56 protein-coding genes and 2 riboswitches (2 of these 58 running past the window's edge) are annotated in these 56,466 nt (G+C 54.7%); of the genes, 18 read left to right on the top strand and 38 right to left on the bottom strand.

Annotation, left to right across the window (positions count from 1 at the left end; genetic code table 11):
- From tagH to ABLV07_RS12695, 18 genes are all read right to left on the bottom strand, one after another.
- A protein-coding gene (gene tagH, locus ABLV07_RS12780; RefSeq protein ID WP_020078755.1) for a type VI secretion system-associated FHA domain protein TagH crosses the window boundary here: on the bottom strand, positions 1-1,460 show its 5' portion. 268 nt of this gene lie to the left of the window's left edge; the window shows 1,460 of its 1,728 coding nt (coding positions 1-1,460); its start codon is at positions 1,458-1,460; the stop codon falls past the left edge of the window.
- Positions 1,461-1,577: 117 nt separating this feature from the next.
- Positions 1,578-1,976 (bottom strand): hypothetical protein, encoded by a 399-nt coding sequence (locus ABLV07_RS12775; RefSeq protein WP_348853276.1) that lies wholly within the window; start codon positions 1,974-1,976, stop codon positions 1,578-1,580.
- Between the two features lie 5 nt (positions 1,977-1,981).
- Positions 1,982-2,386: a hypothetical protein gene (locus ABLV07_RS12770; protein ID WP_047038495.1), complete on the bottom strand. Its 405-nt coding sequence runs from the start codon at positions 2,384-2,386 to the stop codon at positions 1,982-1,984.
- 506 nt (positions 2,387-2,892) lie between these two features.
- A complete protein-coding gene (locus ABLV07_RS12765; RefSeq protein ID WP_348853277.1) occupies positions 2,893-3,882 on the bottom strand; it encodes a hypothetical protein in 990 nt (329 codons plus the stop codon).
- A gap of 66 nt (positions 3,883-3,948) precedes the next feature.
- Positions 3,949-4,431 carry a type VI secretion system tube protein Hcp gene (locus ABLV07_RS12760; RefSeq protein WP_015366565.1) on the bottom strand — a complete coding sequence of 161 codons (483 nt, stop codon included), beginning with the start codon at positions 4,429-4,431 and terminating at the stop codon, positions 3,949-3,951.
- A gap of 179 nt (positions 4,432-4,610) precedes the next feature.
- Positions 4,611-5,021: a T6SS amidase immunity protein Tai4 family protein gene (locus ABLV07_RS12755; RefSeq protein WP_032714531.1), complete on the bottom strand. Its 411-nt coding sequence runs from the start codon at positions 5,019-5,021 to the stop codon at positions 4,611-4,613.
- Between the two features lie 28 nt (positions 5,022-5,049).
- Complete coding sequence (locus ABLV07_RS12750; RefSeq protein WP_015366562.1) at positions 5,050-5,544, bottom strand: T6SS effector amidase Tae4 family protein; 495 nt, start codon at positions 5,542-5,544, stop codon at positions 5,050-5,052.
- On the bottom strand, positions 5,541-5,939 hold the full coding sequence (locus ABLV07_RS12745; protein ID WP_224404338.1) for a Rap1a/Tai family immunity protein: 399 nt from the start codon (positions 5,937-5,939) through the stop codon (positions 5,541-5,543). The genes ABLV07_RS12750 and ABLV07_RS12745 overlap by 4 nt, the downstream gene beginning before the upstream one ends.
- A 59-nt stretch (positions 5,940-5,998) precedes the next feature.
- Positions 5,999-7,498 (bottom strand): type VI secretion system contractile sheath large subunit, encoded by a 1,500-nt coding sequence (gene tssC, locus ABLV07_RS12740; RefSeq protein WP_015366560.1) that lies wholly within the window; start codon positions 7,496-7,498, stop codon positions 5,999-6,001.
- 3 nt (positions 7,499-7,501) lie between these two features.
- The gene (gene tssB / locus ABLV07_RS12735; protein WP_015366559.1) at positions 7,502-8,026 is read right to left on the bottom strand and encodes a type VI secretion system contractile sheath small subunit; all 525 of its coding nucleotides are present in this window, start codon (positions 8,024-8,026) and stop codon (positions 7,502-7,504) included.
- A gap of 75 nt (positions 8,027-8,101) precedes the next feature.
- Positions 8,102-9,112, bottom strand: coding sequence for a type VI secretion system protein TssA (tssA, locus tag ABLV07_RS12730; protein ID WP_015366558.1), 1,011 nt, complete (start codon positions 9,110-9,112; stop codon positions 8,102-8,104).
- A gap of 11 nt (positions 9,113-9,123) precedes the next feature.
- Positions 9,124-9,831: a type VI secretion system-associated protein TagF gene (gene tagF / locus ABLV07_RS12725; protein ID WP_015366557.1), complete on the bottom strand. Its 708-nt coding sequence runs from the start codon at positions 9,829-9,831 to the stop codon at positions 9,124-9,126.
- A 16-nt stretch (positions 9,832-9,847) separates the two neighbouring features.
- Positions 9,848-13,459 carry a type VI secretion system membrane subunit TssM gene (gene tssM, locus ABLV07_RS12720; RefSeq protein WP_045366052.1) on the bottom strand — a complete coding sequence of 1,204 codons (3,612 nt, stop codon included), beginning with the start codon at positions 13,457-13,459 and terminating at the stop codon, positions 9,848-9,850.
- A 2-nt stretch (positions 13,460-13,461) separates the two neighbouring features.
- Positions 13,462-14,688 carry a DotU family type VI secretion system protein gene (locus ABLV07_RS12715; protein ID WP_161799899.1) on the bottom strand — a complete coding sequence of 409 codons (1,227 nt, stop codon included), beginning with the start codon at positions 14,686-14,688 and terminating at the stop codon, positions 13,462-13,464.
- A gap of 17 nt (positions 14,689-14,705) precedes the next feature.
- The gene (gene tssK / locus ABLV07_RS12710; protein ID WP_015366554.1) at positions 14,706-16,049 is read right to left on the bottom strand and encodes a type VI secretion system baseplate subunit TssK; all 1,344 of its coding nucleotides are present in this window, start codon (positions 16,047-16,049) and stop codon (positions 14,706-14,708) included.
- A 24-nt stretch (positions 16,050-16,073) separates the two neighbouring features.
- The gene (tssJ, locus tag ABLV07_RS12705; protein ID WP_015366553.1) at positions 16,074-16,580 is read right to left on the bottom strand and encodes a type VI secretion system lipoprotein TssJ; all 507 of its coding nucleotides are present in this window, start codon (positions 16,578-16,580) and stop codon (positions 16,074-16,076) included.
- A gap of 24 nt (positions 16,581-16,604) precedes the next feature.
- Positions 16,605-17,099, bottom strand: a complete 495-nt coding sequence (locus ABLV07_RS12700; RefSeq protein WP_045366058.1) for a hypothetical protein — start codon at positions 17,097-17,099, stop codon at positions 16,605-16,607.
- A gap of 646 nt (positions 17,100-17,745) precedes the next feature.
- Entirely contained in the window at positions 17,746-18,060 is a 315-nt protein-coding gene (locus ABLV07_RS12695) for a DUF2502 domain-containing protein (protein WP_015705463.1), read from the bottom strand.
- Positions 18,061-18,340: 280 nt separating this feature from the next.
- On the opposite strand from ABLV07_RS12695, the gene ABLV07_RS12690 reads away from it, so the two are divergent.
- A complete protein-coding gene (locus tag ABLV07_RS12690) occupies positions 18,341-19,624 on the top strand; it encodes a glycoside hydrolase family 10 protein (RefSeq protein ID WP_045366329.1) in 1,284 nt (427 codons plus the stop codon).
- A 73-nt stretch (positions 19,625-19,697) separates the two neighbouring features.
- On the opposite strand, the gene ABLV07_RS12685 is transcribed toward ABLV07_RS12690, so the two are convergent.
- Positions 19,698-20,675, bottom strand: coding sequence for a nitronate monooxygenase (locus tag ABLV07_RS12685; RefSeq protein ID WP_015705465.1), 978 nt, complete (start codon positions 20,673-20,675; stop codon positions 19,698-19,700).
- Positions 20,676-20,837: 162 nt separating this feature from the next.
- Between ABLV07_RS12685 and ABLV07_RS12680 the strand changes: the two genes are divergently transcribed.
- Positions 20,838-21,722: a LysR family transcriptional regulator gene (locus ABLV07_RS12680; RefSeq protein ID WP_015366548.1), complete on the top strand. Its 885-nt coding sequence runs from the start codon at positions 20,838-20,840 to the stop codon at positions 21,720-21,722.
- Between the two features lie 47 nt (positions 21,723-21,769).
- Here ABLV07_RS12680 and ABLV07_RS12675 read toward each other — a convergent pair whose 3' ends face one another.
- From ABLV07_RS12675 to ABLV07_RS12650, 6 genes are all read right to left on the bottom strand, one after another.
- A complete protein-coding gene (locus tag ABLV07_RS12675) occupies positions 21,770-22,318 on the bottom strand; it encodes an RNA polymerase sigma factor (RefSeq protein ID WP_015366547.1) in 549 nt (182 codons plus the stop codon).
- Between the two features lie 17 nt (positions 22,319-22,335).
- Positions 22,336-22,758 carry a hypothetical protein gene (locus ABLV07_RS12670; RefSeq protein WP_026612304.1) on the bottom strand — a complete coding sequence of 141 codons (423 nt, stop codon included), beginning with the start codon at positions 22,756-22,758 and terminating at the stop codon, positions 22,336-22,338.
- A 108-nt stretch (positions 22,759-22,866) separates the two neighbouring features.
- Complete coding sequence (locus ABLV07_RS12665) at positions 22,867-23,820, bottom strand: hypothetical protein (RefSeq protein ID WP_020078744.1); 954 nt, start codon at positions 23,818-23,820, stop codon at positions 22,867-22,869.
- 66 nt (positions 23,821-23,886) lie between these two features.
- Positions 23,887-24,993, bottom strand: a complete 1,107-nt coding sequence (locus tag ABLV07_RS12660; protein ID WP_015705469.1) for a DUF4056 domain-containing protein — start codon at positions 24,991-24,993, stop codon at positions 23,887-23,889.
- 66 nt (positions 24,994-25,059) lie between these two features.
- Complete coding sequence (locus ABLV07_RS12655; RefSeq protein WP_047076422.1) at positions 25,060-26,013, bottom strand: hypothetical protein; 954 nt, start codon at positions 26,011-26,013, stop codon at positions 25,060-25,062.
- 14 nt (positions 26,014-26,027) lie between these two features.
- Complete coding sequence (locus ABLV07_RS12650; protein ID WP_015705471.1) at positions 26,028-27,152, bottom strand: BamA/TamA family outer membrane protein; 1,125 nt, start codon at positions 27,150-27,152, stop codon at positions 26,028-26,030.
- A 257-nt stretch (positions 27,153-27,409) separates the two neighbouring features.
- Positions 27,410-27,513, top strand: a riboswitch (TPP riboswitch).
- A gap of 66 nt (positions 27,514-27,579) precedes the next feature.
- Here ABLV07_RS12650 and ABLV07_RS12645 point away from each other — a divergent pair.
- The 6 genes from ABLV07_RS12645 (at position 27,580) to ABLV07_RS12620 (ending at position 33,875) form a co-directional block, all read left to right on the top strand.
- Positions 27,580-28,275, top strand: coding sequence for a TenA family protein (locus tag ABLV07_RS12645; protein ID WP_032711676.1), 696 nt, complete (start codon positions 27,580-27,582; stop codon positions 28,273-28,275).
- Entirely contained in the window at positions 28,272-28,997 is a 726-nt protein-coding gene (locus ABLV07_RS12640) for an ABC transporter ATP-binding protein (protein WP_032711677.1), read from the top strand. The genes ABLV07_RS12645 and ABLV07_RS12640 overlap by 4 nt, the downstream gene beginning before the upstream one ends.
- The gene (locus ABLV07_RS12635; protein WP_110921412.1) at positions 28,994-29,734 is read left to right on the top strand and encodes an ABC transporter permease; all 741 of its coding nucleotides are present in this window, start codon (positions 28,994-28,996) and stop codon (positions 29,732-29,734) included. The genes ABLV07_RS12640 and ABLV07_RS12635 overlap by 4 nt, the downstream gene beginning before the upstream one ends.
- A gap of 27 nt (positions 29,735-29,761) precedes the next feature.
- Complete coding sequence (locus tag ABLV07_RS12630; protein ID WP_110921413.1) at positions 29,762-30,691, top strand: ABC transporter substrate-binding protein; 930 nt, start codon at positions 29,762-29,764, stop codon at positions 30,689-30,691.
- Between the two features lie 307 nt (positions 30,692-30,998).
- A complete protein-coding gene (locus ABLV07_RS12625) occupies positions 30,999-32,384 on the top strand; it encodes a diaminobutyrate--2-oxoglutarate transaminase (RefSeq protein WP_015366536.1) in 1,386 nt (461 codons plus the stop codon).
- Between the two features lie 9 nt (positions 32,385-32,393).
- Entirely contained in the window at positions 32,394-33,875 is a 1,482-nt protein-coding gene (locus ABLV07_RS12620; RefSeq protein WP_175542071.1) for an aspartate aminotransferase family protein, read from the top strand.
- Positions 33,876-33,942: 67 nt separating this feature from the next.
- Here ABLV07_RS12620 and ABLV07_RS12615 read toward each other — a convergent pair whose 3' ends face one another.
- The 4 genes from ABLV07_RS12615 to ABLV07_RS12600 form a co-directional block, all read right to left on the bottom strand.
- A complete protein-coding gene (locus ABLV07_RS12615; RefSeq protein ID WP_072382894.1) occupies positions 33,943-35,133 on the bottom strand; it encodes a cytochrome c biogenesis protein DipZ in 1,191 nt (396 codons plus the stop codon).
- A gap of 88 nt (positions 35,134-35,221) precedes the next feature.
- Entirely contained in the window at positions 35,222-36,574 is a 1,353-nt protein-coding gene (locus tag ABLV07_RS12610; protein WP_072382896.1) for an ATP-binding protein, read from the bottom strand.
- A complete protein-coding gene (locus ABLV07_RS12605) occupies positions 36,574-37,311 on the bottom strand; it encodes a response regulator (RefSeq protein WP_032708104.1) in 738 nt (245 codons plus the stop codon). Before ABLV07_RS12605 ends, ABLV07_RS12610 begins: the two co-directional genes overlap by 1 nt.
- A gap of 86 nt (positions 37,312-37,397) precedes the next feature.
- Positions 37,398-38,390 (bottom strand): alpha/beta hydrolase, encoded by a 993-nt coding sequence (locus ABLV07_RS12600; RefSeq protein ID WP_047076419.1) that lies wholly within the window; start codon positions 38,388-38,390, stop codon positions 37,398-37,400.
- Between the two features lie 247 nt (positions 38,391-38,637).
- Here ABLV07_RS12600 and ABLV07_RS12595 point away from each other — a divergent pair, with 247 nt between their 5' ends.
- The 7 genes from ABLV07_RS12595 (at position 38,638) to pqqF (ending at position 45,304) form a co-directional block, all read left to right on the top strand.
- Positions 38,638-39,657, top strand: coding sequence for a dipeptidase (locus ABLV07_RS12595; RefSeq protein WP_348853278.1), 1,020 nt, complete (start codon positions 38,638-38,640; stop codon positions 39,655-39,657).
- A 138-nt stretch (positions 39,658-39,795) separates the two neighbouring features.
- Complete coding sequence (gene pqqA, locus ABLV07_RS12590; RefSeq protein ID WP_002905689.1) at positions 39,796-39,867, top strand: pyrroloquinoline quinone precursor peptide PqqA; 72 nt, start codon at positions 39,796-39,798, stop codon at positions 39,865-39,867.
- Positions 39,868-39,921: 54 nt separating this feature from the next.
- Positions 39,922-40,839, top strand: a complete 918-nt coding sequence (gene pqqB, locus ABLV07_RS12585) for a pyrroloquinoline quinone biosynthesis protein PqqB (protein ID WP_142689182.1) — start codon at positions 39,922-39,924, stop codon at positions 40,837-40,839.
- A 2-nt stretch (positions 40,840-40,841) separates the two neighbouring features.
- Positions 40,842-41,597: a pyrroloquinoline-quinone synthase PqqC gene (gene pqqC, locus ABLV07_RS12580; RefSeq protein WP_020078733.1), complete on the top strand. Its 756-nt coding sequence runs from the start codon at positions 40,842-40,844 to the stop codon at positions 41,595-41,597.
- A gap of 2 nt (positions 41,598-41,599) precedes the next feature.
- Positions 41,600-41,878: a pyrroloquinoline quinone biosynthesis peptide chaperone PqqD gene (pqqD, locus tag ABLV07_RS12575; RefSeq protein ID WP_015366526.1), complete on the top strand. Its 279-nt coding sequence runs from the start codon at positions 41,600-41,602 to the stop codon at positions 41,876-41,878.
- Entirely contained in the window at positions 41,865-43,007 is a 1,143-nt protein-coding gene (gene pqqE / locus ABLV07_RS12570) for a pyrroloquinoline quinone biosynthesis protein PqqE (protein ID WP_020078732.1), read from the top strand. Before pqqD ends, pqqE begins: the two co-directional genes overlap by 14 nt.
- Positions 43,007-45,304 (top strand): pyrroloquinoline quinone biosynthesis protein PqqF, encoded by a 2,298-nt coding sequence (pqqF, locus tag ABLV07_RS12565; protein ID WP_348853279.1) that lies wholly within the window; start codon positions 43,007-43,009, stop codon positions 45,302-45,304. Before pqqE ends, pqqF begins: the two co-directional genes overlap by 1 nt.
- Positions 45,305-45,309: 5 nt before the next feature.
- Here the strand turns inward: pqqF and mrdA are convergent, their stop codons facing one another.
- The 4 genes from mrdA to ABLV07_RS12545 form a co-directional block, all read right to left on the bottom strand.
- Positions 45,310-47,229, bottom strand: a complete 1,920-nt coding sequence (gene mrdA, locus ABLV07_RS12560) for a penicillin-binding protein 2 (RefSeq protein WP_047058726.1) — start codon at positions 47,227-47,229, stop codon at positions 45,310-45,312.
- A gap of 186 nt (positions 47,230-47,415) precedes the next feature.
- The gene (locus ABLV07_RS12555) at positions 47,416-48,048 is read right to left on the bottom strand and encodes a LysE family translocator (RefSeq protein ID WP_015366522.1); all 633 of its coding nucleotides are present in this window, start codon (positions 48,046-48,048) and stop codon (positions 47,416-47,418) included.
- 17 nt (positions 48,049-48,065) lie between these two features.
- A riboswitch (ZMP/ZTP riboswitch) is annotated at positions 48,066-48,145 on the bottom strand.
- A 9-nt stretch (positions 48,146-48,154) separates the two neighbouring features.
- Positions 48,155-48,658, bottom strand: a complete 504-nt coding sequence (locus ABLV07_RS12550) for a DMT family transporter (RefSeq protein ID WP_015705484.1) — start codon at positions 48,656-48,658, stop codon at positions 48,155-48,157.
- A 9-nt stretch (positions 48,659-48,667) separates the two neighbouring features.
- Positions 48,668-49,102 carry a DMT family transporter gene (locus tag ABLV07_RS12545; protein ID WP_032708113.1) on the bottom strand — a complete coding sequence of 145 codons (435 nt, stop codon included), beginning with the start codon at positions 49,100-49,102 and terminating at the stop codon, positions 48,668-48,670.
- Positions 49,103-49,202: 100 nt separating this feature from the next.
- Here ABLV07_RS12545 and ABLV07_RS12540 point away from each other — a divergent pair, with 100 nt between their 5' ends.
- Positions 49,203-50,135 (top strand): LysR family transcriptional regulator, encoded by a 933-nt coding sequence (locus tag ABLV07_RS12540; RefSeq protein ID WP_047058724.1) that lies wholly within the window; start codon positions 49,203-49,205, stop codon positions 50,133-50,135.
- A 264-nt stretch (positions 50,136-50,399) separates the two neighbouring features.
- Positions 50,400-52,577: a catalase/peroxidase HPI gene (katG, locus tag ABLV07_RS12535; RefSeq protein WP_015366518.1), complete on the top strand. Its 2,178-nt coding sequence runs from the start codon at positions 50,400-50,402 to the stop codon at positions 52,575-52,577.
- A 75-nt stretch (positions 52,578-52,652) separates the two neighbouring features.
- On the opposite strand, the gene zapE is transcribed toward katG, so the two are convergent.
- Entirely contained in the window at positions 52,653-53,675 is a 1,023-nt protein-coding gene (gene zapE / locus ABLV07_RS12530) for a cell division protein ZapE (RefSeq protein ID WP_047042584.1), read from the bottom strand.
- The gene (locus tag ABLV07_RS12525) at positions 53,659-54,267 is read right to left on the bottom strand and encodes a TetR/AcrR family transcriptional regulator (protein ID WP_047058720.1); all 609 of its coding nucleotides are present in this window, start codon (positions 54,265-54,267) and stop codon (positions 53,659-53,661) included. The genes zapE and ABLV07_RS12525 overlap by 17 nt, the downstream gene beginning before the upstream one ends.
- A 169-nt stretch (positions 54,268-54,436) precedes the next feature.
- Between ABLV07_RS12525 and ABLV07_RS12520 the strand changes: the two genes are divergently transcribed.
- The gene (locus ABLV07_RS12520) at positions 54,437-55,306 is read left to right on the top strand and encodes an arginase family protein (protein WP_047049119.1); all 870 of its coding nucleotides are present in this window, start codon (positions 54,437-54,439) and stop codon (positions 55,304-55,306) included.
- A 95-nt stretch (positions 55,307-55,401) separates the two neighbouring features.
- On the opposite strand, the gene mgtU is transcribed toward ABLV07_RS12520, so the two are convergent.
- The 3 genes in view from mgtU to mgtA are tightly spaced (at most 20 nt apart) and all read right to left on the bottom strand, a layout consistent with a single transcriptional unit that may run on beyond the window.
- A complete protein-coding gene (gene mgtU / locus ABLV07_RS12515) occupies positions 55,402-55,488 on the bottom strand; it encodes a magnesium transporter protection protein MgtU (protein WP_251009860.1) in 87 nt (28 codons plus the stop codon).
- 10 nt (positions 55,489-55,498) lie between these two features.
- Positions 55,499-55,591 carry a protein MgtR gene (gene mgtR / locus ABLV07_RS12510; RefSeq protein WP_020078726.1) on the bottom strand — a complete coding sequence of 31 codons (93 nt, stop codon included), beginning with the start codon at positions 55,589-55,591 and terminating at the stop codon, positions 55,499-55,501.
- Between the two features lie 20 nt (positions 55,592-55,611).
- Positions 55,612-56,466: the 3' end of a magnesium-translocating P-type ATPase gene (gene mgtA, locus ABLV07_RS12505; RefSeq protein ID WP_348853280.1), read on the bottom strand. The gene runs 1,878 nt beyond the window's last position; 855 of the gene's 2,733 nt are visible here — the last part of the coding sequence; the start codon falls outside the window, past its right edge — the gene reads right to left on this strand; its stop codon occupies positions 55,612-55,614.

The raw sequence follows: 56,466 nt of genomic DNA, 5'->3' as shown, positions 1-56,466 counted from the left end.
GAGATCATCCCTAACTGATGGGCCTGCAGGTCAATTAGCGCATCGCGCACCGATTTTTTCGGCGGCATAAAGCCCGGCATCCGCGCGCCGAACATCTGCATCAGCACGGTTTTCCCGGAAGGCAACAGCTTGAACGGGTTATTGGCGTCGTCCAGTACCATGGTCATATCGGCTTTGACACCGCGTTTGAGGATCGAACGCGAAGAGAGCAGCGCGACGGTTCCCTGCGAGAACATGCTCAGCATTTGGCCAAGCTGTCGCATATTCTCTTTGTCGAACTGCGGCACCGGCTGCATATCGCCGAGCCCCATGCCTTCCAGTAAGGCTTCCAGTAGCTCTCCCTGCAGCACTTCGCCGTTACCCGGCTGCGGCGTGCTGGTCGCCTGATGTTCATGACGTACGGGATCGATACGCAAGCGCCCTTTTGGCGTTTGGGCGGCTTGCCGCGCCACGGCCTGCGGCGTCGGTAAGGTTATTTCCGGCGCTTCTTCACGCGCTGCCGCGGGCGGCTCCTGCGGCGGCTGGGCCATCAATAATGGCGAATCAAAAGCGGCATCAGGCTCGTCGGCAACCGTTTTAGCAGGCTCTTCGTTGCTGAAGGCATCTACCGATGTCAGCGGCGCGCCGCCCATTAGCCCCAGCGGATCGTCATGACGCGCGGTTTTGGCGCTGGCGTCGCCGCCAAAGAGCGCCAGCGGATCCAATTCTGCCTGCGGCTCATCGGCGACAGGCTGAGCCGGTTTTTCAACTGGTGGCACCAGCGTCGTTGGCGTAACGTCGGCAAAAATACTGTCGCGATCAAATGGGGTGTCATCGGCAAACAGGTCGTCCGTCGCCACCGGCGGGCGCTCAAACAGAGGTTCACTATCAGCGAACATCGCCAGCGGATCTTCCGGATTACGTTCGGCAGGCTTCGGCTCGGCGAAGGGATTAGGCGCATTATCGGCCTGCGGCTTAGCCCGGCTGCTGGAGATGCTGTCGGCAATCGAGAATTCCTGCATCAGGCTATCCCAGATTTCTGACGGTACCGCGGTTGGCGCGGCTTCCGCCACGGTGGGCGCTGCGGATGGCGCTGGTGTCGACGGTTTCGTAGTGACAGGCGGCTGACCGCTCGCCGCCATTCGGCTTATCGGTTGGCTATCCTGCAGCAGATCGCTGACTTCGATGCGATAGTCGTCAATGGCGAGGATATCGCCATCCTGGAGTTCAACCTGACGCCCCCGCTCCAGCGGGATCTCGTTGAGTACCACCCGCGTCACGTTGCCGCGATTGGTAATTTTGCACTCGCCGTCTGCCGCCACGTGAACGATGGCCTGTAGGCGAGAAATGGCGCGGTCGTCATCCGGCAGCACCAGGTTATTGTCCGTGCCGCGCCCAATGGTACCGCCCGGCGCGTAAAAGTCACAGCTGCCCTGTGGGGGCTGATGACCGGCTTTGGTCGAAATAATCGTGAATCGCATAGCCTATTCCTGCTGATATGATTGGCGCACAAACGCTGCCGCTCTCGAAATAAGAACGGCGGCGTTTGCGGGCGAGTTATTGAGTCATTTAGAAAAAAGAGAAGTAAATTTAGTGAACTAATTATCGCCCAGCAAGGCCAGGACGAACATCACCGCAAATAAAAATAACATTAACCAAGTCAGGCGCTGAAAATTCTGTAGCCAGGAAATGTCATAGCATTCTCTGACTAGCTGACTCGCCCCAGGCTTAAGCCAACCGCCCCCTTTTCTTTTTATCTTTTTCTCCTTAAGAATTGCGGCCATTAATGATGCTCGAAAACCGAAACCGGGTAACCCCAGCTTTTCATATAAATAATAATCCTGGTAATCAAGAAAACCGTTCCGCCGTAATAATTCGAAAGCGCCAGCTAACTCCTGATCGTGTTTTTTATAATAACCATGATAGATAATCAACGTTACAAATACTGCAACAAACAAAACTGAAGAAATGATGAGGTGATAACTAACAATAGACATTTTAGTTAACGCATAAGCGTCCATACCAGAAGCAATAAGAACTCAATAGCCATTATAGTAACGCATTTATAATAATTACGAATCCAGTCGAGTTCGAAGTTTGCGATGCAACGCTGACCTTCCCTGGCATCCAATATTTTGGCATTACTCAATTTAACTGGCTTGCCATTATGAATTCGTGAAACCATTGCCACGCGAAAACTAAACCCCCAGAATCCTAACCGCTGCCAAAACTCATAATCCTGAGCACTAAGCACTCCCGCTTTCGCGAGTAATAGGCACATTGCTTCCACTTGCTTCGTGTGGCGGCGATAAAATAAAAAAGAAAAAATAATAGAGATAAAAAACACAAACAAGAAGAGTATGTAAATCATATCCATAATATAGCTTAGGGCTTTATCTGTAAACATATACCCACACTATGTGAAGCTTTGTATTTCAGTATGTGAAATTAACACTCATCAAGTGGAAATGACTAACCCGACACTAAAGCGAATTGAGAAAAACTATTCAATATAACTTATAAAAATTAGACCAATCACAATCCATAAAGTGAAAACACATGCCTGAATTATATAATACCGATGTAATTTCAACATCCAGTCAAACTCGCCATCTGGCAAATTTCGTATATATTCATAAGCTTCACTTTGCACATAACGCACATTGGTGAATTTCATTTTTACGCCTTTACGAAGACGAATAAACCAAATTATTTTTTGATAGTTTGCGAACGAACCAAAAAATGATGCATAATTTGTCACGAGGTCAAGGTCGTATCCTTTTCGTCGATATTCAGAAAGGAGATGATTGTAATCATTCTCATGTTTTTTAAAAAACCGTGAGCTAAGTAGATCCATTACCACAACAATGAGAAATAATATTACAACAAGAGTTAACAATAATAGTTCTAAATTCACAGTAATTTATCCATGATATATTCGGTAGCCCCATCAGCAATTTCACCACCAATATAACCACCTGCTGCAGCCCCAGCAATAGAGCATGCGAGTAACCCGAGACCACCAGTAGCAATGCCGAAGGTCACATATACACCAGCTCCAGCCATTGCTCCATATTTACCTCCATAAATGCCACCAGCAAGACTTGCACTAAATTGGCTATATTTTTTTACAGCTATTTTAGAGCAGCTTTGCTCTCTTCCCACGCTGCAAGCATTGTATACCTCATTAGTCGTATTAATACTGGCAAAACCAATGGCGAGCCACCCTCCAGCCTTAAGAAAGCGAGCAGCTTTTGCAGCATTATTAACATATGTCGAATAACCACGAATAGAACCAACTCCTACCGTACTCCATTCATGGACAATGGCTTTACTTGATAAACCAAGTGCATGTCTTAGATCATTGTATGGCTTTATTTTTAGCGTTAACCTGGATAACTTGTTTAATAGTACGTTTAGCTCTGAGAAAAGTCTATGTCGTTCAATGAAAAATTGCTGTCCGATTAAAATCCCTTGGGTTCTATATTGCCTTTGATAAGCCAGTTCTATTTCTTTTAATTTTCTCTCTATTTCCGTGAAATACCTTTCACCAGCATCAGAAACAATTCCAAGAGATTTATCCATAACATTAGTTAATGCTGCTATAGTACCAAAGTGCTGATTCAAAAAACCCGCTTCATCTGAGTTCAACCCAGCCATAACACCATTAACATTACACTTTGCAAGTTTTAAAGCCTGTAATTGCAATGCATTTTGATTACTCGGGTCATTAATGACCATTATTTGCCCAGGCTTTAACCACTGCGTATCACTATTAAGCTGCATAAAGTAACGGGCGGATTCACAATTGATATTATTGAATAATAAGCGAGCTTGAAAATCCAATGTTCCCGGCTGCTGTACAATACAGTAACCTGGTAATAGGTTTGATTGTCCCTTCATTTACTTAGTCCCTGGTGAATTAAACCGAACCAGAGAATACACCCCGGTTCGGTTAAAGCAATATAATTACGCTTCTTTATTTTCTTTGATATTCCAGCCGGCGCTGCTTTCTGCCCCTTTACCGCCAGCGGAAGTCTGCTCCCAGTACTGCTGCTTCACTTTCGCCGCCTGGAAGGCATAGGTTACGCCAACGGTGTCGCCGTTATCGGCGCCGGTGTACTGCACGGAAGTCACCAGTACATCTTCGAGGGTGATTCGCGCATATTCAACCTGCTGACCACCGGCTTTGCAGACCGAAAGTTCAACTTTGGTCAGGTGCTTGCCGCTGGAGCAGTGCTTCAGAATCGCGGTGGTGGATTTGTCGATCAGCGCATTTACGTGCAGGTCGTTGAAATTCACTTTACCCGCACCGCCACCGCCGCCCACGCTCATATTACCCGGCTGGGATGCGCCCCAGGAAAAAGAGGTAATATCAGTCCAACCGGTGTGATTAGAATCTTTTGATTCACCAGTTACACCCTCGACCTTCAGAAACATATCAATAGCCATAATATCTACTCTTCGTTAATGAAAATTATTGCTTTCGAAAAAGCACTTATATGGCAAACAGGAAAGCATGGGGCTGAATAAAACCATCCATATTTTACCTCTGCCTCAGAGCAACAGGCTTAAGCCCATTGCTGGTCTTAACACTCATGCTGTGAAATAGCAGGAATGCAAAGTTGAAATTAATGCGGGTTATCCTGACTCCATGTTTTATTAGGATCACCGATGATTATCTGGGAAGTTAATTTATCCAGTTCCGTACTATGATAAAGGCGCAAACAATTCAAAGTGACGCCCTGAATTGCGGGTTGTCTTTCGGAATGAAAGCCATTGGTGGCACTTTTGTATTGAGCAATAATGGCGTTAATTTTGTCATTACCGTTTTCAATATCGAAAGGCACCCACTCCAGCAACGCATTGCTACTGCGCGCAGCATCTACAGAAAACTGACTTTTATCATCGGCGACCTGCGCCAGACAGCGGGATAAAACCACGTCTTTAACAACCTGCTTATAAGGTAGCAATACCGGGTCGTCCCCGGCATAAGCCGACGCACTGCTAGCAAGCAGCAGACTGATAATGATTCTGTTCATAGCAACTCCCAAAAATTGGCTTTGGTTGCTACCTCAATTCCCAAAACCATATTTCTTTGCAGTCGGTGTAGCAATCAGAGTTGCATTGCATCATGTTGTCGCCAAGGGGTTCCAGTAGATCTATATGTCCACCGTTATAGTTGGTTATTCTATTAAAGAAGATAACGCCTTTGCGATTACGCAAACTCTCTGCTGCCTGACGTATCTCCTGATAAATCTCAGCTTTCCCAAACAGGTTATTTTTATACAGTTGGTCGGCCAATAGCTTGGCGCCCGGTTCAATCTTTTTACCCTTGTAAGCGCCTGCTTTTATGGGTAAACGCCCGCTAAAGCTCACATTGCATTTCAGCAGTGCGAGGCTCATACGTACCGCACAGGTATTCATATAACCAGGATTTGATTTAATGAGCGCACTGGCGTCATAGCCAATCTCATTAAATAGCGTTTCACGAGGTACATAGCCTGGGCGTGATTCATTCGCCGAATAATGTTGCATTTTGAGCTGTGCATAAAGAGGTCTCATGACGTCGCTCCCTGTTTGCAAGGCAACTCCTTCGCCAACGCTTCGGTAATCAGCATCGCCGCAGGCTGTTTTTTACGCTCGTCGGGCAGCTTTTTGAAATAGCTGTAGACGCTTTCTCGAAGCGATCCCGGCAGTGCCTGCTGATAACCGCACCAGGCTTTACCTTCTGTTGCATCCATCACGCCAAGCAGATACATATTGGCCTTTAACTGCTGCTGGGTATTGTCTTGCGCCAGCCAGGCCTTGAGAAACTTTTCGCCGCTCAACCGCACATCATTACGTGATAGTTGATTGGGATCGCGCAGTAAATTTGCGGAATCATCAGCCGCCTGGACGACAGTAAATGGCGTCAGCACCGTGAGCAGTCCCAGCGTGCAGAGTGGTAATAATTTCATTTCTTTACCTTCTTCCATGGCGTTGTACCTGCCGGGAGTCGCCTCCCGGCGGCATCATATTACGCTTCCTTGGTCTTCAGCGACGGCAGCTTGGAAACCAGACGCAGCGACACGGTAAGCCCTTCCAGCTGGTAGTGCGGACGCAGGAAGAACTTCGCGGTGTAGTAACCCGGGTTGTCTTCGATCTCCGCTACCTGTACTTCAGCGGCCGCCAGCGGTTTGCGCGCTTTGGTCTCCTGCGACGAGTTAGCCGGATCGCCATCGACATAGTTCATCACCCAGTCGTTCAGCCAGCGTTCCATATCATCGCGCTCGCGGAAGGAGCCGATTTTGTCGCGCACAATGCACTTCAGGTAGTGAGCAAAACGGCAGCAGGCGAACAAGTACGGCAGACGCGCAGCCAGACGGGCGTTAGCCGTGGCGTCGGCATCATGATATTCCGCCGGTTTCTGCAACGACTGCGCGCCGATAAAGGCGGCAAAGTCGGAGTTTTTGCGATGGATCAGCGGCATAAAGCCGTTTTTCGCCAGCTCCGCTTCGCGGCGATCGCTGATGGCGATCTCGGTCGGGCACTTCATGTCCACGCCGCCATCGTCGCTCGGGAAGGTGTGGCAAGGCAGATTTTCCACCGCGCCGCCGGATTCCACGCCGCGAATGGAGGTGCACCAGCCAAACTCTTTGAACGAGCGGTTAATGTTCGCCGCCATCGCATACGCCGAGTTGGCCCACGCATAATTGTTGTGATCCGCGCCGTCGGTCTGCTCTTCAAAATCAAAACTGTCCACCGGGTTGGTTCGAATACCGTACGGCAGGCGCGACAGGAAGCGCGGCATCACCAGCCCCAGATAACGCGCGTCTTCCGACTCGCGCAGCGAACGCCAGGCGGCGTATTCGGTATTCTGGAAGATTTTGGTGAGGTCGCGCGGATTCGCCAGCTCCTGCCAGGACTCCATCTGCATCACTTCCGGTGCGGTACCGGTAATAAACGGACAATGCGCAGCCGATCCGATTCGCGCCATTTCGCCCAGTAATTCCACATCCTGCGGACTATGGTCGAAATAGTAATCGCCAACGATGCAGCCGAATGGCTCGCCGCCAAACTGGCCGTACTCCTGCTCATAAATTTTCTTAAAGATCGGGCTCTGGTCCCAGCCCACCCCTTTGTAACGTTTCAGAGTGCGCCCCAGCTCCTGCTTGGAGATGCTCATAAAGCGGATTTTCAGCATCTCGTCGGTTTCGCTGTTGTTGACCAGGTAGCTCAGGCCGCGCCATGCGCTTTCCAGTTTCTGGAACTCGTCATGATGCAGGATCTGATTCACCTGACGCGACAGTTGCTCGTCGATACCGGCAATCAGGTTCTGGATGGTGCGATAGGTGTCGTTGGAAAACGTGACGGTGTTTTCCAGCGCCTGCTGCGCGAGGGTTTTTACCGCGCTCTCAACGGCGGAACGCGCCTGGTCGGTTTTCGGGCGAAACTCTTTGTTCAGCAGCACGCTGAATTCATCCTGGCTAAAGGCCTGGCTGGACTGCTGCTCATGTTGTTGAGTCGGGTTGCTCATCGATTACTCCTCGCTACCTTTCGCACTGTCATCTTGTTTCGGCATCTGGCTCAACGATTTGAGCAGCGTCGGATCCTGCAAAATTTTGGCAATCAGCTCTTCCGCGCCGTTTTTGCCGTCCATATAGGTGAGCAGATTCGAAAGCTGGGTACGGGCTTCCAGCAGTTTGTTCAGCGGCTCCACTTTGCGGGCCACGGCATCCGGCAGGAAGTCGTCCATGCTGTCGAAGGTTAAGTCGACGTTCAGTTTGCCTTCGTTGGTCAGCGTATTGTCGACCTGGAAAGCGACGCGCGGTTTCAGCGCTTTCATACGTTCGTCGAAGTTATCAATGTCGATATCGAGGAACTTACGTTCATCGACCGCGGGTTGGTTGTCGACCGGTTTACCCACCAGATCCGCCATTACCCCCATTACAAACGGAAGCTGGATTTTGCGTTCCGCACCATAAATCTCTACGTCGTACTCGATCTGTACGCGGGGCGCACGGTTGCGTGCGATAAATTTCTGCCCACTTTTACTTATTGCCATGATGTTCTCCATCGAAGATGCGCGGTAAAGGTTGAGCGCCAGACCTTATGCCTGTCGCCATAATGTCCGGACGCGTCAGTCGCGACGTCCAAAAATGTTTTCCAGTTGATGAACGCCGTCCGGCGCTAAATCGCGGATGATGTCCATAAAATCCAGCTCAATCAGCCGCTGTACCCGTTCAATCATCAGCGGCGCAGGGTGACTCGGTTCGTGCTGGGCGAAGTACTGTTTTACTTTTTCCAGCATTTGCTGCGCCTCGGCGCGGCTGCTGATTTGCGCGCTGCGCCAGTCAACGGCTGACGGCGCATGCGCGTCGGGAATCGCTTGATGTTCACTCACGGCACTCTCCTCGCGGGACGCGTGAAAGGACGAAATATCGGTTATCTGGCAGGCGCCGGCGACGATACCGACGGTCTTCTGCAGTTGTTCCATTTCCGGCACGCCGCTTTCACCCAGACAATCGCATAATATTTCGCGGATGGTCTGCAAGCGCTGGTGAATGGCGAGGATGGCGTCTATCCCCGGCTGTCCGCCGCGGGCCAGTTCATCAATCAATCGCGAACGGCCGCCGGGATAATCCGCGCATTCGGTTTTACTGCCATCGAGCAGCGCCTGCGCATCGCGCAGCAGCAGTTCATCGCCATTACTGCGTAACAGCACGGCATTGCGTAACGCGCTGGTCAGCGCTGATTTATCGCTTAGCCCCGCGAGCGCATTGATGCGGTAAAACGGATCAGTTTCGCCATACTCTTCCAGCAGCGGATAGATAGGCTGCCAGTAAAGCGACAGCGCCTGTTGCACCAGCAGCAGGCCATCCGCGTAACCACTCAGGCCGCGGCGTTTTGTCCACGCCTGAGTCAGCGCCAGCATGACGCGTAAATCTTTGGTGCGGCTAAGTAGCCCAGCCGCCAGCTTTTCTACCGTCGTCCAGTCAGCGGGTTCCGCCGGGATAATGGTGTCGCCGAACTGCTGCTCGGCTTTACCCTGCATCGCTTGTTCCATTGCCTGGAAATCGGCGTCATATTCGAGGTTTTCACCGCAGGGCTGCTCCGCGCTAACCGGAGCAAGGAATTCATCAATATTCATGGCCTACCTGCTTATTCAAACATCGGCGGATACAGACCGTGACGGCCCGGTCTCGCGCCCCCGGCGGGATCAAACAGCAGCGTGAACAGCTGGCCGGTCAAATTACCGCTATGGACGTGGGTATAGAGCGGATAACCATCGGCGCGGTTGGTCCACCAAAAACTGGTCTGACGCTGCGGATCAAAACAGTCCGCCGCCTGCTGCCAGCCAAGGGAGCTTTGCCCATCTTGCTGATAGCCAATCACGTCGAGTATTTCCGAACGCTTTTCCGCCTCTACCAGCTTTGGCGCCGGAATGGCGAGTAGCGCCTGGTCAAGTTGTTCAGCGGAAAAGCCATTACGTACCGCATGCAGCAGCGTTCTGCCCACCTGCTGATACCACTCTCCGGCCTGAGTGAGGATTGAAGGCGACCACTCCAGCGGGTTGAAGGCCATTTGCGCGCAGATGGGATACTGGCGGCCTACCCGATCGCGTCCGGGGATCAGACACCCCATCTGTACCATCTGGCCGCTCAACATCGGCGGGACGATAAAATTCCACACCGGCGCGTTGCTGAACTGGCGTTCGCCGCTACGCTGTTGCTCCTGTTGCCAGGCCAACAGCCCCACCTGAAACCATTGCGACCACTGGCGAACCAGCATGTCCGGAAATCGACGTTGTAAAAAATCGCCGGTACTGGGGAGTTTCCCGTACCAGCTCATCGCAGGGGCGTGAGTCATTCGGCTTTCCTTGCGGTTATGGACATGAGAAACGGGGAAGCTGGAACGGATTGCGAATACTGTTCGGCGCAAACTCCAGCGTGACCTGATAACCATCGACGTTAAACGTTGCCTGACGGCTCAAACTGCTGCTGCCGGGCGCGGTGCGCGCTTTATCAAAAAAGCGGTTCAGCGCCCATGAGCCGCTGGTCACCAGCGTCGAGGTGGTACCATCGGCCAGACCGAGTTGCATACGCACCTGATTGGTGCCGCCCGGCCCTGGCCAGCTCATCATTTGCACCGCCTGCGGACCGTGGCTGTAGCGCAACTGCTGGCCATCAACATCCAGCGTCAGGTTGAGGATCCGGTTGTCCATGCTGATGGTGCGCACCGTCACTTTAAATGACGGCGTGGTCGCGCCATTGGCAAAGAACGCGTCGCGGATCGATTGCGCCTGCTGGAAAGGCCTTAATAACCCTTCACTACCCGGCAACGTTTTGCCATCGATGCCGGGCATAAAACGCCAGCTTGATTGCGTGGTATCGACTTTATTGGTCAGGTTGTCACGGAAGAAGGTATCCATCATGCCGGTACCCGGCGCGAACATACGCGCCAGATCGTCCGGCGTGACTTCGCTTCTGGCGCTGCGAACCAGCGGATAGCGCCCGGCGATAGCCTGGCGGCAGAATCCGCCGACTTCCACGTTAATCCGTTTACGTACGTTATCGAGATCGCGGCGCTGGGTATCACTGCTGGCGCCGACCGCCATTTTGCTGAACATGGTTTGCAGGCCGCCCGGTAAACGCCCGGCGCTGGCCTGCAGACGGCTAATCGCATCGCCGCCCGGCGGTTGCATACCGCTGTTGGCGGCATCCTGTACCGCGGTCAAGTAGCGATAAAGTTCGTCGATCTGTTTGAGGAAGTCGTCAAACACAATCGTTTTGCCGCCCTTTTCCAACGGCTGCGCCAACTCGATCAGCGGCGCGTAGTGTTCGGTTACCAGCTGTTCCGGCGTCTGGCTAAGCGCCGCGCCCTGGGTTGCGCCGCCCTCATCATGGCGAAAAAGCGCTTCCAGCGTTCGGGTCGCACGGTTGCCCTGCTCGGCTGAACTTTCGCTTTTAACCGTATCCGGCTCGGCGCGCGCCAGGTTCAGCACCTGGCTCAGGCTGATAACCAGCCGGCGCAGCGGCGAGTTACTGGCGGAAAGCAGGCGCGCGGTGTTGATCCGCGATGACAGATCGGCGCTATTGTTGAGCTGAATATCGGCGAGGAAGCGATCCCAGTTGGCGATAAAATCACGCATATAGAGCTGGCGGACGGCGTTATCGGTTTGCTGCTTATCTTCCGACGCGCTGGCGGCGCCCAGCACCCAGATATCATCTTCATGCAGCGCGCTGGTCACGTTATCGATCTGTTTATTGAACACCTGCCAGTAGCCATCTGGCGTGTACAGCCCTGGCACGCCTTCTGCGATCGGTGTACCGCTTTTACGCGAGAACACCAGTTCGCTCTGCGGCCCGCCGAGCGTCGCCAGCGAGACCGCTTTCAGATTGTCGTCATGCTCAAGCAGACGTTTCAGCCGACCATACACTCTTGAGGAGAGCGGTTGCTGGTTAATCAACGCCCGTTCGCGGGCGACAAGCGCATCGTCTTTGGCATACGGCGAGGACTGGATTTGCGGTTCCAGTAGCTGGACCAGATGCCCTTCCAGCTGTCGTAGCTGCGCCTGCGTCACGTTTTGCGGCAGGTTACGCTGCAGGTTAAGCATCACCCAGGAGAGTAAAAACTTGCCGTCATACTGCTTGGGCTGATAGAGCATTTGATAGGCTTTCAACGCCTCGTAGCTATATTCGGCGTCACTGCCATTGTCGTTGCGTAACCAGGTAGTGATACGCATGGCGACATCCGGTAGCAGCATTTGCTGCAGCGCTTTTTGATACAGCGTCTGCGAGGCGTCGCTGACATCATTTCCGCGGTAGAGCCCCATCCGGCGGCTAACCGGCGGGTCGTTGACGTCAAAATCGGCGCTCTTCGGCAATTCCAGCAGGCCGTTGAGTAGCGGCAGCATGGCGAACAGATCGCGCTGCTCGGGGTTTTGCAGCGCTTTGCTCTGCTGCTCAACCTGCGGCACCTTCGCCGAGACTTCTTGCAGGTAGGCCTTGTTTTTGCCGTAGCTGGTCAGCCACAGTACGCATGAAATGATTAACAGCGCCGCGAGCGCCGCATAGCCTGACCAGATCGCCGCGCGGTTACGCAGTTCCCACCAGCGGTTCTGCCCGGCGATGCCGGCTTCCTGGAAAATCACGTTTTGCAGCAGGTTTTTAATGAAATAACTCTGGCCCTTGGCGCCGGGGATGGGCGCTTCTTTACTGACCGAGTCCCAGTTGTCGTTTTCATTTCCCTGCGGCAAAGACAGCGCGCGATTGAGTTCGCCCATCACGCGGTCGAACGGTAACCCTTCCTGGGTGCCGCTGGCGAAATAAATGCCGCGCGGTGAAAACTCGGTTTCAAAGTTAGAGCGGGCAAAAACGGTACTAAGATAGTCCGCTAACAGCGGTCGCAACGCCGCAAACTCTTGCGGGAACAGCCAGGCTTCGGCGCGGGTTTTGGCATCATGCTCTTGCAGCATCGTATCCGGCAGCCCCGCTTCAAGCCGTTGTTGCAGTAACGCAAACTCCTGGGTAAAGCGGCCCATCAGATCGAAGTCAGCAAGGCTTGCCTGCTCCCACGGGAAAGTGAAGCCCCAGATTTGATCGCGCTGCGCCTTGTCGTAACCGGCAAACCAGGCGCGGAAGCCTTTAAGCAGATCGGCCTTCGTCACCAGTACGTATACCGGGAAACGAATACCCAATTGTTCATGTAGTTCAGAGAGACGCTGGCGCAGATTAACCGCCTGCTGCCGCGAGGCCTCCGTCGATTGCGTTAACAGATCGGAGATACTTACCGTGACGATAACGCCGTTAATCGGCTGGCGGCGGCGGTATTTACGCAATAACCCCATAAACTTCAGCCACTCGCTGGCGTCCTGCGCCTGCTCGCTCTCTTGGGTGGTATAGCGCCCGGCGGTGTCCAGCAGCACGGCTTCGTTGGTAAACCACCAGTCACAGTTGCGCGTGCCGCCGATGCCGCGTAACGCCGTTTTACCGAAGCGGTCGGCTAGCGGAAACTGCAGCCCGGAGTTGGCTAAGGCTGTGGTTTTACCGGAGCCGGATGCGCCAATAATCACATACCACGGCAGCTGATACAGATAGTGGGTGCTAAAGCGCTGGGTCCACTGACCATTACCGGTTTTGCTGAAGTGCGCTTTTTTCAACATTTGCGCGGCTTCATCAAAGCGATCGGCGAGGATCTGGTCTTCGCTATTGAGGCGCTGCTGCGGATCGTTGCCCTTCGGCGTGTCTTCCTTCAGGTTATCCATCAGCTTGCGGTTAAGCCAGGCGTTGTACAGACGCGGCAGAATGTGGCTTTGCGCCCAGATGAGGTACACCAGCGCAATAGATATAACGCGGTTTTGTTCCGATTCCAGCGGCCTGGTATCGACAATCGACAATAGCGGGCCAATCATCCAGATGACGGCCGCCACCGCCGTGGCGCCGAGAAAACCCCACAGCAGCCGGTTGGTCAGTATGGAAAGCAGAAGTGTCAGCATCCTTAATTTCCTTGGGGCAATCCGTTCAGCTCAGCCCGGGTATTATCGGGCGACACCAGCAGAGTAATTTCCACACGGCGGTTACGGGCACGGTTCTCAGGAGTGGTATTCGGCGCGATGGGGTTCATTTCCCCTCGCCCTTCGGCTTTTACGCGTTCGGGCTGCGTCAGATGATTTTGCAGTTGTTTTTGTACCGAACGCGCGCGTTCCAGGGACAGCTCGTAGTTCGAGGCAAAGCGCGCGCTGCGGATAGGCACGTTATCGCTATAGCCGACCACCAGAATGCGGCCACTGACGTTGTTCATCGCTTGCGCAATACGGTCAATTACCGGGTCGTAGCGATCGCGCACCACCGTTGAGGCCGAAGCAAAGAGCCCGTCGCCTTTGAGGATCACCACGCTGCGGTCCGCTTCGTCACGGACCGCAACCAGCCCTTCGGCAATTTCCGGGCGCAGAAAACCTCGCAGGTTAAGTACCGCCGGCAATTTTTCCGCCGGCTGAGCAATCGACGCTTCCGGCAACGGCGTCTGGTAAATTTTCGCCAACACCGGGTTGGTGGCATCGCCAAGCCGCCAGTTAAGAATGATATAGAACAGACAGGCGGCGAACCCCGCCAGCGCGACGCAGGCCCACAGCGGCACCACCGGACGCCACAGTTTACGCAGCACCGGGCGATCCTCGCCGTGAACCGATAACGGCGGCGCGTAGCCGCCGCGTACGCCGCAAATCATCTGCCACAGGCGCTGTTTGATGGTTTCCAACTGCGTGCGGCCGTTATCCATTACCCGGTAACGCCCTTCAAAGCCGAGCAATAAGCAGTAGTTGATCAGTTCCAACAGATTGATGTGTTCACGCGGATTCTGCGACAGGCGTGCAAGCAACTGGAAAAACTTCTCCCCGCCCCAGGTTTCGTTATGAAAGGTCACTAAAAGACCGCTGCCCGACCAGACGCCGCTACTCCCCCATGGCGTCAAGGCCGCCGCCTCGTCCAGTGCGGTACACAGGCAGTAACGGGCGCCGACTATCACTTCGTAGGGTAACCCCGCCTGCTGACCGCGCACTTCAAAACGGCGGATTTCATCAATCAAACGCTGGCGCAAACCGGCCTGGTCATCGTGAGATACCGAATGACGGATTTGGGGGATCGCATTTAGCAATGGGTTGGCGGCCGTCACCAGGGGATTATTGCCGCTTACGCCATGGCTGGCAGCGGCCTGTTGTTCCTGCATCATCAACGCTCGCTTTCTTATTCCGACGGGCTACGGATAGCCCAAAATTCCATATCCAGGCCGGGGAACTCGCCTGCCAGATGCAGGGCGAAGGCGCCAGATTTCTCCATGTCGTTCCACAGCTCGCCGCCCTTCTCGACTGCAAAGTAGTTGTAACCGGCATGCCACGGAATTTGCGGCGGCGCGGCGGGCATAGCGCGCAGAATTAAACCCGGAAGCTGTAGTTGCACCAGATCGCGAATTTTGCTCACCGGCGCGACTTTCATCTGCGCCGGGAAGTGCGTTTGCAGAACATCACCTGGTACGCTGGCTTTAACTGCCAATACGAATCCGAAATCACGCACCATGCTGCTCTCGGGTACCGTCGCGATGTTCAACCCATGCGATCGTTCTATCAGCGGTAGTTGGATGGCGTTGTCTTCCATTACCTGTGATAACCCCTGGCGCAGCAACAGCATCAGTTTGCCGAAGCAGCTCGCGAGATCGTCATGGTCGTAAATCGGCAGCGCAGCATCCGGACCGCGCTGCGCCATCCAGGTCGTCAGCTCGGCGGCGAACGGCAGCCAGCTATTCCACAATGACTCGGGATGAACTAACGGCAGCGTTTTGAGATGTGAGAGATGGCCGAGATGGCGATTGACCAGCGCAAGTAGAGTGAACTCAATTAATTCGGAAGTATTAAAACGCCCCGGCTGTCGTAGCCGGCTGCCGATTTGCTGGCTACGCTGCGCCAGCAGACCATGCAAGTCGTTGATCATCGCGTAAATCAAAGGATGATTGATGCCGTTAAGCATCGGCGGGATATAGCCATTATCGAGTTTTACGGCGTTATCGTTGCGCTTTTCGGCGATGAACGCCACGCCGATGGCCGTCCACTCGGCGGTCAAATCCTTTTCCAGCATCAGGGTGAGCCGCGGGCGGGCAAACTGCACGGTGGCATCGCCAACCGACAGCGCATTGTCATCTTCCACATCCTGTTCAAACGCGGTAAATCGCGCCAGCGAGTCTTTTTCCTCGCTGAAGATAACCTCTTCCCGACCGCCGCGACGAACCGGCAAGGCCAATACGACTTTTTCGCCCGTGACGTTATCCGGGATTTGCAACGGCGCCGGGCCCTGACGAGCATCGCGAAACTGGAAGAAAGTTCCATCCGGCAGCAGGCCGCTGGCATAGCTCAGGGCAATGCACCCCTGACGCAGCATTGCATCATCAAGTTCAATCTCAAGAAAACCCCACAGCCAGGAGCGCTGTAATCCGCCCCATTCGCGAATTTGCGTTTGCAGGTAGCTTTCTGCCCGCTGAAAGTGATGCGGACGCAAAAACATGCCTTCGGTCCAGACCACCTTTTCTGCTTTATTCATACAAATTTCCTGTTAGGGCTCGCGCTATTGCTGCACGACGCGGATCCCGTTAACGTCAAGATATAAATTGGCTTGCAGTTGATCTGCCGACAGTTTCCAGAACTGCCAGAAAGGGGTTTCGCCAGGCGTTGGCAGAGGAAGAGAAATGCGCCACTTTTTACCATCCAGAGATTGGTATTCCGCCATCACTCCGATATAACGCGCCTCCGGCGAGCTTTGCCCGCTGAGTTTTTTTGCCAGTTGCCCCGGCATCAGGAAAAATTCATCGCTGTTCAGCAAGTTGCCGGCGAGAACTTTTTGCGCGTTATTTTGTAAGGAGTAGAAATCGGCGGACATGAATTCCGCATCGGATTTCAGCACTAACACTCTGACCTTTAATGGCGCAGAACGGTTAATTTGCGGGTGGGCCTGGAACTGAAGATTGTATCGGGCAGGGTCGCTGTGTGAAGACGAACCACATCCACTAACCAACGTAAAAAGAAACAAATAAAACGCCAGCATGACCTGGCGTAAAAGAGAGTTATTATTCATACGGTGTCGCTCGTAAAGGCGGGATTAATCCAGAATCCAGGTACCGTTATTGCCGTTTTTGCAGGCTTTGGTATTTCCGTCGACGCTCACGCAGGTCGCTTTCTTACGCGCCTTCGGGCGCTTCGACTGTTCGCGAACCGTTTTATCATACAGCTCACTTTTGACAACGGCATTGGCCGGAGCATAGCCAATTAAATTTTCCTGACCTTCATTGGCTAACGCTATCCAGCCGTCCTGGGCCTGTCCCAATGCAATATAATTAGCACCTGGAACTAATTGCACAATCACTTTGCCGCCATACCCGGCCTGGCTCATTACCGCGGCGGAATACAGCGCGCGATATTCTGCGTTAATCGGGATAAATTCCGTTGGAGGAACAACAATATGGCGATGGGTCAAATTGACGCCGTTAACCTGCGTGGTTTCAATGGTGTCATCGGTAATTTGCGGCTTCGGCGGCGCTTCGCACCCTGCCAGTGAAACCGCAATCATAGCGGCTAAAAACACTCGCGTTTTCATATGCTTTTCCATTGCAATGCTATTATTTTCTTAAGGGTTATCCCTGCTTGAATAACAAGTCTGAATATCCTTAATCACTGTGCGTAAAAGGGTTCCAGCTGTGATATGGCCATAGCTACCGCACGAATCTTCACCGCAGTGGATCCCTTTATTACATTTCATTAACTATCACCACACAATTTTACAGATCGATCGAGTCAATTCAACACGCAATTTCGCCTCGTAGTTATGGGTGGTTAGCGTATTTAAATTTTTAGGATTAATCTCACTCACGCATTTAGCGCTGAAAGACGAACAATCGCCAAAAAAGTGTAATCCCAAAAACCATACAAAATAAAGTGTAATTTAACCATGTGATTTAAAAGATATATTTAATTATTTTGCAAATCGGATTTTTCATTCGCTGTGAATATGGAATAGTCTTAAAAAATATTTGGCGGCAAAATAGCCCACCAATCTTGGTAGGCTATTTTTATTGTCATCAGGTAATGCTTACACTGTAAAAACTCAAAGCGATATTTGACATTATTGCGGTGGGCTTCTAAAGGCAGATTACGCGAAGCAACTACAACAGCGAATAATGAGTTGAATCTTAGGAGGATGAAATGCAGGAACTAAAACGGAGCCTGATGGCCCCGTTGTTGTTTTAGTGATGATGATTCTTGTGGTGTTTATAGTATTCTTTCTCACGCTTCTTCGCGTCTTTACGACCGTCGTGATAGCCCTTCTCGTAGGCTTTACGCTGTTTTTTCTCTAGCTTTCGCCAGTGCTTGTCACGATATTCATAATGACGATGCCAGTAGTCTTTGTCACGCCAACGGCCGCCATCCCAGTAATGACCGTAGGAATCCCGGTCGCCTATCTGCAGTTTAATAGCCGGTAAAAGCGTAATCTCCTCGGCCTGGGTGACGATCGGTGCGGATGCCAGCAAAACGGCGGCCAGCAATAATATTTTTCGCATCGGATTCTCCTTAGCTGTGCGTCTCGTAATATGTTGTAACACAACTGACCAGCTAATTATCCAGGTTAATTCTGCTTTTTCAGCTACCTGCTGAGAAAGGTTGTCGTTAGTTCTGCACGTTACGCGTACGGATAATAGACAAAATGCGTTTTATTTTTCTTTGCATCGGAGCGCGGCTTGCCCTGGTGGGGGAATCATAAGACAATGTGATTTTTCAAGCGTCTACATGCCTACGGGAGTAATGATTATCGCTTCTCGTCGCCTCCTCTCCGTCACCTGCATGACCCGGCTCGGCGCAGTTGCTGCCGCCGTATTGCTGCTCGTGACTTGCACCAGTAAAGCGCCAAAATCGCTGGTGACCGCCAGCAATCCGCCCGTTACGCAAAAATCGGCAAAAAATCAGCAGCCAGTACGCGGCGTTTGGATCACCACGGTTTCCCGTCTCGACTGGCCCCCGGTGGGTTCAATTATCGCCAGTAGCCCGGAAAGCCGCATCAGCCAGCAGAAGCTGGCGCTGATCGCCAAACTCGACAATCTGCAACGCCTGGGCATCAATACCGTCTTCTTCCAGGTCAAACCGGACGGCACCGCGCTGTGGGATTCCCACATCTTGCCGTGGTCAGACATGCTGACCGGCAAAATTGGCGAAAATCCCGGCTACGATCCGCTGCAGTTTATGCTCGATGAAGCGCATAAACGCGGGATGAAAGTTCACGCGTGGTTCAACCCGTATCGGGTATCGGTTAATACCAAACCCGCTACCATCGCCGAGCTTAACCACACCCTGACTCAGGTCCCCGCCAGCGTATTTGTCCTCCACCGCAACTGGATACGCACCGCCAGCGATCGCTTTGTGCTCGACCCTGGGATCCCGGAAGTCCGTGACTGGATCACCAGTATCGTGGCGGAGGTGGTGCAAAACTATCCCATCGACGGCGTGCAGTTTGATGACTATTTCTATACTGAGACGCCGGGATCGACGCTGAACGATAATCAAACCTATCAGCGATATGGCCAGGGTTATGCCTCGAAAGCCGACTGGCGGCGTCACAACACCCAACAGTTGATAGCGCAGGTCTCACAGACCATCAAGAAACTCAATCCGCAGGTTGAGTTTGGTGTCAGCCCGGCGGGGGTATGGCGCAACCGCTCCCACGATCCGGCCGGTTCTGACACCCGCGGCGCGGCGGCCTATGACGAGTCCTATGCCGATACCCGCAGTTGGGTACAACAAGGGCTGTTGGATTATATCGCGCCGCAGTTGTACTGGCCGTTCGCCCGCGACGCCGCGCGCTATGATGTGCTGGCTAAGTGGTGGGCCGATGTCGTGAAACCCACTCACACCCGGCTCTATATCGGCGTGGCGCTGTATAAAGTCGGCGAACCGTCAAAAAATGAACCAGACTGGATGGTCGACGGCGGCGTGCCGGAGCTGAAAAAACAGATCGACCTCAATGAAACCACACCGGGTATTCAGGGGACGATTCTGTTTCGTGAAAACAACCTTAACCAGCCGCAAACCCAGCAGGCGGTTCAGTATCTGCAGCAGCGCTGGGGTAGCTAATTCCGGCTAATCACCCTCCCCGTTGTCGCAACGGGGAGTTTCTGTTTTCCGCATGAGAACGCGGGAAGGCAGATTAAACCGTCAGTTCCTCCACCACTTCCGCTACGCTCTTGATCCGCTGAATACTGCCGATGCCGGTTCCCAGTGAAATGTAGCCTTCGTCAGTGTTGCCCTCCAGCATACCAATTCGCAGGCCGCGTAAACCGCCCATTTCCGCGGCTATGGTTTCATTACTGGCGCCGGATTTATCTAACGCCACCAGCCTGGCGGCTAATTTACCCGGCAGCGAACGATAGTAATCTGGCAATGTGCGAAATAGCTGCAAATCCAGACCGTTAGCTTGCACGATCATCTCTTTCACCGATGGCGGCACGCGGCTCTCGGTGGTGCTGATAAACACGGAGCCGGCAAATACCCCCTGCGCGCCCAGCGCGTGGGCGGCCCTGGCGGTGCGCCGGTCGGTAATCCCGCCAGCCGCCAGCACCGGCACACGCTTCACCGCATCAACAATCAATGGCACGATTGAAAACGTCCCTAGCGCCGTTCCCGGAAGCGTTCCGCCTTCGTCGAAGCCGGTGGCGACAATAACATCAGCGCCCATCTCCTCGGCCTCGCGGCTGTTTTCCGGTGTTGGGTTAATATCACGATAAATAATGCTGATCCCGGCCTGCTTAAGCGTGGCAAACAGCGAGGGAATAATAGCTCCTTGACCATAGCCTGTATAAACCACCGCTTTAACCCCCTCTTCCTTGACTACCTCTACAATCGGCGGCGTCCAGATATCGTTTTCAACCGTCGGAATGAGATTTACAGCGAAAGGTTTCTCGGTGAGTCGTTTCGTTTTACGGATCTCTTCACGCATCTTTTCTGCCGTTTCCTGCGGCGTCGAGACAGCGGTTTGTGCGGTTAAACCTGCGTTCGGCCCTAATACGCCCAGCCCGCCGGCATTACTGACTGCGGCGACTAACCGGGCGTCGGTTAGCCAGGATAGCGGCCCCTGAATGACAGGTTTTTCAATACCGAGAATATGGCTAACAGAATGGTTTTGCATGATGCGGCTTCCTTAGTGTGTTTTCTGGCGCTTAGCGCTGGGATGACGCCACTGTAGGCCGCTTTATTGTTGGGAAAAATAGTAAAAGTTATCCTTCACTGTTATTAAATAAGTAATAATCAAAGTGAAATACGATGTTGTCATCGGAGCACATTGGTACAAATGAACTTAAATTTGTTTGAATCTATTAAGATTTTTATCGAGATTATCGAGTCTGGCAGCTTTACGCGCGCCGCCGAGAATCTACAGATCCATCGCCCGGCGGTCACGAAAGCGCTACAGCAGCTTGAGCAGCACTGCGGCGTTCGGCTTCTGCAGCGAACCACCCGACAGATCCACCTCACCCCTGATGGCGAGGCGTTTTATCGTCGTAGTAAACCCCTGCTGGCGCAGGCCGATGATCTTATGGAATCTTTCGCCCCGCAGCGTCCGCTACGTGGTCAACTGCGCATAGATATGCCTATCTCCCTGGCGAAGTTAGTGGTCGTGCCGAATCTCCCCGCCTTTTATCAGCAACATCCGGAGATTGAAATTGTGCTGAGCAGCTCCGACCGGCGGCGGGATATGCTTCGCGAGGGCCTCGATTGCGTCCTGCGCATTGGCGAGCTTGAAGACGGTGACTATATCGCACGTCATCTCGGTACCGTCGGTATGAAAACCTGCGCCAGCCCGGCCTATCTGGCGAAATACGGCGTTCCCGCAACCCTTGACGACCTGCGGCATCATCAGGCGATCAACTGGCTGAATAACAGTAATCATCAGACCATGCGCTGGGTGTTTCAAACTGACGCCGGGCAGCAGAACATTTCGCTAGCGGGTAAACTGGTGGTGGATAATTCAGAGACTTACATCGCCGCTGGCCTTGCTGGACTCGGCATTATGCAGGGTCTGGATCTTTTCCTTCACCCCTGGTTGAAAAGCGGCGAGCTGGTTGAAGTCCTGCCGAATAATCCGGTTCCCTCCAGGAAGTTATCGCTTATTTATCCCCATCGTCATGTTTCGCGCAAGGTGCGCGTCTTCGCCGAGTGGCTGGCGACAATGTTATAGAAATACAGATAAAATAAAGCCCGGCGCTATCTGCCGCCGGGCATGAATTAAGGTGCGGTAAGTTCATCGTAGAGCGTTCGCAAACGGCTGCGAAGAAACAGCACCGCTTTGTGTTTACGCGACAGCCACGCCTGCTCGCTAGCGCCGCTCTCTGCCGCCAGCTCCCTGTAGCTATAGCCCTGCAGCTCGGTTTTCTCGAAGGCTTCACGCTGCAGCGGCGGCAGCTCCGCCAGCGCCTCGGTTAAAGCCTCCCACAGCAGTTCTTTAAGATAGGCTTCCTCCGGCGTCTGCGCGACGCCAAACAGCGTTTCCGCCAGCTCATCCTCGGCAAAGCCGCCATCGCCATCTTCATCAGTATCGAATGTTAATGGCAACTCGCGCTTCTTACGCGACCGGTCGGTCATTTCATTACGCGCCGCCCGGAATAACCATGCCGCCACGTTCTCCACCGGTTGCTCGACCTTCATCAGTTGCAGGGTGACTTCCTGCAGGATGTCATCGGCATCGTCACGTACGGCGGTTCTACCGCGAATAAACGCGCTTAAACGCGCACGACAGGCGGCAAGCGCAGACAGCAGCCGTGATTCCCCCGCCATCGCATTGTTTACCTCGTTCACTCGGCATCCGGCGCTTTCGCCGATGGGTTATCGTCAGTCGGTTGCCCACCGCGACGTTCATGCCAGCCGCAACGGCCGCGATGTCCGTGGCGGCCGAAACGTTGGGCAAACTCCTCTCGCTGCTCCGGGGTCATGGTCATCCAGCGTTCATGCATGCGTCGACGCGCCTGCGCCATACCAAACATACCGCGATGAAAACCTAAACCGCCAAACAAGATACGGCACAGCGCCAGTAATCCCAAAGCCTGCCAGAAACCGATGCTTTTCACCCCGAAGATAGCTGGCAGCAATGCGTTCCATAGCGACATCACGACCAGACTCAGCACCACAACAATCACCGCGCCGATAATCAGCGGCCGCGCCATTCTGTGACGTCCAAAACCCTGGTGATGATGCCCGTGTCGTTCAAAATCTCTCATCGTCAATTACCTCATAAAAATGTATGTATCGAGGTAGACGAATCAGCGAAGAAAATATTGCCAATAAAAATGAAAAAAATAGCGCAATCATGAAAACGGGTAAATGACTCAGAAACTCATCGCTAAACCGAGGCCATACCCTTCGGTGTTATTACCGAACATATAGCGGGCCACCAGTCGGGTACGGGTGATAAATACCGGATACTGGCTGCTGTCGAGTTCCAGACCAATGCCGAGCGAACTCAGGCTATCAAAGCCGAGTTCACCGCGCTGGTCGCCAAGATAGATAGTATGAGCGCCTTCCAGCACGTAGCGCACCGGGCTTTTCAGCAGCGTCCAGTCGGCTATCGGCGCGCGTCGACGAAGGTAGATACCCAGATTTTCGGCGCTGGCCTGCCCCTGGACCGCTTCTGATGTGCTACCGAAGGTTTGCAAATTCATCGCGGAATAGCGCGCTTCTATGTCAATATCCTGCGTTTTGGAAAACAGTTCATAATCAAGCATTAACGAACCGCCCAACCCATAAGCGTTCAGTCGCCCACCATCGAGGAAGCGAATATCAACCTCCGTTTTACGTTCGAGCGCCCAGCGACCGAGGCGTGCATCGCTGGCCATGGTGCCCAGCATCATATTGAAGATAGGCCGTAGCACCAGTTTTCCGCCCCATCGGTCCTGATACAATGGAAAGTCCCAGCCGACGCCGCCGGTAGCGGTCAGACTGTTCCATTTGGTGGGAATGGTACGGCTCTGGGCACCATCGCTGACCACAAATTGCGGATCGTAGCGACTGTAACCGAGGGTGCCTTCCAGATAGAGCGGAAAATCCTCACTCAAGGTGGCGCCGCCGCCAAATTGCGTGAGGGTTAGTTCGTTTTTCTCATTCGCGCCGGAGCCAATATTCAGATCGCTGGCGGTAACGTCAGGTACCACGGTGTAACTCATTAAGGTGAGCACCGCGTCCGCGCGCTGCTTTAGCCGACTGCCGTCCAGGGCATAACATTCCTGACTAACTAATAGCACCGCCAGCAGTAACCAGGACGCGCGCGGAACGACAAATACCATGGTCTGATACTACCTCAACGGGGGGATTCGTTTGATTGAGTATAGCCAGCAGCGTCCAATCGTTAGTTATTTTTCAATACGCTGCAGCTGAATGGCATCCGCCTGCTGCGCTTTATCAGCGAGCTCCTGGAACTGCTGCGGAGAATAAAAATTATGCGGCGCTGGCAGCGACTGCATATCCTGCCCCGGATGGATTTGCAGTTGACCCAGTTCCGCGAGCGTAAACCCGGCAACTTCCTTTGGCATCGTCAGGCGATACGGCGGCGTGCGTTCAAAAGGAACCGGCGTTGGCAGGCGATTTTCGCTGAGATCGTAATTCCGCTTCAGCACCAGAAATTTATCCGGCACTCGCCGTTTACTGTTCCACCAGTCGCCGTCGACTTCACGGAACATCCTCTCGGTCTCACTTTGCGGCGCGACCAGCAGTTTAACCAGCGCCTGTTTTAACGCCGCTTCCATCGCCCGGTTATAAGCATCGACTGAACCGGCTTGCCCTTGCAAAATGACGTTAATCGCCAGACGCGCGCCAAGCAGATTGGAATAGAGATCTTCCGGTGAAAAGGCGGAAATTTCTTCTGAAAAACCCGGAACCGACTGGAAACCATACCATTGGGCGATCTCATGCCATTGCGCAATTTCGAAGGCCAGATGGCCTGCAAGCCAGGCGGCAATCGTATATCGCTGCGGCATTGAAGCCGGCGGCGTAAAGGCATTTAACTGGACGCGGCGTACGCCCAGTTCCTCGCTATAAAAGATGCGTCCTGGCTGCCCTAGCGTCGGGTAAATTCGGCTGAATAAATAAAAGGTGTAATCAGCGGTATCACGAACATGGGCGATATCAATAAAACCGCCGCGGCGGGTATAAATAAGGCCATTGTGCTCATCGCTTAAGCCAACCAGATTTTTGACCGCGCCGAGCGCGCTATCGTTGTAATGATGTTCACCTAAGGTATCGAGCGTCAGCACATTACCAATCTGATAAACCGGGATTGGCACGCCAATGGCGCGCACCCGCAGATCGAAACCGAAGGCGCAGCATGGGCGCAGCGATTCCGGCGGCGATAATTCACCCACTACCGGGCTGACATGGTTAACGGGAATCGTCGGTAATACCGGGTCCTGGGCAAATACCGAAAAAGCAGCCGCCAATAACCACCACAAACTCTTACGCATCAAAAGCGTTCTCCATGACACAAAAACAGCGCGCATCATACTCGCCGATGGCTACACGCCGTTAAGTCAAAAACGGTATTCACCGGCGACAAAGAAACTATTGCGATCGTTAAAGCCAAATTCGGTCAGAACGTTGAAGTTACGCGTGATTTCGTACTGGGCGCCGATCAGCATATTCCATGGTGAAGTGAGTTTCTGTTTGACATCAAACTTGCCGTCGCCGTCTTTATTGACCGCGGCAATCAATGGCTGCAGCTGTGGCGGCATATGCAAATCGGCCAGGTTGCCTTTAAATTCCTGCTGCACATCCTGATACATACTGCCGACCCACACGCTGAGATGCGAAGGGCCGGAAATCCCCTGAAGGTTGAAGCGATAGCCAACGCGAGGTGACACTGTCACGGCAGAAATACTGCCGTCGAGAATATCGAAATCGGTGCGGGTGTAATTTGTATCGACGAGGGCAAACCAGTTCTCATAGCCGCCAGCCAGCGTGAACCCGCCCCCCCAGGTGGTACCTTTGAAATCGAGAACAAAATCGATATTTTGCAACTCGCCACTTTGATTAAGGTTATGCACTGTGCCGGCGATGATGCGATCCAGGCCGCGGTATTGCGTTGGGTCGGCATCGACCGACACATTCGACACCGACGAACCGCGGGTGTGGCCTAAAATCCCGTAGACATTAAGGAACGGAAATACCCACATATCGAGACGAAGATTCTCGGTTTTGCTCTTCTCCCGCGTGTGCCCGGCATCTATGGCGAACATATCGCTGGGGATCGGATGGTTACCCAGCTTCAGTCCGGAAAAGGTGATGCTGTCGACCATAATATCCTGGCGCATATTCATATAGCTGAGATTGACGCCAAATGGCAGCGGGATGGAATAACCGCGGGCGCGGGCTTCGTCTCCCCAGATGGGAAAGTAGCTATCACTGTCGTCACTTTCCGCCGCACAGGCATTCCACACGGCGCCAGAGGTCAACAGCAGCGTCATGACGGTTATTTTCCATCTCATTTTTATTCGTACCTTTACAGTCCGGAACCCACGTTAAAATAGACCGCCTGTTCGTGTTCGCTAAATGCGACATCGACGCCGGTAAATAAACCATACTGACGGGCGACCAGATAACGAAAACCGGTGCCCCACGCCACTTCGGTTTGCTGCCACAGCGACCCCGCCTCATCGCTCGCACTGCCGATACCGACAAAACCTTGCAGGATCCAGCGCGGCGCAAATTGCCAGGCCAGTTGCGTCTGGGCGACAGCGACATAATCGCCCTGATAGCGAAAACGCGAGATGCCGCGCAGTTCGATGTAAGGCCGGGCCATTGGCGTTAGATGCTTGTCATGATGAGTCAGCGACTGATAATTTGCCGCCAGCGCCAGGGTTAAGGTCGGCGCCAGCGGGATAAAGTATTTACCATCCAGCGACAACTGATTGTAATGATAGTCGCCGCCGAGAAGAGCGCGGTAAAAACGGTACTCGCCCTGCAGTGATAACCCTTTCTTAGGGTAGAAAAAATTATCAGTGGTGTCATATTCCGCCACCACGCCCAAGGCCGAAGAGGTGCTGTTTTCCCCCAACACCCGCTGCCACACCTTGTTGATCAGCTGATTGTCCGCGGTTACATCGGTGTGCGCATAGAATTGCGAGGCGCCGAGAAAAACCGGTGAGTCCCCCACGCGGAACAACAGCTTTTGCAGACCGCCAAAGCCTTTGGTATGGGTTTGCACTGCCACATTTTTGTTAAACCCGGCAATGTCACCCGAATAGATATCGAGATTGACATTGGCGTAGCCCGCGCCAACCAGATAACGAATACTGTCATGATTCCAGGTATGACGATGCGCGGCGCCGATGAACCAGGTACCATTTTGCGTCCCACCGCCGCCGAATCCGGTCAGCGCCGGTGGAATAAAACGATCGCCCTCGCGGGAGCCTTTACCATGCAGAAATAAACCAAACAGACCGCCGCCGTAGCCGATAGCCGGTTCGGTAATCATCACCGGCACCGGCAAAAAACCGTACGGGTTATCCTGCAGATACTGGCTCATATCGAGCATGCCATCTTCAGGGTCGAACAATTGGGCGGCACGAGACGCGCCAGGCGCGAGAGCAAGCATCAGTAAAAGAGTAAGGCCTGCCAGCTTCATGCGGTCTCCAGCACTGACGCATTCATAAGGGAATATTAAGGGAATGAGCTAAAAATATATCGTAAGCCCTTGTTCTTCGCCAACTTACCCTCTCCTTACTTTGCTTATTTTTGGATAAAAAAGCGTGGTTAATCACACAAATTGATAAATGTTATTTATCGTTCTGGTTCATGACCATTAATAAGTGACAGTGTCACCATGTGCGATGGTTTTTAGTTCGCCGCCGTTGTAATCAAAAAGTGAATGACGTATAACATGTCGCAACCGAGGGGTGTCCCGTGAGGGCTGAGATGGCGTAAAAGCCGAACCCTTTGAACCTGATCTGGGTCATGCCAGCGAAGGGACGGGTCGGCATGTTCGCCAGTTTTCAGTTTTGCCTGTTCACACTTCTGCACGCCCGGATCTCCCCCTATTTTCAGGAGGTCCCATGATGATTCCCGCTTTTACCCAAGGTCTTTACGGTCGACTGCGCGAGCAGGCCGGTGGCGAATGGCAACGCTACGTGTCGCACCCTTTCCTCCAGCAATTAGCCGCGGGTACGCTGCCGCAGGCAGCCTTTCGGCGCTATCTGACCCAGGATTATCTTTTCCTAATCCATTTCGCCCGCAGCTATGCCCTGCTGGTCAGCAAACTTCGCACGTTGCCGGAGATGCGCGCCGCCGCCGCCTCGATGAATGCCATCCTTGCTGAGCTACCGCTACATGTAGGCTATTGCGAGCAATGGGGGTTGAGTGAAGACGCTATGGCCCTGCAAAGCGAAGCGATGGAAACCATCAACTACACCCGCTACGTACTGGATATCGGCCACTCCGGCGACGCGTTGGATCTACTGGCGGCGCTGCTGCCCTGCGTCGCGGGCTATGCGGAGATCGGGCTTGGTCTGCTGCACAACCCACAAACCAACTTGCACGATAACCCCTACGCGCCGTGGATCCGCAATTACGGCGACGAGAGCTATCTTCACGGCGTCAACGCGGCGATCGACCTGCTGGAAACGCTCTGGCAACAGCGCGGCGCGGAATCCCGGTTAGCCGGACTGAGCGACATATTCACTACCGCTACCCGGCTGGAAGGTAATTTCTGGCAGATGGGACTGAACGCCGCCGGGCAGGACCAGGGGTGATGGCGCCAGGTATTCACATTCGCGATTTATGTCTGCGCTTTGGCACCCGGACCCTCTTTCGCGATCTCTCCTTTGATATTGCCGCCGGGCAATGGGTATCGCTGCTGGGGGCCAGCGGCGCGGGCAAAACCAGCCTGTTGCGTATTATCGCCGGGCTGGCGGCGCCAACCCGCGGAACCGTCGTCGCCAGCGATGGCCTTCCTGTTACTACGCGATTGGCGTGGATGGGGCAAAAAGATCTGCTCTATCCGTGGCTTAACGTGCGGGAAAATGTCGCCCTCGGCGCCAGGCTGCGCGGTGAAAAGGCCGATAACGCGCGGGTAAACGAGCTTCTTGAGCTGGTCGGGCTCGCCTCCTGCGCTGATGAACGCCCGGCCGCGCTGTCCGGTGGGATGCGCCAGCGCGCGGCGTTGGCACGCACCCTCTATGAGGATCGTCCCATTGTGCTGATGGATGAACCGTTTTCCGCCCTCGATACGCTTACCCGAACGCGGATACAGACCCTTGCCGCGCGCTTGCTCACCGGGCGTACCGTAGTGCTCATTACCCACGACCCGATGGAAGCCTGCCGCCTCAGCCATCGGCTGCTGGTGCTTTCGCCGACGGGCAGGATTGATGATAGTCATCATTTAAGCGGAATCCCGCCTCGCGCCCCGGATGATCCCGCGCTGCTGGCAAGCCAGGCGCAGCTGCTGCAGCAATTGATGAGGGCGAACGGATGAGGGGCAAGTTACTGCGCGGGTGCAGCGTATTTTGTGGCCTACTGTTGCTCTGGCAGCTGGCGAGCTACAGCGGCATTCCCACTTTTTTGTTGCCTTCTCCTGCGGCGGTCGCTGAAGCGCTGTGGAATAACCGTAGCTATCTGGCCAGCCATACCCTTGTCACCCTGAGCGAAATTCTCAGCGGAATGGCGCTCGGCGTCGCGCTCGGTATGGTGCTGGCGCTTTGTATGACCATGTCGCCGCGATTACAGCGGTGGGTAATGCCGCTGGTACTGACCAGCCAAGCCATTCCGGTCTTCGCCCTCGCGCCGCTACTGGTGCTGTGGTTTGGTTTTGGTATGAGCGCCAAGGTCATGATGGCGGTGCTGGTTATTTTCTTCCCCGTTACCTCGGCTTTCTTTGATGGTCTGCAACGGGTCAATCGCGACTATCTCGATCTGGCTCGTACCATGGGCTCCTCCTTTGGTGCTCAATTGCGCCATGTCCGACTCATGGCGGCGCTACCCGCGCTCGGTTCCGGCCTGCGGATGGCCGCCGCCGTCGCCCCCATTGGCGCGATTATTGGCGAATGGGTCGGCTCCGCCGAGGGGCTTGGCTACGTAATGCTGAATGCCAATGCCCGCCTGCAAACCGATATCTGCTTCGCCGCCTTGTTCATTTTAGTGCTGCTGACCATCGCGCTGTGGTTGGTGGTCGACGCCTTTTTGCACCGGCTGATCGACTGGTCGCCGGAATAACTTATCAACAGATAATAAGGAAGAGATATGCGTATACCTCTGTTGGCCGGCCTCACTCTGCTGGTTTCCGGTCAGGCATCGGCAAATGAAAAGCTGACCCTGGTACTGGACTGGTACATCAACCCGGATCATGCGCCCATTATGGTGGCGGAACAGATTGGCGCCTTTCGGGATGCCGGGCTGGATGTCAACATCATCCCCCCTTCCGACCCGGCGCTCCCTCCGCGTCTGGTTGCCGCTCGCCAGGCGGATTTAGCGATAACCTATCAACCGCAGGTTCACTTCTTCGCCGATGAAGGACTGCCGTTGATTCGCGTCGGGACGCTGATCCACTCGCCGCTGAATACCGTGATTGCGCTGGATCCGCGCATCAAATCTCCGGCCGATCTGCAAGGGAAAAAAGTGGGATACTCGGTGAGCGGTATTGAACAAGCGACGCTGGCCACCATGGCGCAGCACGCCAACATCGACCCTAACAGCATTAAACTGATCAACGTTAATTTCCAGCTCACCAGCGCTCTGCTGGCCGGCCAGGTCGATGCTGTTATCGGCGGTTATCGCAATATCGAAGCGCTGGAACTCAAACTGCAGGGCAAAAGACCGGTGGTCATGAATGTGGAAGACTATGGCGTGCCCGCTTACGACGAACTGGTGATCGTGGCAAACAAAGCCGAGGTCAACGCCCCTAAAATCAAAAAGTTTCTCGACGCATTACAGCAGGGCGTGAGCTATTTGCGCGCCCATCCGCAGCAAACCTGGCAGCGGTTTGCCAAAGAGCATCCGGAACTCAATACCGAACTGAACCAGCAGGCGTGGTTGCAGAGCGTGCCGCTGTTCGCCACCGATCCGGCAGCGTTAGATAAGCCCCGCTATGACGCGTATGAACAATTTTTATATAACAACAAGTTGGTGAAAAAAGTAACACCTTTAGCAAATTATGCGGTTGAACTGCGTTAAGTAACCATAAAACTGACGGAAGTATTTCCGTCAGTCATTCAGCGAAGCGGTAATAAAAATATATAGACTTTCTCACTAATAATTACACTTTCCATGGTTTTAAAAGCAATCGAAATTTAGTTTTAAAATCAGCCAATTATATTGACATTCCTGTATGTAATAATCGCGTCAAAATAGCGCCTTAAATTAAAGATTGAATGCGGATTTAAAAAGCCATATATTGTGCGCGCTTTATGAATGCCGATTCAATTTTCTAAACCTTTTTATTCAACCAGAGTTCAAACGTAACGCTGGTTGTGGGAGTGATATGATGACGGATAAAGTCCGTATTGATACTTTAAGTGCAGATTTATTGGACGCGAACAACGAAACCTTTTTGGCTCGTCAGGCTGAATTCGAATCGAATGTCAGGAGTTACCCTCGCAAGTTACCGCTCGCTATCACCAAAGCCGAAGGCGTTTGGCTGACCGATGCGGATAACAAACAGTACCTGGACTGCCTCGCCGGCGCCGGGACCCTCGCTCTGGGCCATAACCATCCTGAAGTACTGCAGAGCATCCAAAGTGTCATTACCAGCGGCTTGCCGTTACATACCCTCGATCTGACAACACCGTTAAAAGATCGCTTCTCTGAATACTTGCTCTCTTGCCTGCCGGGCGAAGGGAAAGAGTATTGCCTGCAATTCACCGGTCCTTCCGGCGCTGACGCCGTTGAAGCCGCGCTGAAACTGGCGAAAAAATACACTGGCCGTACGGCGGTGATCAGCTTCTCCGGCGGTTATCACGGGATGACCCACGGCGCGCTGTCCGTGACCGGCAATCTGTCGCCAAAAGCGGCGGTCAACGGCATGATGCCGGAAGTCCAGTTTATGCCTTATCCGCACCTTTACCGTTGCCCGCTGGGTATCGGCGGCGAAGCGGGCGTCAAGGCATTGACCTACTACTTCGAAAATCTGATCAACGACGTGGAAAGCGGCGTTCGCAAACCTGCAGCGGTTATCCTTGAAGCCGTACAGGGCGAAGGCGGCGTGAACCCGGCGCCGGTTGAGTGGCTGCAGCGCATCCGCAAAGTCACCAAAGAGCACGGCATTCTGCTGATCATCGATGAAGTTCAGGCAGGCTTTGCCCGTACCGGTAAATTCTTCGCCTTCGAACATGCCGGCATCGAGCCGGACATCATCGTGATGTCGAAAGCCGTTGGCGGCGGTCTGCCAATGGCGGTTCTGGGCATTAAGAAAGAGTTCGATGCCTGGGAACCTGGCCATCATACCGGTACTTTCCGCGGCAACCAGCTGGCGATGGCCACCGGTCTGACCACCCTGCGCCATCTGCGTGATAACAAGATTGCCGACAAAGTCGCCGCCCAGGGCGAATGGCTGAAAGGCAAACTGGCGGAAATGCAAAAACGCTATCCGGTTATCGGTCACGTACGCGGTCTCGGTCTGATGATCGGTATCGAAATCGTGAAGCCGAACGAGGCGCAGGATCATATGGGCTGCTACCCGGCTGACGGCGAACTCTCCGCACTGCTGCAGAAGAAATGCTTCGAAGCTGGCCTGATCCTGGAACGCGGTGGCCGTCACGGTTGCGTACTGCGTCTGCTGCCGTCCCTGCTGATTAGCGACGCGGAGCTGGAAGTGTTCCTCGATAAGTTTGAACAGGCCCTGCTGGCCGCCGGCGTAAAACCGGTCTGAGTGGAGTAAGTGAGCGCAATGTCCAAATTGAATCCGATTCTGGCTGGGTCCGCGGCAAGCATTGACGCTTACCAGCAGGTCATTTCCCAGGCCAGCCAGGCGGTTGCGCAGTGGCTGCAACAACCTGAAATGTATCAGGGGAAAAGCGTTGATGAACTCCGTGAGCGCATCACCCTTGATTTTAACGAACAGGGTCTGGGCAACCAGGCGGCGATTGAACGTGCGATCGAGTACTTCCTGAAAGACAGCCTGTCGGTGCACCATCCGCAGTGCGTGGCGCACCTGCACTGCCCAAGCCTGGTGATCAGCCAGGCGGCGGAAGTGCTGATCAACGCCACCAACCAGAGCATGGACTCCTGGGATCAGAGCCCTTCAGCCACCATCATTGAGATGAAGCTGATCGAGTGGTTGCGTGCGCAGGTCGGTTATCCGGCTGGCGATGCCGGCGTCTTCACCAGCGGCGGCACCCAGAGCAATCTGATGGGCCTGATGCTGGCACGCGACGCCTTCTTCGCCCGTCAGGGGCATTCCATCCAACAGGATGGTATTCCGGGCGATATTCGTCAGTACAAAGTGCTGTGCTCGGAAAACGCCCACTTCTCGGTGCAGAAGAACATGGCGCTGATGGGGCTTGGCTACCGCTCGGTCACGCTGGTGAAAACCGATGAATTCGCCCGTATGGACGTCACCGACCTGAAGGCCAAGATTGCGCAAGCGCAGGCCAACGGCGAGCAGATCATGGCCATCGTCGCCACCGCTGGTACCACCGACGCGGGCGCGATTGACCCGCTGCGTGATATCGCCGGTATCGCGGCGGAGCACCAGATCTGGCTGCACGTTGATGCCGCGTGGGGCGGCGCGCTGCTGCTCTCCGAGCAGTATCGCGATTACCTCGATGGCCTGGAGTTAGTGGATTCCGTTACCCTGGACTTCCATAAGCAGTTCTTCCAGACCATTAGCTGCGGCGCCTTCCTGCTGAAAGATGCTCGCCACTACGAGCTGATGCGCTATCAGGCGGCCTATCTGAACTCCGAGTTTGATGAAGAACACGGCGTTCCGAACCTGGTCTCCAAATCGCTGCAGACCACCCGCCGCTTCGACGCGCTGAAGCTGTGGATGGGGCTTGAGGCACTGGGCAAGAAACAATACGCTTCAATCATCGATCATGGCGTGACGATGGCGAAAAACGTCGCGGAATTTGTGAAATCTCAGCCAACGCTGGAGCTGGTCATGCAGCCGCAGCTGGCAAGCGTGCTGTTCCGCTCACGTCCGGCGCAAATGGCTGGTAGTGATAGCGCCGCGATCGCCCTGCTCAACCAGCGCGTGGGCGACGCCCTGCTGGAATCCGGCCGCGCCAACGTCGGCGTGACCGAGCATAACGGCGTAACCTGCCTGAAGCTGACGCTGCTCAACCCGGTGGTGACGCTGGACGATGTGAAGGTCTTGCTGAGCCTCGTTGAACGCACCGCCCAGGAACTGCTGGCGAAATAAGACACTGCCGATTAGCAAGTGTCCTGCAAAGCCGATAACTGCTGTTATCGGCTTTTTTATTTCCCTCTCACGTCCGCGCTTCGCGCAGCAGTTGTTGGATCACCTGCTCCTGACGGGCATAATCGCCTTCGCCAAAGGCGGTATAACGCAGTTGCCCCCGCGCGTCGAAGAAATAATGCGCCGGCCAGTACTGATTACCAAACGCATTCCAGATGGCGTAGTTGTTATCTGCGACAACCGGATAGTTTAGCTGCCGCTGGCTGACCGCTTCACGAAGCTGCGGCAACGACCGTTCCCACGGATATTCCGGCGTATGTACGCCAATCACCACCAGCCCCGCATCGCGATACTTATTGGCCCACGTCCGTACATAAGGCAGCGTATGCTGACAGTTGATGCAATCGCGGGTCCAAAAATCAATCAGCACCACCTTGCCCTTTAACGCCGCATTGGTAAGGGGTGGGCTATTAATCCATGCGGTACCGCCTTGCAATTCCGGCATAGCGCTGGTTGGCCGCGGCGCAACGATCGGCTCCAGCCGAACCCGTTGTTGATCCTGGGGCATAAACGCGCTGAGCCGCTGCTCCAGACGATGGGTTAAACCGCTGGCGCCCAGCAGATAACGATCGCTGCCGCTGGCGATTAACGCCACCGCAGCCAGCATTGCCATGCCAGCCAGTTGGCGCAACAGCCCACTTATCACCTGGCCACCGCGCAAACGGGAAATCAGCCGCGCGCCGAACCACCCCAATAGCAGCAACATCAGCGCGCATCCGCTGGCATAGGAAAGCAGCAAGATACCGGTAGTCACTGAATTTCCTTGCAACAACGCCAGGCTAAATATCGCCCCCAGCACCGGTCCCGCGCACGGCGCCCAAAGTAGTCCAATCGCCAGTCCGGCGAACACTGAAGCGAGACCACTGCCATAACGATAGCTCTGTTGGTTAAGTTGATTACCCAGCGCAACCGCTGGCGATCCGAGCCAGCCTGCAACGCGTGATGACAGCAAACTGATAGCCACAACGACCAAAAAGCCCAGCGCCAGCCAACGCCCGACGATGGTCAGATTGACTAACCATCCCCCTGCCGACGTGGCCAGCAGCGATACAGCGGTAAACATCAATCCCATACCGAACAACAACAGGATGAGTTGTCCCTTACGCCCGCGAACGCTGGCAAACACCAGCGGGATCACCGGTAAGGTACAGGGGCTGAGCAGCGTCAACATACCGGCCAAAAATGCAATCACAACAGCCATGATCATTCTCCTTCGCAACGTTGCCGAAGTGGCAACGTCAGCATTACAACAGGCGACTGTATGGCGGATATGTCCGTGAAACGGCGGTTTAGTATATGGATTTATCTGCAGTTGGAATGGATACAGAAGGATACAAAACGGCGGCATTGAGACGTACCCGCGCCTCAAGACCGCCCTGTTGCAGGTTGTGCAGGGTCAAACTTCCCTGCATCTGCCCGGCGAGCTGGGCGGCGATTGCCAGCCCCAAACCGGTACCGCCGGTATCGCGATTACGTGACTGCTCGAGGCGATAGAACGGCTGCAGTACGGCGGTGAGCTCTCCTTCCGGGATGCCGGGGCCGTCATCAACAACGTGAATGATAACATCGCCATTCGGCGGGTAACTCAGGCTGATTTCCACCTTTTCGGCGTATTTCAGCCCATTATCGATTAAGTTACTCATGATCCGCCGCAGCGCCTGCGGCTGAAGCGTCATGACGTCCGCCCCTTTACCGGCACGAAAACTGACCGCTTTACCGATATCGGCATAATCACAGGCGATGCTATCCAGTAACGCATTGAGACTCATCCGCTGCGGCGCTTCTGCCAGCGGTTCGGCCGATCGTGCCAGCGCGATGCCTTCGCGAACCAGTCGGGTCATGCTATCGAGATCCTGTAACAGCTTATCGCGGAGTGCCGATTGGTCGGCCATCTCGACTCTTAGCTTCATACGGGTAATCGGCGTCTGCAAATCGTGGGAGATCGCCGCCAGGATCCGCGCGCGCTCCTGCAAATGGTCCTGTATTCGCTTTTGCATCGCGTTGAAGGCGCGCGCCGCGCGCTGCACCTCTTGTGGTCCCTTCTCGGCCAGCGGCCCTGCAGCCGGAGTAGCCGGTTGCAGCGTATCAATGGCGCGGGTAAAGCGGGTCATCGGCGCGACCACCTGGCGGACGGCGTACCAGGCGCAAAATAGTAGTAACAGAAACTGCGCGACCAGCACCAGCGGTAGCCAACGTGCGATGGCCGGCAGCTTTGGCCACAGGTCAATGCTTAACGGCGCGCCGTCGCGCAGGGTCACGTGGGCCTGAATATGTTCGCGCGGTCCAGGGACGGCGATAATACTCACAGGATAGCGACCGCTCAGGGCTTCCTGTAACGAGCGTACCGCATCACGGGTACGCCAGCTGGTGGGATAATCGCCAGTTTGTCCGGCAGAAAGCTGATAGCGGTAGTTACCGCGCGCCAGACGCGCCAACCAATGCGGCCGTTCTTGCGCAGGAAGACGATCAAGGATAGCCACGCTGGTGGCGACATCGTATTCAAGGTTGCCCAGCATGACGCTACGGGCACTGCTCATGCGCTCGTAGAGCAGAAGCGATAGCGTCAGGGCATTAGCGAGCAGCAGAGCGAGAAAAATCATTATCATTAAGCGCGACTGCAATGACGCCGGCCACACTTTCATTATCGCGCCTCGCGGATCGACACCGGCACTGACAGCACGTAACCCTCGCTGCGCACGGTTTTGATATAGGCGGGCTCACGCGCGTCCTCCCGCAGGCGCTGACGCAGGCGGCTCACCAACAGATCGATAGACCGTTCAAACAGTTCGGCATCACGCCCCTGGGTAAGATTCAACAACTGATCGCGGTTGAGCACCCGTTGAGGATGATCAAGAAACACCCGCAGCAGGCGATATTCCGCCCCGCTTAGCGCCACAATTGTGCCACTCTCGTCCAGTAGATGCCGCGCCGAGGTATCGAGCAGCCAGTCGCCAAAGGCGATAAGCCTGCCGGCTTCGCTGATTTGTAAATTGGGGGGAAGCGCGCGGGCGCGGCGTAAGATGGCTTTGATCCGCGCCAGTAGCTCCCGGGCCACGAACGGTTTCACCAGATAATCGTCGGCCCCCATTTCGAGACCAAGTATACGGTCGCTATCTTCGCTACGCGCGGTCAGCATCAGCACCGGGATATCCTGTTGGCCATCATTGCGCAACTGGCGACAAAGGGTTAAACCATCGTCGCCGGGCAGCATGATATCGAGGACAATCAAATCGATTTGATGGTTTTTAAGTACAGACCACATCGCTTTGCCATTAGCTGCGCCGCTGGCGCGATAGCCCGATTTCTCCAGATACCCAACGATCAGTTCGCGGATATCGCGGTCGTCATCGACAACCAGGATGTGGTCAATACGTTCCAAAGGCGGCTCCTGCGGAAAAATAAGCTCATGAAAAGCATATGCGGCTTTTCCGCAAGCGCAACTCTGCGCTTGCGGCGTGGTGAGGCTTATAAGCGATCGGCATCAATAACCGCCTGAACAAATTCCGCTGGCGCCTCCTGCGGCGGGTTATGTCCCACTGCGCCTTTGAAATCCCGATGCTCATATTTACCGGTGAATTTCGCCCGATAGCTATCCGGCGCTGGATGCGGCGCGCCATTGTTTTCCCCCTCGATGGTAATGGTGGGTACGCTAATCGCCGGCAGTTTCGCGAGTCGCTGTTCGTAGGCCGCATATTTCGCTTCGCCCTGCTCCAACCCCAGGCGCCAGCGGTAGTTACTGATGGTGACGGCAACGTGATCCGGGTTATCCAGCGCTTTCGCGCTATTGGCGAACGTGGCATCCGTGAATGTCCACCGCGGCGAAGCCTGATGCCAGATAAATTTGGCAAAGTCATGGGTATTTTTCCGGTAGCCCGCCTCGCCGCGCGGGGTGGCAAAGTAGAATTGATACCACCACGACAGTTCCGCCTGCGGCGGTAACGGCTTCTCGCCAATTTGCTGGCTGCTAATCAGATATCCGCTCACCGATACCAGCGACTTAACCCGCTGCGGCCAGAGCGCCGCGACGATATCCGCTGTACGCGCGCCCCAGTCAAAGCCGGCGAAATCCGCTTGCTTAATATTTAGCGCATCCATTAGATGCACAATATCCGCCGCCATCGCCGATGGCTGACCGTTACGCGGCGTTTTAGCCGACAGGAAACGGGTGGAGCCGTAGCCGCGCAGATACGGTACGATGACCCGGTAACCCTTCTGCGCCAGCGCCGGGGCCACCTGCGCGTAGCTTTGAATATCATACGGCCAGCCGTGCAGCAAAATTACCGCCTGGCCATCGCGTGGCCCCATATCGACATAACCGATATTCAAATCGCCGGCGTTGATTTGTTGCACCTTGTCGAAAGCGCCTGCGTCTTCAGCAGCGCACACGCTGGCAGACCACAGCGTGGAGAGACACAGCGCCGCCGCGCTGACATGACGGATTGCGGATAATCTGTTCATCCTCATTTCACCTTTTATCTGGAAGCGTTAAGCAAGTACGTGAACAGTTAATCAGGCCTGTGTATCCAGCATGTGTGGGATTTATCGTGTTTTTGCATCGCCATGTATGAGGTTTGCCGATTGATACAGTGTGATACAAACGCCAGATTTGGCGATTGTTGCTAAGTTGTGAATTTCCACTTGCCGCAGCGAACAAATCAGTTACCGTGTCAGGCATTTCTAGTACAACCACCAGATGGAGCGCGCTATGGCGATTTTTGATGGTCACAATGACCTGCTGCTCAATTTATGGCTTCACCATCGCGAGGATCCTTCAACTGCTTTCTTTGCCGGGATTGAGAACGGTCATCTCGACTATCCGCGCATGCTGCAAGGCGAATTTGCCGGCGGGCTATTCGCACTATTCGTGCCACCGCAGGAATATATTGCCCGTATGGCGCCGCAATACGCCAGACAACGATGGGATCCGATCGATATCCTCTGGCAGCAACTGGCCATCCTGAAACAACTTGTCGCGCACTCCGCTGGACGCTTGCGATTATGTCTGAGCGCGGCGGATATCGAACGCTGCCACGAGGATAAGGTACTGGCGATGGTGGCGCATATTGAGGGCGCCGGAGGTTTTGATGGCGAGGGCCACGACCTGCAGGCCTTTTATGCCGCCGGGGTGCGCAGCATTGGTCCGTTCTGGAACATTGCGAACCGCTTCGGCAGCGGCGTTAACGGTTCGTTTCCCGGTAGCCCGGACACTGGGCCTGGACTGACAGCGGCAGGTATCGATCTGATTAAGCAGGCCAATGCCTTGAAGATGCAGATTGACGTGTCTCATATGAATGAAAAAGCGTTCTGGGATACCGCCCAGCACTCGACGTCACCGCTGGTCGCCACCCACTCTAATGCCCACGCGCTATGCCCGCAGCCACGTAATCTCACCGATGAACAACTGCGGGCGATTCGCGACAGCGGCGGCGTGGTCGGCGTCAATTTCGGCAACGCTTTCCTGCGCGCCGACGGCAAACGCGACAGCGACACCCCATTAGCCACCATCGTTCACCATATCGACTATCTTATTAACATTATGGGCGACGATCACGTGGCGTTGGGGTCCGATTTTGACGGCATCACCCTGCCGGACGAATTGGGCGACGTGAGCGGTTTACCACGGCTAATCAACGCGTTGCGCCATAGCGGTTATGAACAATTGGTGCTGGATAAACTGCTTTGGGGCAACTGGCAAAAGGTATTAAAAAATGTTTGGCAACAATAGGTTATATTGTAAACGTAAGGTTAAATGCTTACATGTTGCCGGTTGACCTTTGTCTCCCTGAGGGGCAATATTTGATGGCCATCACAAAACCGACACAACCGAAGACGTTGATGTCGCATTTTTATAGAGGAAAAAACGATGTGGAAGAAACCTGCTTTTATTGATTTACGTCTGGGTCTGGAAGTGACGCTGTACATTTCCAATCGCTAATCGCTCCGCCCGCCGTCCGTGCGGGCATTTTGTTTTTTTATCTGGTCCGTCTTCATGTTTATAAAAGTCCTCGGTTCCGCCGCTGGCGGAGGTTTTCCGCAGTGGAATTGTAACTGCGCCAACTGTCAGGGGCTGCGCAATGGCACAATTCAGGCCACCGCCCGCACCCAGTCTTCCATTATCGTTAGCGATAACGGCAAAGAGTGGGTGCTGTGTAACGCCTCTCCGGATATCAGCCAGCAAATTGCCCACACGCCAGAGTTAAACAAACAAGGCCTACTGCGCGGCACGCATATTGGCGGCATTATCCTTACCGATAGCCAGATTGACCATACTACCGGGCTGCTGAGCCTACGCGAAGGGTGTCCCCATCAGGTCTGGTGCACGCCGGAGGTACATGAGGATCTCAGCACGGGTTTTCCCATTTTTACCATGTTACGGCACTGGAACGGCGGCCTGATTCACCATCCTGTCACCCCGCTGAATAGTTTTACCGTTGACGCCTGTCCCGATCTGCAGTTTACCGCCGTCCCCATCGCCAGCAATGCGCCGCCCTACTCGCCGTTTCGCGATCGCCCGCTGCCGGGCCATAACGTGGCGCTGTTTATCGAAAACCGCCGTAACGGCCAGACGCTGTTCTATGCGCCGGGGCTTGGCGAACCGGATGAAGCGCTCCTGCCGTGGCTGAAAAAAGCGGACTGCCTGCTGATTGACGGTACCGTCTGGCAGGATGATGAACTACAGGCGGCCGGCGTCGGGCGCAATACCGGTCGTGATATGGGCCACCTGGCGCTTGGGGATGAACACGGCATGATGGCGTTGCTGGCCTCACTCCCGGCGAAGCGCAAAATTCTGATTCATATCAATAACACGAATCCTATCCTTAACGAGCAATCGCCGCAGCGCAAGGCCCTGACGCAACAGGGAATTGAAGTGAGCTGGGACGGGATGCCTATCACGCTTCAGGACTAACTATGCAGATACGCGAAACCCTATCGCCACAAGCGTTTGAACAAGCGCTACGGGAAAAAGGCGCCTACTACCATATCCATCATCCGTACCATATTGCGATGCATAACGGCGAGGCCAGCCGCGAACAAATCCAGGGCTGGGTGGCGAACCGTTTTTACTACCAGACCAATATCCCACTAAAAGACGCGGCGATTATGGCAAACTGCCCCGATCCACACACCCGACGCAAATGGGTGCAGCGGATCCTCGACCACGATGGCAGTAACGGCCAGGAAGGCGGTATTGAAGCCTGGCTGCAGTTGGGTGAAGCCGTGGGGCTAAGCCGTGATGAGTTACTCAGCGAGCGCCACGTGCTGCCCGGGGTGCGTTTTGCCGTCGACGCCTACGTCAATTTTGCCCGCCGGGCCAACTGGCAGGAAGCGGCGTGCAGTTCGCTGACCGAACTGTTTGCCCCGCAAATTCATCAGTCGCGCCTCGACAGCTGGCCGCAGCACTATCCATGGATCAAAGAAGAAGGCTATTTCTACTTCCGCAGCCGCTTAAGCCAGGCCAATCGCGACGTCGAACATGGGCTGGAGCTGGCGAAGATCTACTGCGATAGCGCGGAAAAGCAGAACCGGATGCTGGAGATCCTGCAGTTTAAGCTCGACATTCTGTGGTCGATGCTGGATGCCATGACCATGGCCTACGCGTTGCAGCGCCCGCCCTATCATACGGTCACCGACAAGGCGGCCTGGCACACGACCCGACTGGTATAACTATGCAAAAAAGCGCAATCATCGCCTTTCGTCGCGGCTACCGCCTGCAGTGGGAAGCTGCTCAGGATAGCCACGTGATCCTCTATCCGGAAGGAATGGCGAAACTGAATGAGACCGCCGCCGCGATCCTCGAACTGGTCGATGGTCAACGCGACGCGGCAAAAATAATCGCCGAACTCAACGCCCGTTTCCCGGAAGCCGGCGGCGTCGATGACGACGTCATCGAATTCCTGCAGATAGCTTACCAACAGAAGTGGATTATCTTCCGTGAGCCAGAATAAACCCGCCGTTAATCCGCCGCTGTGGCTACTGGCGGAGCTGACCTATCGCTGTCCGTTGCAGTGCCCCTACTGCTCTAACCCACTGGACTTTGCTCAGCAGGAGAAAGAACTCACCACCGAACAGTGGATTGAGGTCTTTCGCCAGGCGCGGGCCATGGGTAGCGTGCAGATGGGTTTCTCCGGCGGCGAACCGCTGACGCGCAAAGATCTGCCGGAGCTTATCCGCGCCGCGCGCGATCTCGGTTTTTACACCAATCTGATTACGTCAGGCATTGGGCTCACCGAGAGCAAACTCGACGCCTTCAGCGAGGCCGGGCTGGATCATATCCAGATTAGCTTCCAGGCCAGCGATGAAGTGCTTAACGCAGCGCTGGCGGGCAACAAAAAAGCGTTCCAGCAGAAGCTGGCGATGGCGAAAGCGGTAAAAGCACGCGACTACCCGATGGTGCTGAACTTTGTCCTCCATCGCCACAATATCGACCAGATCGATAAAATCATCGAGCTGTGTATCGAGCTGGAAGCGGATGATGTTGAGCTCGCCACCTGCCAGTTTTACGGCTGGGCGTTCCTCAATCGTCAGGGGTTACTGCCGACCCGCGAACAGATCGCCCGAGCTGAACAGGTCGTTGCTGATTACCGCCATAAAATGGCGGCTAACGGTAATCTGACCAATCTGCTCTTTGTCACCCCGGACTACTACGAAGAACGCCCTAAAGGCTGTATGGGCGGCTGGGGCTCAATATTCCTCAGCGTGACCCCGGAAGGCACCGCGCTGCCGTGTCACAGCGCGCGCCAGTTACCGGTCGAGTTCCCGTCGGTGCTGGAGCAGAGCCTGGAATCGATCTGGTATGACTCGTTTGGCTTCAACCGCTACCGCGGCTTCGACTGGATGCCGGAGCCGTGCCGTTCCTGTGATGAAAAAGAGAAAGATTTCGGCGGCTGCCGCTGTCAGGCCTTTATGCTGACCGGCAATGCAGATAACGCTGACCCGGTGTGCAGCAAATCGCCGCACCATCATAAAATCCTCGAAGCGCGGCGCGAAGCGGCCTGTAGCGACATCAAAATCAGCCAGCTGCAGTTCCGCAACCGCACCCGTTCACAGCTGATTTATAAAACCCGGGAATTGTGATGACCACCGCCACCCGCATCGTGGAACTGGCAGGCGGGATTCGCGCAACGCTGGTTCATCAGCCGCAGGCGACGCGTGCTGCGGCGTTGGTTAAGGTGGGGGCCGGAAGCCATCACGAAACCGATGCCCTGCCGGGGCTGGCCCATTTACTGGAACATTTGCTGTTTCGCGGCAGCCAGCGCTATCACGCAGACGAGCGATTAATGGCGTGGATCCAACGCCAGGGCGGCAGCGTCAACGCCACCACCCTTGCCCGCCACAGCGCCTATTTCTTCGAGGTCGCCGCCAGTAGTCTGGCCGAGGGCATCACCCGTCTACGGGATACGCTCCAGGCGCCGCTGCTGTCGCCTGAAAATATCCGTCAGGAACTGGCGGTCATCGATGCGGAAAACCGGCTTATCCAGCAGCACGATCCCTCCCGCCGTGAAGCCGCAGCCCGTCACGCGATGGCGGCGCCCGCGGCTTTTCGCCGTTTTCAGGTCGGCAGCATGGATTCTCTGGGCGGAAACTTGCCTGCGCTGCAGGTTGCGCTCGGCGAGTTTCATCAGCGCTATTATGTCGCCAGCCATCTGCAGCTATGGCTTCAGGGGCCGCAGTCGCTTGATGAATTAGCCGCATTGGCCCATTTTTTTGCCGCGGGATTCCCTGGCGGCCTGCCGCCGGAAAGCCCGCCGTCTGCGTATTTTAGCAACAATGTGGATCTTCAACTGGCCGTTGAAGACCAACCGGCGGTATGGCGTTGTCCGCTCATTGCAGTAAGTGACAACGTCACTACTTTTCGTGAATTCTTACTGGATGAAGCGCCCGGCAGCCTGCTGGCCGGGCTACGTGAATGCGGGCTCGCGGACGATGTCGCGCTGAACTGGCTTTACCAGGATGAACGTGTCGGCTGGCTGGCGCTGGTATTCAGCAGCGACCATCCCGACGCCATCCAGCAGCATCTCGAGCGATGGCTGCAGGCATTGCGCCACACCTCACCTGAACAGCAGTTGCACTATTACAGGCTGGCGCAGCGGCGTTTTAACGCACTCACCCCGCTCGAACAGTTACGTCAGCGGGCATTGGGTTTTGCGCCCGATTCCCCGCCCATCGACTTTGCCCGTTTCTGCGCCAGCTTGCTGACGGCGCCAGCCTCTTCGCTGGTGTGCCGCAAAATAGCGGCTGGCGATGGCGTGGCAACCCAGGGCTTTACCTTGCCGCTCGGCCGTAGGCAGCCACGGACAGTCGTGATTGATCCGCTGGCATTTAGCTTCTATCCGCAGGCGGCGACCGCGGCAGCGCCTGACCTGCCGCCAACGACCAGCCCGCTGCTGCATGTCATTGCAGATAATCAAACGCCAACGCTGATCGTTCGCAAGCCATTCTATAGCGTGCTTAGTCAGGCGCAGGGGATGGCGATAAGCCAGCAGCTCCGTCCCTTGCTCGCGCAACTTCGCCATGCTGGCGGCAGCGGCGAGTGGCAAACGGTGGACGGCAACTGGCAGCTTACCCTACAGCTACCGGAAGCCGGCGGCGTAGCGGAGCGCGTCGTCACCGCACTTATGCGCCGATTAGCCCAACCCGCGCCGGGGACGACGGTCGCACCTGAAACCATTGCGATTCGCCAGCTACTGCAACAATTACCTGAACATCTGACTATCGCCCCGGCGCAAGAGGGTTGGCTGGCGGCGATGGTGGGCGGCAGCGGCAATCTGGCGCAGCAGGTTGCCCGTCAGTTGACGCTGCTCAATACCCCGATCAACGCCGAGCTTCACTCTTCGGCGGGCTGTCGCCGCGGTATTCAGCGTATTCCCCACGCCAGCTCGGATAACGCGCTACTGGTTTTTATTCCATTGCCCGAGGGGGCATCGCTGGCCGCGCTGCAACTGCTGGCGCTACTTTGCGAGCCGCAATTCTTCCAGCGTCTGCGGGTCGAACAGCAGATTGGCTACGTGGTGAGCTGCCGTTATCAGCGGATCGCCGATCGCGATGGCCTGCTGCTGGCGCTGCAGTCGCCAGATCGTTCCATCAGTAACCTGCTACGCTGCTGTAAAACCTTTCTCCGCCAGTTAACGCTGTGTGGGCAAGCTGAGTTCAGCCAGTTACAACACCAGCTGGCTGAGCAGAACGGTCAGGCGCAGGACGCCAGCGCCACCGCACTCTCCGCCCTGCGCCAGCGCTATCATCTACCGGTAGCCACGCCGCAGAACGTTAACGACCTACAGCTGGACGAGGTCATCGCGCTATGGCGTGAGATAACTCGCCGTCGCCGCAGCTGGCGAATCCTGTTTAGCGCGCCGACGACGTCCGCCACTTAAAGTGGTTACTGCGCATCGGCGCTTTCGACCTGCGGAACGTTACTTTGCGCGCTATCCGCAGCCGGCGCATTCGCCGGGTCGAAGATATGGTCGAGAATCGCTCGCGCCGTCGGGCCGGCGACAACGCCATCGCCGCCGCCATTTTCGAGAATGAGCGCCATCGCCACTTTCGGATGCTGATACGGCGCAAACAGGGTATAAAAAATGTGGTCGCGCAGACGTACCGGGATCATTTTGGCATTGTAGGTCTGGTTCTCCTTCAGGCTAAACACCTGCGAGGTGCCGGACTTCGCCGCAATCTGGTACGGCGCGGTATGAAACAGCTTATATCCCGTTCCGTTCGGCAGGTTCGCCATGCCATACATACCATTGCGAACAACCCCCCAGTATGGCGATTTCGGATCGCCGACCTGCGGTAAATTGGCTGGCTGCTGATAGCGTTCGACCTTATTCCCCTGCTTCATTGAGTATAAAAGATGCGGGTTTTGTACCTTGCCGTTGTTGATTAGGGTGGTCAGCGCTTTCACCATTTGAATAGGAGTGGCGATCCAGTACCCCTGGCCGATACCGACGGAAATCGTATCGCCCTGATACCACGGTTTTTTATGTACCCGCTGTTTCCATTCGCGGCTCGGCAAAACCCCGGCGTATTCTTCATTGAGATCGATGCCGGTCGATTGTCCGTAACCAAACTTGCTCAACCACTCCTGTATACGGTCGATGCCCATCTCAAAAGCGACCTGGTAGAAGAAGGTATCCGCCGACTCTTCAATCGCTTTGGTCACATTCAACATACCATGTCCCGTTTTTAACCAGTCGCGATAGCGGCGCTGAGTACCCGGTAGCGTCCAGGTCGGCGCGCCGAAGAAGGTGGTATTTGGCGTAATCACCCCGGCGGAAAGGGCTGAGAGCGCCATATACGGCTTGACCGTGGAAGCCGGGGGATACAAGCCCTGAGTGACGCGGTTAATCAGCGGGCGATCCTGGTTATCGAGCAGCGATTTGTAAGCCTGGTAGCCAATCCCCTTAACGAAGGGGTTGGGGTCATAGCTGGGGCTGGAGACCATTGCCAGTACGCCGCCGTCGCGCGGGTCGACGGCCACGACCGCGGCGCGCTGGCCCTTCAGGACCGACTCAATATACTGCTGCAAATGCAGGTCTAGCGTCAGATAGATATTTTTGCCGGCGACCGGCGGGACTTCTTTCAACAGGCGAACGACGCGACCGTGGTTGTCTACCTCGACTTCCTGATAACCGGTGGTGCCATGCAGCTCTTTCTCGTAATAGCCTTCAATCCCCTGTTTACCGATATTGCGATCGGCCGCGTAGTTTTCTGCTTCGCCGTTTTTCGCCAGCCGTTGTAAATCGTTATCGTTAATTTTCGAAACGTAACCGACAACGTGCGCCAGTTCCGCGCCATAGGGATAACTTCGCTGCTGGTAGCTCTCGACGGTGACGCCGGGAAAACGGAATTCGTTGACCGCAAAGCGCGCCACTTCCACATCGGTAAGATCGGATTTCAGCGTCACCTCTTTATAGCGGCTATTGTGGTGCATATCGTCGCGGAAACTGGCGATATCATCCGCCGTCAGGTCGACAATCGGGCTTAACGCCTGCAACAGCGCCGACATATCGGCAATCTTGCTGGGGATCACCTGCAGGCGATACAGGGTGATATTTTGCACCAGCGGAATACCGTTGCGGTCGAAAATCAGCCCCCGGCTTGGCGCGATCGGCAACATTTTAATGTCGTTTTGATTGGAGCGGGTCTGATAAAAGTCGTGCTGCTCTACCTGGAGATGGTAGAGATTGAAAATCAACACCCCAAAGCAGACCACCACCAACAGGAAAGCAATAACGGCGCGGCGGATAAACAGCATCTCTTCTGCCGAGTGGTCGCGGATCTCATCTCTCAATAGGGCCATTGGCGGCAATTTACCTGCGTCACTGGAAAGCACAAAAACTAAAGGCGGGGAAGAATAGCTTTATTGACGCATTAGCCCTACTGAAAGGTTGCTAATGAACTGGCAGAAATGTATCAGTATGTTAGAACGTGAGTTGCCTTTCTCAACGAGAGAAAGGCATAAGAACGCGTTGTCAGGCGGTAACGATTATTTTCTGGCCTCAAAAGCGATCTTTACCGCCATTCCGGCAAGTACCGTCGCCATCAGCCAACGCTGAAAGTGTTGCCAGCCCGGTCGCCGCCCAAGAAACAGCGCCACCTGCCCGGCCAGCATAATAATAAGCCCGTTAACCGCCACGCTTATTAGCGCCTGGGTGCAGCCTAGTATTAGGGACTGACTCAGCACGCTACCGAGTCCGGGGGTGATAAACTGCGGCAGCAAAGACAAATACAAGATAGCCACTTTAGGATTCGCCAGGCTGGTAAGAAAGCCCATCAGAAACAGCTTACGCCCGCTATCAGCCGGTAAGTCGCGCACCGCGAAAATCGGCCGCCCACCGGGTTTAATCGCCTGCCACGCTAAATAGAGTAAATAAGCCACTCCGCAAATTCGCAACGCATCGTAGGCATAGGGTACGGCGAAAACCAGCGCGGTTATGCCAAAAGCCGCGCACAGCATATAAAAGAAAAACCCCACCGCAACGCCAGCAAGGGATATAAAGCCGGCGCGTTTTCCCTGGCAAATCGACCGTGAAGTGAGGTACATCATGTTGGGGCCAGGCGTTAACACCAACCCCAACGCCACCGCGGCAAAAGCCGATAATGAAGCTAATTCAGGCATAACTTATCTCCAGATAGGGGTAATGCCCAGGCGCGCGGCGTACTTGACCATGCTCCCCAACAGTATTCTGTCTTTAGCGCCAGTCACATGGTGTCTAAGTATTAGCTTATTCCCGTTCGGTCGACAACCATTTCGCCTTTCCCGGCCGTTTAGAAGGTGCAACTGCTCCTGATACGCCAGAGGCGTATATAAAGTACAGTGCTAACGCCAAACACAGCACCGCTGCCAGGCGTTGTGGCGAAAAGGCAATAGCGCTATTTCCCAACCACCCGAAATTATCAATCAGCAAGCTCATCGCGAGTTGACCAAATATTACCGCCACCGTCGCCGTTGCCGTGCCGATTCGCTGTACTGCCAGCACCATGATGACAATATAGGGTACCCCGCAGAACGCGCCAAGCAGTTGCCACTTTGGTACATCCAGTAGCGTCATTGACTGCTGCGGAGCAAAGAAAACGATGAATAAACCGGTCACCAATGCGCCAATGGAAAAGGTCAAAAAGGCGCTACGCAATATTCCGACTTGCGCGCCAAGACGGCCATTCACCGCAGCCTGTACGCTTAGCAATGCGCCGCCAATCAGCGACAAAATAATCATCAACATATTCATATCAGCACCTCAATCAACGGCAATCAGCACTAATGCCGCCACAATGAACAACAGAGCAATAACCCGGCGGCGATCTATTTTTCGCCGCGGGCTACCAAACCAGCCAAAATGATCGATTAACAGACTCTTACATACTTGACCGGCGAGAATACCGGTAATCGTCATTGCGATACCGATCGTCGGAGTAACAATCGTTAATATCAGCACATAACCTGGCCCCAATAGACCACCGGTTAATTGCCAACCGGGGAGCGAAAAAAAAGAGGGACTTTGTCGCGGGCTAAAAAAAAGCATCAGTAAAAACGTTAATGCCGCGCCAATGGCGAAAATACTCATTGTTGCCCATAAATCACCGACCTGACCCGCCAGCGGCCCCAATAGACCTGCCTCTACGGACAGCCCCATTCCGCCGGCAATCACTAAAAAAATCAGCACACGCTGCATGTTAAATACTCTTCAGTTGTTAAGAGCGGAAGAGAATAGAACGGCGCGCTAATGCAAAAAATAGTATAGTTTTGCAAACACCTTTGCAGGATTTGCATTAATGGCCGACGTAGGTAACATCAATCTCCGCGCCCTCCAGCTGTTTATCGCCGTGTATGACAGCCATAGTTTTTCCGTTGTCGCGCGCCGTGAAGGCGTGTCCCCTTCTCTTATCTCACGGGTCATCCAGCAACTCGAGGATGCGCTAGGCCAGCAGCTGTTCTACCGCAATACCCGTGCGGTCGTTCCAACGGAGGCCGGAAACCTGTTTGCTGACTATGCTCGCGGGATGACCGAGCAATTCGCTCACGCGCAACGCGAATTACAGGATCGCGCCCGACAACCTGGCGGACTCGTGCGCATCAACGCCCCGGTCTACTTTGGCCAACGGCATATCGCGCCATGGTTAGCGGGACTGGCCGATCGTTATCCCGAGCTGGAGTACGAATTAATCCTGACCGATGACTTTGTCGATCCTCATCGCCAGGCGACTGATATCATTTTTCGTATCAGCGCCCTGCCTGACGCCAGCTATCACGCAAAGGTTTTTGGCGCCCAGCGCTATTACCTCGCCGCAGCGCCTGGTTACCTTTCCCGTTTCGGCGCGCCGCAATCGCCTTCTGAGCTTAATCAACACCGCACGCTGGTGTATCGCGGTTCACAGGGCGCTAACCGTTGGCTTTTTCGCCAGAGGGAAGAAGAGTGGACCCATTACCCGCAAACACCGCGGCTAATCTCAAACAACGCCGATGCCCTTCTCACTTCAGCGATTGGCGGAATGGGCATTGTTTTGTTTCCGGACTGGATGGTGAGCGACGCGCTGGCGCAGGGAACATTAGTAGCGCTGATGAATGACTACAGCGTTGGCATTAACCATTTGCCCTCTTACATTGCCGCGATTTATCCGCATGCTCGTCATCCGTCGCTCAATGTACGCACCGTTATTGATTATTTTACCGACGTTTTCGGCACGCCGCTTTACTGGCAACGCTAATCCTTTCATCGCAGTAAAATTGTCATATCTCAAACAATTAGCGATCCGTTGCGGGTAACGCATCATAACGTTTCCTTTACCGCTGCGTTACGACTATGTTTAAAGGTGTGGTTTTGAATTTCGCCGAGTAAACACACTAAAACACTGGTTTTAATTATGTTTGTTGAACGGTAAAAGCTATTAAATCCGTAGACTCATTCAAATATCGCTTATTGGTAGCAGTGTATATCGTAATGGCATTCACAAAAGCAAACGGAGCCTGATATGAGCACGTCAAATGATCCCACTAACAACCCATCCGCAGGGAAATGCCCTTTCCACGCCGGGACGCCGAAGCAAAGCGCCGGCAGCGGTACCGCCAACCGTGACTGGTGGCCCAACCAACTTCGTGTTGACCTGCTGAATCAGCACTCCAATCGTTCTAACCCATTGGGTGAAAACTTCAACTATCGGGAAGAGTTCAAAAAGCTCGACTACTCCGCATTGAAAGCCGACCTTCGCGCGCTGCTGACCGACTCTCAGGAGTGGTGGCCTGCCGATTGGGGCAGCTACATTGGCCTGTTTATTCGTATGGCGTGGCACGGCGCGGGGACTTACCGTACCGTCGATGGCCGCGGCGGCGCCGGTCGCGGGCAGCAGCGCTTCGCCCCGCTTAACTCCTGGCCGGATAACGTCAGCCTTGATAAAGCCCGTCGTCTGCTGTGGCCGGTGAAACAAAAATATGGTCAGAAAATCTCCTGGGCAGACCTGTATATGCTGGCGGGTAACGTGGCATTAGAAAACGCCGGCTTCCGTACCTTCGGTTTCGGCGCAGGGCGTGAAGACGTGTGGGAACCGGACCTCGATGTTGACTGGGGCGATGAAAAAGAGTGGCTGAAACATCGCCACCCGGAAAGCCTGGAAAAACAGGCGCTGGGCGCCACAGAAATGGGTCTCATCTATGTCAACCCGGAAGGCCCTAACGCCAGCGGCGATCCGCTTTCCGCCGCGGCAGCCATTCGTGCGACCTTCGGCAATATGGCGATGGACGATGAAGAAATCGTCGCGCTGATCGCCGGCGGCCATACGCTGGGTAAAACGCACGGCGCCGCACCGGCAAGCCACGTTGGCCCGGAACCGGAAGCCGCCCCGCTGGAATCTCAGGGTCTTGGCTGGAGCAGTACTTACGGCAGCGGTGTAGGCGCGGACGCCATCACCTCGGGTCTGGAAGTCGTATGGACGCAAACCCCGACCCAATGGAGCAACTACTTCTTCGAGAACCTGTTCAAATACGAGTGGGTACAGACGCGCAGCCCGGCGGGCGCTATTCAGTTCGAAGCGAAAGATGCGCCGGAGATTATTCCCGATCCGTTTGATCCGAATAAAAAACGCAAGCCGACCATGCTGGTGACGGACCTGACGCTGCGCTTCGACCCGGAATTCGGCAAAATCTCGCGCCGTTTCCTGAACGATCCGCAGGCCTTTAACGAAGCCTTCGCCCGCGCCTGGTTCAAACTAATTCACCGCGATATGGGGCCAAAATCCCGTTATCTCGGTCCGGAAGTGCCAAAAGAAGATCTGATTTGGCAGGATCCATTACCGGCTCCGACGCATAACCCGACCGCCTCCGACATCGCTACGCTGAAAACGGCCATTGCGGATTCAGGCCTGTCGGTCAGCGAACTGGTCTCCGTTGCCTGGGCTTCCGCCTCAACCTTCCGCGGCGGTGATAAACGCGGCGGCGCTAACGGCGCGCGTCTGGCCCTGCTGCCACAGAGAGAATGGCCGGTCAACGCCATTGCCAGCAAAGTGCTGCCAACGCTACAGGCCATCCAGAAAGCATCGGGTAAAGCGTCTCTGGCGGATATCATTGTTCTGGCGGGCGTTGTGGGGGTTGAGCAGGCCGCAGCGGCTGCCGGCGTTCAAGTAAACGTGCCGTTTGCGCCGGGTCGCGTAGATGCGCGCCAGGATCAGACCGATGTTGAAGCAATGGATCTGCTGCAGCCGCTGGCCGACGGTTTCCGTAATTACCGTCGCATCGAAGGCGGCGTATCAACGGAAACCCTGCTTATCGATAAAGCGCAGCAGCTAACCCTGACGGCGCCGGAAATGACGGCGCTGGTCGGCGGCCTGCGCGTGCTGGGCGCTAACTTCGATGGCAGCCAACATGGCGTCTTCACCGATCGCGTCGGCGTCCTCAGCACTGACTTCTTCGTCAACCTGCTGGATATGGGCACCGTATGGAAAGCCGCGGATGAACAGGCTGAGCTGTTTACCGGTCACGACCGTAAGAGCGGCGAAGAGAAATATACCGCCACTCGCGTCGATCTGGTGTTCGGTTCTAACTCGGTCCTGCGCGCGCTGGCCGAAGTCTATGCCTGTGCCGATGCGCAACAGAAATTCGTTACTGATTTCGTTGCCGCATGGACCAAGGTAATGAATCTGGATCGTTTCGATCTGTAATTCCCCTGCCCGCCGGTGAATAACCGGCGGCAGGTTACTCTGTTAAAGCGCCGCTCATTATCGAGTGGCGCTTTTTTATGCTTCCCGAGCGAGCTGCTGTAACCGACTGTAGGTGCGTTGAATATCATCCAGCTCCACATCCGCCACCAGTGTTTCCAGCCCGCAATCGGTAATTAAAATTAAGCGGCACTGTTTTTCATACAAAATATCCACCACGTTGATAAAGCGCTGCTGTGCCGCAGGGCTAACTCGCGCCAACGGTGGAACCTTCTCGACGAGCCAGTTCTGGTGTTGCTCACATAGCGTCAGGTAATCCATAACCGAGGTAGGCGCAAGGCAGAGCTGGTCGAAAGTGAAATGCAGAAAAGCACCTTGCCGAGATGCCGTCTGCAGGGTGCGATAACCTACTTGCAGAGCCTGCGCCTGCAGGGCAATATCCGGCAAACCGAGCGTCGCGCGAGTACTGGGGGTTGGCTGCACCAACAGTTTTCCCTGGCAGAAATCATTCTCCAGCGAGGCATGTCGCTCGCGGTAATCCTGTTCGCCGTTGAGCGCCGTTACCGTCATATGACGTTTAATGAGGTTAATGGAAGGCAAAAAACGTTCGTGATAGAGCGGATTCGCCAGCAAACGGTCGGGGGGATAATTGGAGGTCGCTAATAAGACGATATTTCGCGCGAACAAATGCTCCAGTAGCACCTTTATCAACATCGCATCAGCCGGGTCATGAAGATGAAACTCATCAAAACAGAGCAGACGACAGTTGTCGGTCATTTGCGCGACGACCTCTTGCAACCGCGGCGCCGAAGGGGCGTTCAGCCGCTGATGGAGTTCGCGGAAAAAGTGATGAAAATGCACCCGCCGCTTTTCACGCAGCGGCAAGCTGGCAAAGAAACTATCGAGAATAAAGCTCTTCCCACGCCCGGTTCGCCCCCAGACGTACAATCCTTGTATTGCCGTTTGCTGCCGGAATAACTGATGGCTCAGCGTTTGCAAGTTGGCAACCAACGCGAGCTGGTCGGCATCAAGGGTGAGATTTTCTTTTGCCGCCCGTTGAGCCATCACGGCGCTAAAACAGAAATCAGCGTACTGTGGCATGGAATTCACTAGCGCTATTTTTATTGAGAATGGTCGCCATGACGTTGTCAAAATGCGGCAGATCCTTAGCCACGGTAAATGCGGGATTCATCGCTTTACGGCCAATCAGACCATCGATGAATGCAAAGATGGTGAGCGTTGCTTCTTCGACGTTAACGTGTGGGCTGAGCTCGCCTGCGGCAATTCCTTGAGCAATAATCTGTGCCATTCCGTCGCGCATGATCCTGTCGCTATTGACGAAAATCTGCCGCAGCGCCGGCTTTCTTGCCGATTCCGCAATAATTTCCACCCACAGCTGGTGCGAAGAGGGATACCCCACTTCTTCTATACAGGAAACGGCTAAGGCGCAAATCTGCGCAAAATGGGAACCTTCGAAGCGCTCCTGATGCTTAGCTAATGCCGATTTTTGCTCTTCAAGGATAATCGCCTCAATGAGTTCATCTTTGCCTTTGAAGTAGGTGTACATCGCGCCGAGGCTAATACCTGCGCGCAGTGCAATTTCGCGCACGCTGGTTCCATTAAATCCTTTTTCGGCAAAGCACGCCGCCGCGGCGACAATCAGCTTATGGTACGTTTCTGAATTATTTAACATTTCAACTACCTCCGGCGATGGGCAATTCTACCTGCTTCAAGCGCTTTTTGGCTAGCAGCCTAATGTTAGGGTAAATAACCCGTTTTTACTTGCCATCACCGACAGTGCGCCTCATTATTAATGAATGAACGTTCGTTCATTTGTGATGATAAATATGAGGAGAACCATGATGCCAAATACCCAATCCAGTCTGCGTTTGCTTTTTCCGCAATGGCAAGGCGGCAACAATCCGCCCTACTTCTTCGGCTCCCGGATGCTGTCCTGGCTGGCGCCGCCTGCGCAAGGCGTTGTCGAGGAGGTCTGTGTCCCCGAACCAGGACACGCTCAACTGGCAAATGAAGATGGAATTGTCGGCCGCCGGGCGATCGTTGAACAGTTGCTTGATGCACAAGACAAAATCACTCGAAATCAGCCAGAGACCATTGTCACCTTAGGGGGCGATTGCCTGGTCTCCCTGGCTCCTTTCGCCTGGCTTGTGGAAAAATATGGCGATAAATTGGGGGTATTATGGATTGATTCTCACCCGGACGTTATGACGCCAGAGCAGTTCCCACATGCCCATGCCCACGTTCTTGGGGCTTTAATGGGCAATGGCGACGCGGAATTAACCCAGGTGGTCAGAAAGCCATTATCACCTGGCAAAGCGCTCATTGCCGGGATCCATAGCCCGCTCGATGTCGAAAAACAGTTTATTAGTGAACGCGGTATCGCCACCTTAAGCCCATCAGAGCTGCGTCAGAATCCGCAGGCGATTGACGAGTGGAGAGCGCGTGAACGTATTGAGTACCTGGCCATCCATCTCGATCTTGATGTCCTCGACCCGGCCCTGTTTCGAGCAGTGCTGTTTGCTCGTCCGGGGCGCGGCGTACACGATTTTGGCGATGTCGCCGAAGGGAAACTGACGATTGCCGAAGTGGTTAATCTTATCAATCAAGCCGCCGCTCAGGCCAAACCGGTCGGCCTCACCGTCGCCGAACACCTGCCCTGGGATACCTTAAACCTGAAGAATATGCTCGAAGCTCTACCATTATTGAGTTAATCGACGTGTTCCCCGTGGTGGAAAGTACCATTTGCCATGTTGCAGGAATACCGCAGGGACTTTAGGCCCGGAGCGATAACGCCCCGGGCCTTAAACTACCTAATCCAGACGGTGAGTAAGACTATCACCACCATCATCAACACGGCCTGGAGAAAGATTGGGTCTAACGACGTTTTGCGCATAGTCCCCCCGCTATTCAAAGATTTGCCGTATCGCCAGCGCCAGTACCAGCAAACCGGCCAGTAAAAACATCCAGGCGATGAGATCCTCCGGTGAACGATTCATCGTCATCCTCCTTTTTGTCATCAAAACCACTGGCCAAAGCGCTTGATATAGAAACGTTTCATACCCTGCGCCACCAGGCAGTAGCTCAGCAACGTGGCAACGAGCCACGGGAAATAACTCAGCGGCAGCGGCTCAAGCCCCACCATGGCGCCAAGCGGCGAGAACGGGATATAGATGCCGATGGCCATAATGGCGGCGGTGGTGAGCAAAACCGGCAGCGTCGCGCGGCTCTGAATGAACGGAATTTTCTGCGTTCTCAACATATGCACCACCAGCGTCTGCGACAGCAGCCCTTCGATAAACCAGCCGGACTGGAACAAGGCCTGCGCTTCCACATGATTGGCGGCGAAGACGTACCACATCAGAGCAAAGGTGGTGATATCGAATATCGACGACGTGGGGCCAATCCACAACATAAAGCGGCCAATGTTCTTCGCATCCCACTTGCGCGGCTTACGCAAAAACTCCTTATCCATTTTGTCCCACGGCAGCGACAGCTGTGAGATGTCGTACATCAGATTCTGAATCAACAGATGAATCGCCAGCATCGGCAGGAACGGGATAAACGCGCTGGCGACTAATACCGAAAACACGTTGCCGAAGTTGGAGCTGGCGGTCATGTTCAGATACTTAATAATGTTGCCAAAGGTCTCGCGTCCTTTAATCACCCCCTCTTCCAGTACCATCAGGTCTTTTTCCAGCAGAATAATATCCGAGGACTCCTTCGCGATATCCGCCGCGCTATCGACAGAAATACCCACATCGGCATCGCGCAGCGCCGGGGCGTCGTTAATGCCATCGCCCAGAAAACCAACGGTATGGCCATTTTTCTGTAGCATCTGCAGAATGCGCGACTTCTGCAGCGGCGTCAGTTT

The organism is Klebsiella sp. CN_Kp097 (assembly GCF_040064495.1).
GTDB lineage: Bacteria > Pseudomonadota > Gammaproteobacteria > Enterobacterales > Enterobacteriaceae > Klebsiella > Klebsiella aerogenes.
This window is presented reverse-complemented; position numbering and strand designations above follow the sequence as displayed.

What these genes read in the sequence shown, in the direction of transcription:
- ABLV07_RS12775 (WP_348853276.1), bottom strand. Translation starts at nt 1,976, where the DNA reads ATGTCTATTGTTAGTTATCACCTCATCATTTCTTCAGTTTTGTTTGTT.
- ABLV07_RS12770 (WP_047038495.1), bottom strand. Translation starts at nt 2,386, where the DNA reads ATGTTTACAGATAAAGCCCTAAGCTATATTATGGATATGATTTACATA.
- ABLV07_RS12765 (WP_348853277.1), bottom strand. Translation starts at nt 3,882, where the DNA reads ATGAAGGGACAATCAAACCTATTACCAGGTTACTGTATTGTACAGCAG.
- ABLV07_RS12760 (WP_015366565.1), bottom strand. Translation starts at nt 4,431, where the DNA reads ATGGCTATTGATATGTTTCTGAAGGTCGAGGGTGTAACTGGTGAATCA.
- ABLV07_RS12755 (WP_032714531.1), bottom strand. Translation starts at nt 5,021, where the DNA reads ATGAACAGAATCATTATCAGTCTGCTGCTTGCTAGCAGTGCGTCGGCT.
- ABLV07_RS12750 (WP_015366562.1), bottom strand. Translation starts at nt 5,544, where the DNA reads ATGAGACCTCTTTATGCACAGCTCAAAATGCAACATTATTCGGCGAAT.
- ABLV07_RS12745 (WP_224404338.1), bottom strand. Translation starts at nt 5,939, where the DNA reads ATGAAATTATTACCACTCTGCACGCTGGGACTGCTCACGGTGCTGACG.
- tssC (WP_015366560.1), bottom strand. Translation starts at nt 7,498, where the DNA reads ATGAGCAACCCGACTCAACAACATGAGCAGCAGTCCAGCCAGGCCTTT.
- tssB (WP_015366559.1), bottom strand. Translation starts at nt 8,026, where the DNA reads ATGGCAATAAGTAAAAGTGGGCAGAAATTTATCGCACGCAACCGTGCG.
- tssA (WP_015366558.1), bottom strand. Translation starts at nt 9,112, where the DNA reads ATGAATATTGATGAATTCCTTGCTCCGGTTAGCGCGGAGCAGCCCTGC.
- tagF (WP_015366557.1), bottom strand. Translation starts at nt 9,831, where the DNA reads ATGACTCACGCCCCTGCGATGAGCTGGTACGGGAAACTCCCCAGTACC.
- tssM (WP_045366052.1), bottom strand. Translation starts at nt 13,459, where the DNA reads ATGCTGACACTTCTGCTTTCCATACTGACCAACCGGCTGCTGTGGGGT.
- ABLV07_RS12715 (WP_161799899.1), bottom strand. Translation starts at nt 14,688, where the DNA reads ATGCAGGAACAACAGGCCGCTGCCAGCCATGGCGTAAGCGGCAATAAT.
- tssK (WP_015366554.1), bottom strand. Translation starts at nt 16,049, where the DNA reads ATGAATAAAGCAGAAAAGGTGGTCTGGACCGAAGGCATGTTTTTGCGT.
- tssJ (WP_015366553.1), bottom strand. Translation starts at nt 16,580, where the DNA reads ATGAATAATAACTCTCTTTTACGCCAGGTCATGCTGGCGTTTTATTTG.
- ABLV07_RS12700 (WP_045366058.1), bottom strand. Translation starts at nt 17,099, where the DNA reads ATGAAAACGCGAGTGTTTTTAGCCGCTATGATTGCGGTTTCACTGGCA.
- ABLV07_RS12695 (WP_015705463.1), bottom strand. Translation starts at nt 18,060, where the DNA reads ATGCGAAAAATATTATTGCTGGCCGCCGTTTTGCTGGCATCCGCACCG.
- ABLV07_RS12690 (WP_045366329.1), top strand. Translation starts at nt 18,341, where the DNA reads ATGACCCGGCTCGGCGCAGTTGCTGCCGCCGTATTGCTGCTCGTGACT.
- ABLV07_RS12685 (WP_015705465.1), bottom strand. Translation starts at nt 20,675, where the DNA reads ATGCAAAACCATTCTGTTAGCCATATTCTCGGTATTGAAAAACCTGTC.
- ABLV07_RS12680 (WP_015366548.1), top strand. Translation starts at nt 20,838, where the DNA reads ATGAACTTAAATTTGTTTGAATCTATTAAGATTTTTATCGAGATTATC.
- ABLV07_RS12675 (WP_015366547.1), bottom strand. Translation starts at nt 22,318, where the DNA reads ATGGCGGGGGAATCACGGCTGCTGTCTGCGCTTGCCGCCTGTCGTGCG.
- ABLV07_RS12670 (WP_026612304.1), bottom strand. Translation starts at nt 22,758, where the DNA reads ATGAGAGATTTTGAACGACACGGGCATCATCACCAGGGTTTTGGACGT.
- ABLV07_RS12665 (WP_020078744.1), bottom strand. Translation starts at nt 23,820, where the DNA reads ATGGTATTTGTCGTTCCGCGCGCGTCCTGGTTACTGCTGGCGGTGCTA.
- ABLV07_RS12660 (WP_015705469.1), bottom strand. Translation starts at nt 24,993, where the DNA reads ATGCGTAAGAGTTTGTGGTGGTTATTGGCGGCTGCTTTTTCGGTATTT.
- ABLV07_RS12655 (WP_047076422.1), bottom strand. Translation starts at nt 26,013, where the DNA reads ATGAGATGGAAAATAACCGTCATGACGCTGCTGTTGACCTCTGGCGCC.
- ABLV07_RS12650 (WP_015705471.1), bottom strand. Translation starts at nt 27,152, where the DNA reads ATGAAGCTGGCAGGCCTTACTCTTTTACTGATGCTTGCTCTCGCGCCT.
- ABLV07_RS12645 (WP_032711676.1), top strand. Translation starts at nt 27,580, where the DNA reads ATGATGATTCCCGCTTTTACCCAAGGTCTTTACGGTCGACTGCGCGAG.
- ABLV07_RS12635 (WP_110921412.1), top strand. Translation starts at nt 28,994, where the DNA reads ATGAGGGGCAAGTTACTGCGCGGGTGCAGCGTATTTTGTGGCCTACTG.
- ABLV07_RS12630 (WP_110921413.1), top strand. Translation starts at nt 29,762, where the DNA reads ATGCGTATACCTCTGTTGGCCGGCCTCACTCTGCTGGTTTCCGGTCAG.
- ABLV07_RS12625 (WP_015366536.1), top strand. Translation starts at nt 30,999, where the DNA reads ATGATGACGGATAAAGTCCGTATTGATACTTTAAGTGCAGATTTATTG.
- ABLV07_RS12615 (WP_072382894.1), bottom strand. Translation starts at nt 35,133, where the DNA reads ATGGCTGTTGTGATTGCATTTTTGGCCGGTATGTTGACGCTGCTCAGC.
- ABLV07_RS12610 (WP_072382896.1), bottom strand. Translation starts at nt 36,574, where the DNA reads ATGAAAGTGTGGCCGGCGTCATTGCAGTCGCGCTTAATGATAATGATT.
- ABLV07_RS12600 (WP_047076419.1), bottom strand. Translation starts at nt 38,390, where the DNA reads ATGAACAGATTATCCGCAATCCGTCATGTCAGCGCGGCGGCGCTGTGT.
- ABLV07_RS12595 (WP_348853278.1), top strand. Translation starts at nt 38,638, where the DNA reads ATGGCGATTTTTGATGGTCACAATGACCTGCTGCTCAATTTATGGCTT.
- pqqB (WP_142689182.1), top strand. Translation starts at nt 39,922, where the DNA reads ATGTTTATAAAAGTCCTCGGTTCCGCCGCTGGCGGAGGTTTTCCGCAG.
- pqqC (WP_020078733.1), top strand. Translation starts at nt 40,842, where the DNA reads ATGCAGATACGCGAAACCCTATCGCCACAAGCGTTTGAACAAGCGCTA.
- pqqD (WP_015366526.1), top strand. Translation starts at nt 41,600, where the DNA reads ATGCAAAAAAGCGCAATCATCGCCTTTCGTCGCGGCTACCGCCTGCAG.
- pqqF (WP_348853279.1), top strand. Translation starts at nt 43,007, where the DNA reads ATGACCACCGCCACCCGCATCGTGGAACTGGCAGGCGGGATTCGCGCA.
- mrdA (WP_047058726.1), bottom strand. Translation starts at nt 47,229, where the DNA reads ATGGCCCTATTGAGAGATGAGATCCGCGACCACTCGGCAGAAGAGATG.
- ABLV07_RS12555 (WP_015366522.1), bottom strand. Translation starts at nt 48,048, where the DNA reads ATGCCTGAATTAGCTTCATTATCGGCTTTTGCCGCGGTGGCGTTGGGG.
- ABLV07_RS12550 (WP_015705484.1), bottom strand. Translation starts at nt 48,658, where the DNA reads ATGAATATGTTGATGATTATTTTGTCGCTGATTGGCGGCGCATTGCTA.
- ABLV07_RS12545 (WP_032708113.1), bottom strand. Translation starts at nt 49,102, where the DNA reads ATGCAGCGTGTGCTGATTTTTTTAGTGATTGCCGGCGGAATGGGGCTG.
- ABLV07_RS12540 (WP_047058724.1), top strand. Translation starts at nt 49,203, where the DNA reads ATGGCCGACGTAGGTAACATCAATCTCCGCGCCCTCCAGCTGTTTATC.
- katG (WP_015366518.1), top strand. Translation starts at nt 50,400, where the DNA reads ATGAGCACGTCAAATGATCCCACTAACAACCCATCCGCAGGGAAATGC.
- zapE (WP_047042584.1), bottom strand. Translation starts at nt 53,675, where the DNA reads ATGCCACAGTACGCTGATTTCTGTTTTAGCGCCGTGATGGCTCAACGG.
- ABLV07_RS12525 (WP_047058720.1), bottom strand. Translation starts at nt 54,267, where the DNA reads ATGTTAAATAATTCAGAAACGTACCATAAGCTGATTGTCGCCGCGGCG.
- ABLV07_RS12520 (WP_047049119.1), top strand. Translation starts at nt 54,437, where the DNA reads ATGCCAAATACCCAATCCAGTCTGCGTTTGCTTTTTCCGCAATGGCAA.
- mgtU (WP_251009860.1), bottom strand. Translation starts at nt 55,488, where the DNA reads ATGCGCAAAACGTCGTTAGACCCAATCTTTCTCCAGGCCGTGTTGATG.
- mgtR (WP_020078726.1), bottom strand. Translation starts at nt 55,591, where the DNA reads ATGAATCGTTCACCGGAGGATCTCATCGCCTGGATGTTTTTACTGGCC.